The organism is Paenibacillus canaveralius (assembly GCF_047238265.1).
Lineage (GTDB): Bacteria > Bacillota > Bacilli > Paenibacillales > NBRC-103111 > Paenibacillus_F.
The window spans coordinates 5136372-5194042 of record NZ_JBDFMM010000001.1 but is presented as its reverse complement, the minus strand read 5'-3'; the positions used below and the strand labels follow the sequence as shown (position 1 = coordinate 5194042).

At 53.6% G+C, this 57671-nt stretch carries 54 protein-coding genes and 1 pseudogene (2 of these 55 cut by a window edge); 43 read left to right on the top strand and 12 right to left on the bottom strand.

The annotated features are described in order from the left end of the window. The 4 genes and pseudogenes from ABC395_RS23400 to thiC all read left to right on the top strand — a co-directional run. Positions 1 to 287, top strand: partial view of a thiazole synthase gene (locus ABC395_RS23400; RefSeq protein ID WP_413006217.1) — the end only. The gene continues 481 nt to the left of window position 1, outside the view; 287 of the gene's 768 nt are visible here — the last part of the coding sequence; its start codon lies off the left edge, out of view; the stop codon is at positions 285 to 287. A 177-nt stretch (positions 288 to 464) separates the two neighbouring features. Continuing rightward, entirely contained in the window at positions 465 to 1379 is a 915-nt protein-coding gene (thiD, locus tag ABC395_RS23395; protein WP_413006216.1) for a bifunctional hydroxymethylpyrimidine kinase/phosphomethylpyrimidine kinase, read from the top strand. Next, positions 1379 to 2059: a thiamine phosphate synthase gene (thiE, locus tag ABC395_RS23390; RefSeq protein WP_413006215.1), complete on the top strand. Its 681-nt coding sequence runs from the start codon at positions 1379 to 1381 to the stop codon at positions 2057 to 2059. Before thiD ends, thiE begins: the two co-directional genes overlap by 1 nt. Before the next feature lie 168 nt (positions 2060 to 2227). Further along, positions 2228 to 4004, top strand: a pseudogene (thiC, locus tag ABC395_RS23385) (phosphomethylpyrimidine synthase ThiC). Between the two features lie 234 nt (positions 4005 to 4238). Here thiC and ABC395_RS23380 read toward each other — a convergent pair. The 5 genes from ABC395_RS23380 to ABC395_RS23360 all read right to left on the bottom strand — a co-directional run bounded on the left by ABC395_RS23380 (position 4239) and on the right by ABC395_RS23360 (position 7158). Continuing rightward, entirely contained in the window at positions 4239 to 4544 is a 306-nt protein-coding gene (locus ABC395_RS23380; protein WP_413006214.1) for a hypothetical protein, read from the bottom strand. A 579-nt stretch (positions 4545 to 5123) separates the two neighbouring features. After that, positions 5124 to 5750, bottom strand: coding sequence for a spore coat protein (locus ABC395_RS23375; RefSeq protein WP_413006213.1), 627 nt, complete (start codon positions 5748 to 5750; stop codon positions 5124 to 5126). A 33-nt stretch (positions 5751 to 5783) separates the two neighbouring features. Beyond that, on the bottom strand, positions 5784 to 6008 hold the full coding sequence (locus ABC395_RS23370; protein ID WP_413006212.1) for a hypothetical protein: 225 nt from the start codon (positions 6006 to 6008) through the stop codon (positions 5784 to 5786). 155 nt (positions 6009 to 6163) lie between these two features. Then, positions 6164 to 6469, bottom strand: coding sequence for a hypothetical protein (locus ABC395_RS23365; RefSeq protein ID WP_413006794.1), 306 nt, complete (start codon positions 6467 to 6469; stop codon positions 6164 to 6166). Between the two features lie 62 nt (positions 6470 to 6531). Next, a complete protein-coding gene (locus ABC395_RS23360) occupies positions 6532 to 7158 on the bottom strand; it encodes a DUF2238 domain-containing protein (RefSeq protein ID WP_413006211.1) in 627 nt (208 codons plus the stop codon). Between the two features lie 151 nt (positions 7159 to 7309). Between ABC395_RS23360 and ABC395_RS23355 the strand changes: the two genes are divergently transcribed. The 3 genes from ABC395_RS23355 to ABC395_RS23345 all read left to right on the top strand — a co-directional run bounded on the left by ABC395_RS23355 (position 7310) and on the right by ABC395_RS23345 (position 10932). Beyond that, entirely contained in the window at positions 7310 to 8317 is a 1008-nt protein-coding gene (locus tag ABC395_RS23355; RefSeq protein WP_413006210.1) for a Gfo/Idh/MocA family protein, read from the top strand. A 282-nt stretch (positions 8318 to 8599) separates the two neighbouring features. Further along, a complete protein-coding gene (locus ABC395_RS23350; RefSeq protein WP_413006209.1) occupies positions 8600 to 9571 on the top strand; it encodes an MBL fold metallo-hydrolase in 972 nt (323 codons plus the stop codon). 101 nt (positions 9572 to 9672) lie between these two features. Continuing rightward, a complete protein-coding gene (locus tag ABC395_RS23345) occupies positions 9673 to 10932 on the top strand; it encodes a M48 family metallopeptidase (RefSeq protein ID WP_413006208.1) in 1260 nt (419 codons plus the stop codon). A 191-nt stretch (positions 10933 to 11123) separates the two neighbouring features. Here ABC395_RS23345 and ABC395_RS23340 read toward each other — a convergent pair whose 3' ends face one another. The 3 genes from ABC395_RS23340 to ABC395_RS23330 form a co-directional block, all read right to left on the bottom strand. Beyond that, a complete protein-coding gene (locus ABC395_RS23340; RefSeq protein ID WP_413006207.1) occupies positions 11124 to 12287 on the bottom strand; it encodes a conserved virulence factor C family protein in 1164 nt (387 codons plus the stop codon). Positions 12288 to 12647: 360 nt separating this feature from the next. Beyond that, a complete protein-coding gene (locus ABC395_RS23335; protein ID WP_413006206.1) occupies positions 12648 to 14543 on the bottom strand; it encodes a DEAD/DEAH box helicase in 1896 nt (631 codons plus the stop codon). Between the two features lie 172 nt (positions 14544 to 14715). Continuing rightward, positions 14716 to 15390 carry a hypothetical protein gene (locus ABC395_RS23330; RefSeq protein ID WP_413006205.1) on the bottom strand — a complete coding sequence of 225 codons (675 nt, stop codon included), beginning with the start codon at positions 15388 to 15390 and terminating at the stop codon, positions 14716 to 14718. Positions 15391 to 15687: 297 nt separating this feature from the next. Here ABC395_RS23330 and coxB point away from each other — a divergent pair, with 297 nt between their 5' ends. The 12 genes from coxB (at position 15688) to ABC395_RS23270 (ending at position 27425) form a co-directional block, all read left to right on the top strand. Next, positions 15688 to 16686: a cytochrome c oxidase subunit II gene (coxB, locus tag ABC395_RS23325; RefSeq protein ID WP_413006204.1), complete on the top strand. Its 999-nt coding sequence runs from the start codon at positions 15688 to 15690 to the stop codon at positions 16684 to 16686. Between the two features lie 95 nt (positions 16687 to 16781). After that, positions 16782 to 18605, top strand: coding sequence for a cytochrome c oxidase subunit I (gene ctaD, locus ABC395_RS23320; RefSeq protein WP_413006793.1), 1824 nt, complete (start codon positions 16782 to 16784; stop codon positions 18603 to 18605). Continuing rightward, a complete protein-coding gene (locus ABC395_RS23315; RefSeq protein WP_413006203.1) occupies positions 18602 to 19222 on the top strand; it encodes a cytochrome (ubi)quinol oxidase subunit III in 621 nt (206 codons plus the stop codon). The genes ctaD and ABC395_RS23315 overlap by 4 nt, the downstream gene beginning before the upstream one ends. 1 nt (position 19223) lies before the next feature. Beyond that, the gene (locus tag ABC395_RS23310; protein WP_009671683.1) at positions 19224 to 19535 is read left to right on the top strand and encodes a cytochrome C oxidase subunit IV family protein; all 312 of its coding nucleotides are present in this window, start codon (positions 19224 to 19226) and stop codon (positions 19533 to 19535) included. 101 nt (positions 19536 to 19636) lie between these two features. Further along, positions 19637 to 20464, top strand: a complete 828-nt coding sequence (locus ABC395_RS23305) for a cytochrome c oxidase assembly protein (protein ID WP_413006202.1) — start codon at positions 19637 to 19639, stop codon at positions 20462 to 20464. 54 nt (positions 20465 to 20518) lie between these two features. Beyond that, complete coding sequence (locus tag ABC395_RS23300) at positions 20519 to 20974, top strand: DUF420 domain-containing protein (RefSeq protein ID WP_413006201.1); 456 nt, start codon at positions 20519 to 20521, stop codon at positions 20972 to 20974. A 433-nt stretch (positions 20975 to 21407) separates the two neighbouring features. Beyond that, positions 21408 to 22145, top strand: coding sequence for a hypothetical protein (locus ABC395_RS23295; protein WP_413006200.1), 738 nt, complete (start codon positions 21408 to 21410; stop codon positions 22143 to 22145). Positions 22146 to 22196: 51 nt separating this feature from the next. After that, a complete protein-coding gene (locus ABC395_RS23290) occupies positions 22197 to 22742 on the top strand; it encodes a GntR family transcriptional regulator (protein WP_413006199.1) in 546 nt (181 codons plus the stop codon). After that, entirely contained in the window at positions 22735 to 23655 is a 921-nt protein-coding gene (locus tag ABC395_RS23285) for an ABC transporter ATP-binding protein (protein ID WP_413006198.1), read from the top strand. The genes ABC395_RS23290 and ABC395_RS23285 overlap by 8 nt, the downstream gene beginning before the upstream one ends. Before the next feature lie 67 nt (positions 23656 to 23722). Beyond that, positions 23723 to 24625: an ABC transporter ATP-binding protein gene (locus ABC395_RS23280; RefSeq protein WP_413006197.1), complete on the top strand. Its 903-nt coding sequence runs from the start codon at positions 23723 to 23725 to the stop codon at positions 24623 to 24625. Then, entirely contained in the window at positions 24618 to 25934 is a 1317-nt protein-coding gene (locus ABC395_RS23275; protein WP_413006196.1) for an ABC transporter permease, read from the top strand. Before ABC395_RS23280 ends, ABC395_RS23275 begins: the two co-directional genes overlap by 8 nt. Before the next feature lie 105 nt (positions 25935 to 26039). Next, positions 26040 to 27425, top strand: a complete 1386-nt coding sequence (locus ABC395_RS23270) for a TraB/GumN family protein (protein ID WP_413006195.1) — start codon at positions 26040 to 26042, stop codon at positions 27423 to 27425. Between the two features lie 350 nt (positions 27426 to 27775). On the opposite strand, the gene ABC395_RS23265 is transcribed toward ABC395_RS23270, so the two are convergent. The 3 genes from ABC395_RS23265 to ABC395_RS23255 all read right to left on the bottom strand — a co-directional run bounded on the left by ABC395_RS23265 (position 27776) and on the right by ABC395_RS23255 (position 31304). After that, complete coding sequence (locus tag ABC395_RS23265; RefSeq protein WP_413006194.1) at positions 27776 to 29065, bottom strand: GHKL domain-containing protein; 1290 nt, start codon at positions 29063 to 29065, stop codon at positions 27776 to 27778. Continuing rightward, positions 29052 to 29807: a LytR/AlgR family response regulator transcription factor gene (locus ABC395_RS23260; RefSeq protein ID WP_413006193.1), complete on the bottom strand. Its 756-nt coding sequence runs from the start codon at positions 29805 to 29807 to the stop codon at positions 29052 to 29054. Before ABC395_RS23260 ends, ABC395_RS23265 begins: the two co-directional genes overlap by 14 nt. A 540-nt stretch (positions 29808 to 30347) precedes the next feature. Continuing rightward, complete coding sequence (locus ABC395_RS23255) at positions 30348 to 31304, bottom strand: D-alanyl-D-alanine carboxypeptidase family protein (RefSeq protein WP_413006192.1); 957 nt, start codon at positions 31302 to 31304, stop codon at positions 30348 to 30350. Between the two features lie 251 nt (positions 31305 to 31555). Here ABC395_RS23255 and ABC395_RS23250 point away from each other — a divergent pair, with 251 nt between their 5' ends. The 9 genes from ABC395_RS23250 to ABC395_RS23210 all read left to right on the top strand — a co-directional run bounded on the left by ABC395_RS23250 (position 31556) and on the right by ABC395_RS23210 (position 44143). Beyond that, on the top strand, positions 31556 to 32251 hold the full coding sequence (locus ABC395_RS23250) for a response regulator transcription factor (RefSeq protein WP_413006191.1): 696 nt from the start codon (positions 31556 to 31558) through the stop codon (positions 32249 to 32251). After that, a complete protein-coding gene (locus ABC395_RS23245; protein WP_413006190.1) occupies positions 32244 to 33377 on the top strand; it encodes a sensor histidine kinase in 1134 nt (377 codons plus the stop codon). Before ABC395_RS23250 ends, ABC395_RS23245 begins: the two co-directional genes overlap by 8 nt. Before the next feature lie 148 nt (positions 33378 to 33525). Beyond that, on the top strand, positions 33526 to 34392 hold the full coding sequence (locus ABC395_RS23240) for a carbohydrate ABC transporter permease (RefSeq protein ID WP_413006189.1): 867 nt from the start codon (positions 33526 to 33528) through the stop codon (positions 34390 to 34392). A gap of 55 nt (positions 34393 to 34447) precedes the next feature. Beyond that, complete coding sequence (locus ABC395_RS23235) at positions 34448 to 35281, top strand: carbohydrate ABC transporter permease (protein ID WP_413006792.1); 834 nt, start codon at positions 34448 to 34450, stop codon at positions 35279 to 35281. A gap of 27 nt (positions 35282 to 35308) precedes the next feature. Continuing rightward, positions 35309 to 36475 carry an efflux RND transporter periplasmic adaptor subunit gene (locus ABC395_RS23230; RefSeq protein WP_413006188.1) on the top strand — a complete coding sequence of 389 codons (1167 nt, stop codon included), beginning with the start codon at positions 35309 to 35311 and terminating at the stop codon, positions 36473 to 36475. A gap of 60 nt (positions 36476 to 36535) precedes the next feature. Next, positions 36536 to 37888, top strand: a complete 1353-nt coding sequence (locus ABC395_RS23225) for an ABC transporter substrate-binding protein (RefSeq protein WP_413006187.1) — start codon at positions 36536 to 36538, stop codon at positions 37886 to 37888. A 45-nt stretch (positions 37889 to 37933) separates the two neighbouring features. Further along, the gene (locus ABC395_RS23220) at positions 37934 to 38596 is read left to right on the top strand and encodes a stalk domain-containing protein (protein ID WP_413006186.1); all 663 of its coding nucleotides are present in this window, start codon (positions 37934 to 37936) and stop codon (positions 38594 to 38596) included. A 50-nt stretch (positions 38597 to 38646) separates the two neighbouring features. After that, positions 38647 to 39840: a glycosyltransferase gene (locus tag ABC395_RS23215; protein ID WP_413006185.1), complete on the top strand. Its 1194-nt coding sequence runs from the start codon at positions 38647 to 38649 to the stop codon at positions 39838 to 39840. A gap of 244 nt (positions 39841 to 40084) precedes the next feature. Further along, the gene (locus ABC395_RS23210; RefSeq protein WP_413006184.1) at positions 40085 to 44143 is read left to right on the top strand and encodes an FIMAH domain-containing protein; all 4059 of its coding nucleotides are present in this window, start codon (positions 40085 to 40087) and stop codon (positions 44141 to 44143) included. A gap of 370 nt (positions 44144 to 44513) precedes the next feature. On the opposite strand, the gene ABC395_RS23205 is transcribed toward ABC395_RS23210, so the two are convergent. After that, on the bottom strand, positions 44514 to 45686 hold the full coding sequence (locus tag ABC395_RS23205) for an ROK family transcriptional regulator (RefSeq protein ID WP_413006183.1): 1173 nt from the start codon (positions 45684 to 45686) through the stop codon (positions 44514 to 44516). Positions 45687 to 46061: 375 nt separating this feature from the next. Between ABC395_RS23205 and ABC395_RS23200 the strand changes: the two genes are divergently transcribed. From ABC395_RS23200 to ABC395_RS23135, 15 genes are all read left to right on the top strand, one after another. Next, on the top strand, positions 46062 to 47504 hold the full coding sequence (locus tag ABC395_RS23200; protein ID WP_413006182.1) for a type 2 periplasmic-binding domain-containing protein: 1443 nt from the start codon (positions 46062 to 46064) through the stop codon (positions 47502 to 47504). 62 nt (positions 47505 to 47566) lie between these two features. Next, positions 47567 to 48514: a carbohydrate ABC transporter permease gene (locus ABC395_RS23195; protein WP_413006181.1), complete on the top strand. Its 948-nt coding sequence runs from the start codon at positions 47567 to 47569 to the stop codon at positions 48512 to 48514. A 30-nt stretch (positions 48515 to 48544) separates the two neighbouring features. Then, positions 48545 to 49381: a carbohydrate ABC transporter permease gene (locus ABC395_RS23190; protein ID WP_413006180.1), complete on the top strand. Its 837-nt coding sequence runs from the start codon at positions 48545 to 48547 to the stop codon at positions 49379 to 49381. Between the two features lie 120 nt (positions 49382 to 49501). Beyond that, on the top strand, positions 49502 to 50524 hold the full coding sequence (locus tag ABC395_RS23185; protein WP_413006179.1) for a Gfo/Idh/MocA family protein: 1023 nt from the start codon (positions 49502 to 49504) through the stop codon (positions 50522 to 50524). Continuing rightward, a complete protein-coding gene (locus ABC395_RS23180) occupies positions 50511 to 51524 on the top strand; it encodes a Gfo/Idh/MocA family protein (protein WP_413006178.1) in 1014 nt (337 codons plus the stop codon). The genes ABC395_RS23185 and ABC395_RS23180 overlap by 14 nt, the downstream gene beginning before the upstream one ends. Positions 51525 to 51537: 13 nt before the next feature. Continuing rightward, the gene (locus ABC395_RS23175) at positions 51538 to 52293 is read left to right on the top strand and encodes a Cof-type HAD-IIB family hydrolase (RefSeq protein WP_413006177.1); all 756 of its coding nucleotides are present in this window, start codon (positions 51538 to 51540) and stop codon (positions 52291 to 52293) included. Positions 52294 to 52550: 257 nt separating this feature from the next. Next, on the top strand, positions 52551 to 53000 hold the full coding sequence (locus tag ABC395_RS23170; protein ID WP_413006176.1) for a hypothetical protein: 450 nt from the start codon (positions 52551 to 52553) through the stop codon (positions 52998 to 53000). Positions 53001 to 53095: 95 nt separating this feature from the next. Then, positions 53096 to 53236, top strand: a complete 141-nt coding sequence (locus ABC395_RS27415) for a DUF7336 domain-containing protein (RefSeq protein ID WP_459564682.1) — start codon at positions 53096 to 53098, stop codon at positions 53234 to 53236. 96 nt (positions 53237 to 53332) lie between these two features. Continuing rightward, positions 53333 to 53830 carry a HEAT repeat domain-containing protein gene (locus tag ABC395_RS23165; protein ID WP_413006175.1) on the top strand — a complete coding sequence of 166 codons (498 nt, stop codon included), beginning with the start codon at positions 53333 to 53335 and terminating at the stop codon, positions 53828 to 53830. Between the two features lie 129 nt (positions 53831 to 53959). Next, positions 53960 to 54523, top strand: coding sequence for a hypothetical protein (locus ABC395_RS23160; RefSeq protein ID WP_413006174.1), 564 nt, complete (start codon positions 53960 to 53962; stop codon positions 54521 to 54523). A gap of 505 nt (positions 54524 to 55028) precedes the next feature. After that, complete coding sequence (locus ABC395_RS23155; RefSeq protein ID WP_413006173.1) at positions 55029 to 55802, top strand: hypothetical protein; 774 nt, start codon at positions 55029 to 55031, stop codon at positions 55800 to 55802. Between the two features lie 4 nt (positions 55803 to 55806). Next, entirely contained in the window at positions 55807 to 56172 is a 366-nt protein-coding gene (locus ABC395_RS23150; protein WP_413006172.1) for a GntR family transcriptional regulator, read from the top strand. A 27-nt stretch (positions 56173 to 56199) separates the two neighbouring features. Continuing rightward, positions 56200 to 56919, top strand: a complete 720-nt coding sequence (locus ABC395_RS23145; protein ID WP_413006171.1) for an ABC transporter ATP-binding protein — start codon at positions 56200 to 56202, stop codon at positions 56917 to 56919. A gap of 70 nt (positions 56920 to 56989) precedes the next feature. After that, a complete protein-coding gene (locus ABC395_RS23140; RefSeq protein ID WP_413006170.1) occupies positions 56990 to 57664 on the top strand; it encodes a GntR family transcriptional regulator in 675 nt (224 codons plus the stop codon). A gap of 6 nt (positions 57665 to 57670) precedes the next feature. Beyond that, position 57671: a 1-nt sliver of a DMT family transporter gene (locus ABC395_RS23135; protein ID WP_413006169.1), read on the top strand. It continues 977 nt past the right edge of the window; a 1-nt sliver of its 978-nt coding sequence is all that appears in the window; its start codon straddles the right edge of the window (only 1 of its three bases is visible, at position 57671); the stop codon falls past the right edge of the window.

Below are 57671 nucleotides of genomic sequence, written 5' to 3'. Positions count from 1 at the left end.
GGATCATCAACCCGCTGAATCTCGGCTTCATTATCGAGGAAGCGCGTGTACCCGTCATCGTGGACGCAGGCATCGGGGCTCCTTCGGACGCTGCGCTGGCCATGGAAATGGGAGCCGACGGAGTGCTGCTGAACACGGCGGTTTCCGGTGCGGAAGACCCTGTGCGGATGGCGTATGCCATGAAGCTGGCCTTGGAAGCGGGCAGAGCCGGATATGAAGCCGGACGCATCCCCCGCAAGCGTTATGCTTCTGCGAGCAGTCCTTTGGAGGGAGTCAGCGCAGGCTGACGGATTGGTGCGGGCGGGAGATTGGCATCAGACCAACCCTCACCGGAAAAAGTAATGGTCCCGGGAATTTCAAATCCTGCCGCGACTGTGTGGCTAACTGCAACTTTATAGTCGTGTAGACCTATGCGAAAAAAAGGAATTATGTCGGTAACTGAAAGTATTTGGAGGTGCAGTTCGATGAACATGTCCTTAGATAAAGAGGAGCGTCCGCCCGTACCTTCCCTTCAAGCTCCGCTCGTTCCTGCGGCAGCCACGATCGCCGGTTCCGACAGCGGGGGTGGAGCAGGCATACAGGCCGATCTGAAAACGTTCCAGGAGCTCGGCGTATTCGGAACAAGCGCTTTGACGGCCGTAACGGCACAAAACACGCGGGGTGTTCACGGTGTGCAGCCGATCGCCCCTTCCATGGTGACGGCTCAAATCGACGCGGTAGCCGGAGATATCGGGCCCGCCGCCTGGAAGACAGGCATGCTTTTCAGTGCGGAAATCATTGAAGCCGTAGCGGACCGCGCGTCTTTCTACAAATGGCCTCATCTGGTCGTGGACCCTGTCATGATCGCCAAAGGCGGAGCAAGCCTGCTGCAGGAGGATGCCGTGCAGGCGCTCAGGAGTCTGCTGCTGCCCTTGGCCCGGATCGTGACGCCGAATATCCCGGAGGCGGAAGCGCTGACGGGAATGCGGATCGCTGCGATAGCGGACCGCAAGGAAGCCGCCCGCCGAATTCATGCGTGGGGCGTAGATTACGTCGTGCTGAAAGGCGGCCACGGAGGAGACCGCGCCCAGTCGCTGGACCTGCTGTACGACGGCCGCGTTTTTACGGAATTTGCGGCGCCCTGGATAGAGACGCGGCATACACACGGCACCGGCTGCACATTCGCCGCGGCTTTGACGGCGGGGCTCGCCTCAGATCTTCCGGTGGATGAAGCGGTGCTTCTCGCCAAACGCTTTGTCCAGGCCGCTCTCGCGAACCCGCTGAACATAGGAGCCGGACACGGACCGACCAATCATTGGGGATACAACAGACCGGCACGGGCAGGCGGCATCTTTAAACCGGTACGGGCTGCGGCGGGTGAAAGCGAGGGGTGGCGTTGATGACCGAAAAAGCTGCCTATGAACGCTATACCGGCAATCTTAGGGAAGCGTTGAACGTTTACTTCGTGATGGGAAGCCCCAACTGCGGCGGCAGAGATCCCGCTGCCGTTTTGCGGGCGGCCCTAGAAGGCGGCGTCACGCTGTTCCAGTTCAGGGAGAAAGGCCCCGGCGCCCTGCAGGGCCAAGAACGGACGGAGCTCGGCAGGAAGCTCCTCGGCGTCTGCCGTCAGGCGGGAGTCCCGTTCATCGTGAACGACGACCTCCGCCTGGCGGAAGAGCTGGAGGCCGACGGAATACACGTCGGCCAGGAAGACCTGGCGCAGTCGGACCGGGCCGGACTGCGCCAACGATTCAAGGGGCGGATACTCGGCATATCCGCCCATGACCCCGCCGAGGCGCGGGAGGCGGTCCGCTGCGGCGCCGACTATATCGGCGCGGGCCCGATGTACGCCACGGCGACGAAGCCGGATGCCCGTGCCGTGCAGGGCCCGGGCATCATTTCCGACATGCGGGCGGGCGGCATTACGCTGCCGCTGGCGGGCATCGGCGGCATCACGCCGGAAGGCGCGGCCGCCGTGCTGGCGGCCGGAGCCGACGGCGTGGCCGTCATCTCGGCCATCGGCGGCGCCGACGATCCGCGCGAAGCGGCCCGGAGATTTTCCCGCTTGTTTACGGGATAAGCCGCCGTCCGCATTAGGCAATCAGGAGCCGCTTAACCGGGAACCGTGATTTTTTTAGCGAGATCCAAAACGCATTCATTCAGGTGTACCAAACAAACCGCCGTTGAAATCATAAATTCCTATAAAACTTGAAACAGAAGCCAATAAAGTTCGGGAGGGATTTTTAAAATGACCAAGAGTACAGAAATCCAGGAGCCAAACGTATCCGCTTTTCCGGGAAGCCGCAAAGTTTATGTAGAGGGCTCTCGTCCGGACGTGCGCGTAGCGATGAGGGAAATTAAATTGAGCCCGTCCTCGGGGCGTTTCGGAGAAGAAGAAAATGCCCCGGTCCGTGTTTATGACACGAGCGGTTTGTACACGGATACCGAAGAGGCGACCGATATCCGCAGGGGTTTGCCCGCGAACCGGTACGGCTGGATTGTGGAGCGCGGCGATGTCGAAGCTTACGAAGGCCGCACCGTAAAACCGGAGGACAACGGATTGCGCAGCGAGGAAGCGCTGGCCAATACGGAAGTGTTCCCGGGACTGGGCCGGAAACCCCTTCGCGCCAAGCCGGGGAGTAACGTAACCCAGATGCACTATGCGCGCAAAGGGATCGTTACGCCGGAAATGGAGTACATCGCCATCCGCGAGAATGTGGCGCCGGAATTTGTCCGGGATGAAGTGGCCCGGGGCCGTGCCGTTATTCCTTCGAATATTAACCACCCGGAAAGCGAACCGATGATCATCGGGCGCAATTTCCTGGTGAAGGTGAATGCGAACATCGGCAACTCGGCCGTAGCTTCTTCAATTGAGGAAGAGGTGGAAAAAATGACGTGGGCGACCCGCTGGGGAGCCGATACGGTCATGGACCTGTCCACGGGCAAAAACATCCACACGACCCGCGAATGGATCGTACGGAATTCACCGGTGCCGATCGGAACGGTGCCGATTTATCAGGCGCTGGAGAAAGTGGGAGGCAAGGCTGAGGAACTGACGTGGGAAATCTACCGCGACACGCTTATTGAACAGGCGGAACAAGGCGTTGATTACTTCACCATTCATGCGGGCGTGCTTCTCCGCTATATTCCTTTGACGGCCCAAAGAACGACGGGAATCGTCTCCCGCGGAGGCTCGATTATGGCTGCCTGGTGCCTGGCGCATCACAAGGAAAACTTCCTCTACACTCATTTCGAAGATATTTGTGAAATTATGAAAGCCTACGATATTTCGTTCTCGCTTGGAGACGGCCTGCGTCCCGGTTCGATTGCCGATGCGAACGACGAAGCGCAGTTCGCCGAACTGGATACGCTCGGAGAAGCTGACGCGGATTGCCTGGAAGCATGACGTCCAGGTCATTATCGAGGGCCCGGGTCACGTTCCGATGCATCTCATCAAAGAAAACGTAGACCGGCAGATGGAAGTTTGCCAAGAGGCGCCGTTCTACACCCTCGGTCCGCTGACAACGGATATCGCTCCGGGTTACGACCACATCACGTCCGCTATCGGTGCGGCGATGATCGGCTCGTTCGGCACGGCGATGCTCTGTTATGTAACGCCGAAGGAACACTTGGGCCTGCCGAATAAAAACGACGTGCGCGAAGGCGTAATCGCCTATAAAATCGCCGCGCATGCGGCCGACCTGGCCAAAGGCCATCCGGGAGCGCAGGACCGCGATAACGCCTTATCCAAAGCGCGGTTCGAATTCCGCTGGCGCGACCAGTTCAACCTTTCGCTTGATCCGGAACGGGCGATGGAGTACCACGACGAAACTCTCCCTGCGGAAGGGGCTAAAACCGCGCACTTTTGCTCCATGTGCGGCCCGAAATTCTGCTCGATGAGAATCACGCAGGACATTCGCGAATATGCCCGGGAGAACGGCCTCGGCGAACAGGAAGCGGCTGAAGCGGGGATGGCCGGCAAGGCTGCCGAATTCCGGCGCGAAGGCAGCGTAATTTACAAGTAAGCCGAGATTCGGTCGGGGCGTGAAAAGCCGGCGCGCATAAAAGCCGGCCCGACGGACCCGGCAAGCTTGTGGAGCGGTTTCAGCCGCAAAGCCAAAAAACGTATTCCTCCATTTGACGGAGGAATACGTTTTTTAGTTAGGAGCGGTCGAAATTCCGTGAGAGTGATCATCCCGCCTGAATCTTGGTAACCTGTCCAAGCGGAGGCAAGCGGATTAAACAGACTAAACCGAGCACTAGCCGTTCGGCTGCTTCTCTTCCGGAGCCTCCGCACCGGCGCGCAGTTGAACAGGCTGACGGCTGTGTATTCCGCCCGGCCGGACGCTTTCTTCTTCCGCAGTCTGCCATTCCTTGACGGAGGCGCTGTCCGGTCCGGGCTCCGCCATCCATTCATGATGGGCTTCGGCCGTCTGCTCTTCCTCTTCGTAATCAAACGAAGAAACACCGTATTGATCCCGGGCGCCTTGGATACTTTTTATGAAAACGGTTACAACTAAAAAGCCGAAAATGAGCAAAGTTAATGTTCCCCATAAGGCTGTCATTTTGAGCTGCCTCCTTGAACGTACGAATCGACTGCGGAATAAAACAGTCTTCCTATCTTATGTACGCGTAAGTTCCGAAGAAGTTTCTGCTCCGCACAGGAAAATAAATAGTTTTTTTGAGGGCTTAATTTCCTATGCTGTACAAAGAGGATAAAGAAACGAATTATTATTTTATATATAGGCTATAAATCTGTTATTTCGGTAGGAGATCGTGTTATTTCGTTATATATACGATAGATATTTTTTGCATACTCTCGAATTTCATTATCGAATAAATAGGAAATAATCACCTATATAAAAGAAGGATTGATTTTGCTGCAGCTTACCGGAAAATATTGGGAAATCCTGGGCTTTAACAGGCTGAAACGAACAAGCCTCCTCCCGTCGGGGAAGAGGCTTGTTCGTTTTGTTTTTCGAGCGTCATCAAGTCCGTATAGTCGCCATTCGTCTTTGAACTTGCTTGACTTGCGTGCAAATGTTGTTGGGGCCTGTTGGTTTTCTTGCGTTTTTTACTTCGTATTCCGTTCAGTGAGTGAGGAGCTAACCGCATTTTTTCGCTAAGCCCCGTCTTCCGTATTGTTAAATCGTGTAAAGCTGCTGTGCTTGTCCCGCCTGATTGTAGGGAGGCTGTATGTAAGAGTATCCTGGGTGCTGGCCGCCGGAAGACAGGTAAGGATTCACGCGCTGCTGGGTTTGTTGTCCCGATTGCTGGGAGTGCTGAATTTGTTTGTCGATATCTTGACGCAGAGCGGGAGAAGGAGTGGAATACATGTTGTTTTGTTTCATAAACGTGTACAGTTCCCCTTGCAGGAGGAGAGTATTCAAGGTCAAGTGGTTAAACAGCTGGCGAATCTCCGGACAGGTGGACTCCGTCGCGGCGGTAGCATATTCTCTGATCACGCGCTTATGGTCCGCAAGAATCGTGTAGAGGAGATCCTTATCGCTCAGGGGAGATCCGTTTTGAGGATTTTGCTGCTGGTTTTGTTGTTGCTGCAGCTGCTGTTGCAGTTGTTGTTGTTGCTGGTTTTGCAGTTGCTGTTGCGGTTGTGGTTGGTTTATTTGTTGCTGGAAAGCTTGCGCGTACGGATACGCAGACTGATCCTGCAGGAAAAGCTGCTCCAACTGCTGCTGACGCTGGTCATGCTTTTGCTGCTGCTGTTGCTGATAGGAAAGCTGCCGGTTTTGGTTGTTTGGATGCTGGGTCACAGGAAATCCCTCCTTTTGTCGGGTTTGAGTAAGTTATTGCAGCTGCTGCTGGATGGGAGCAAGCTGGGCATGCTGCTGGAGCGTAGACAAAATTTGAACATAATGCTGCTGGTGGCTCTGGATCAGATGCTCCGCGATCTGCCGGATAGCCGGGTTTTGGCTGTTGGCGATGGCGTTCGCCGCCTGTTTGATCAGCAAATCCTCATTGGTCATGGAATCGGCCAGATAGTTTAGTTCTTTGCCGGTTATCGGTTGCATGGAAATCCTCCTTTCCGTTCGTTAGTAATGTGCCCCGCTCTTATGGAATTATTCGGAAAAAATAATTTTTGGGAAATGTCAGATGGCCGGCCGGTTACGCGCAGCAAAAAGAACCCCGCTTCTTGGAAGGGGGCCTAGAGAAAGTATGGGAATGTTTACTTGCGGGGAAGGCGCTTGGCGATTTCCTCCGTCACCACAAAAGCAAGTTCTTCGTTGCCGAACATGGACAGTACGCCGAGCAGAGTGTCGTCGGTAATTTCTCCGGCTTCTTCCTTGGAAACCGTAAGTTCCAGCGCCTGTTGAAGCTCGGTGTTATTCCCCTGCTGGGGATAAGCCTGAGCGTACAGGGCCGCCGGGTCCAGGCCGTGATTAATACACCACTGGGCAAAAATCAGAATCATCATTCGCTCGTCCCGCTGGTAGTTCTCGATGATGCGTTTTTCCATTTCATGCTGATTCATGTTCATAAGGTAGTGCCTGCTCCCTTCGATCGTGTGAATTCGTATTCATTTCATACGTGAAATTAAAAGCTGCCGGGAAGTCTCATCGCCCGGTTGTGAAGTTTGCCGAGAAGCAGCAGAGAGAGGACGGCGCCGATCAGAGCGCACAACATGTCCCACTGGGTGTCCCACACATCGCCTTGGGTGCCGAGGAAAGATTCCGCCGCCGTTCCGGTCAGCTTGGCAACGGTGAATTCCAGAAGCTCGTAGAAAGCGCTGAACCCGAGGCAGACGCTGAGCGTAAGAAACGTAAGCCAGCCTCCGGGCGGGACGGGTACTTTGCGGATCAGAATTTCGCGTGTGAGGATAGCGGGTACGAAGCCCTGCATAAAATGACCGAGCCGGTCGTAGTAATTCCGCTCCAGATCGAAGGTATCCCGAAGCCAGTTGAAGAGGGGAACCTCCGCATACGTGTAGTGCCCGCCTACAAACAGGATCATGACATGCGCCCAGACCAGCGTGTATGTGAGAAGAGTAAGCGGAGTCCGCCGGTAAATACCGATTAAGACCGCTATCAGAATGAGCCCGGGCGTCACTTCCAGCATCCAGGTGAAATAATCGTGAGGCCGTATGCCTGACCAGACGAAGACGGCCGCCAGGCTGCCCAGAAGAGCGGAATAGCTCCGGACGGGAACACGGGAAGATTTCATGGGGCGGAAGAACCTCCTGTGAATTTATTGTGCGTACTGCCTGCGTTTCATCCGGTTTTGCGCCTGATTCACGCGCATCCTCTATCCGGAACCGGAGCGGTAAGCTATACTGGCTCTATCGTACCATGAAAGCGGGAAAGGGAGGTAGACCATGTCAACTTTGAACCGAAAAATACGGTGGGGCATTCTTGGATGTGCTTCCATTGCTCTAAGGGCAATCGTGCCTGCCATCCAGGCGTCGGCTACAGGAGAGTTGGCCGCTATTGCCAGCCGTGACGGATCCAAAGCCCGGGAAACGGCCCGGCTTCACGGAATTCCGGCCGCCTACGGAAGCTATGAGGCGCTGCTCGCCGATCCGACCCTGGATGCGGTGTATATTCCGCTTCCGAATCATCTGCACTGCGAATGGACGATCAAAGCCGCAAGAGCGGGGAAGCACGTGCTCTGTGAAAAGCCGCTCGCCCTTACAGCCGCCCAGGCACAGGAAATGGTCGCAGCTTGCGGGGAAGCGGGCGTACTGCTCGCCGAAGCGTTTATGTACCGGCATCATCCCCGGTACGACCGTATGCGCGAGATTCTCGCGGCCGGAGAGCTGGGCGTCATACGCGCGATGCGCGCCTCCTTCACGTTCGATAACTCCGCGGATACGGAAAATGTCCGCTGCCGCAAAGAATGGGGCGGCGGTTCGCTGTACGATATCGGCTGCTATACGCTTAGTGCGGCACGCTATCTGCTTGGCGGAGAACCGGAAGCCGTTACCGCACACGCTTTCTTCTCGCCCGGACACGGCGGCGTGGACATGATGGCATCGGGGCTTGCGGAGTTTCCGGACGGCGTCGCTCTGACGTTCGACTGCGGCATGTGGTCGGCCCCCCGCAATACGATCGAAATTGTCGGCACGGCGGGAATGATCGAAGTGCCGAGTGCTTTCGTCGCACCGGAAGGGAGCGGCGCGGATTTTGCGGTCACGGTAAACGGCGTCCGCCGGGTGGAGACCGCACCTTCCGTGAACCAGTACGTCCTGCAGATCGACGACTTCGGACGGGCTGCTTCGGGCCGGGAGACCTACCGTTTTCCGGCCGGTGACGCCGTTAAAGGAATGAAGGTCCTGGAAGCCTGCCTTCTTTCCGCGGAAACCCGGGCCAGAATAAACATCTAACTAGCAAAAAAAGGATGGCGCCCGGGAACGTTTTGTACTATGATGATACTACCAGGGACTTGGAGACTAGTCGGCTAGTCTTACATCCCGAAAACCAAGCCAGGCGCCTTTCTTGATTGCGGCGCACAGTGGAGCGAAGAAGTCACATGGGGTCTGTGACCGCGTCACTGCTATGAGCTTGGTTTTTTTGCGTTTTTTGCACTCGGCCGCGGCGGTTCGTACAATAGATACAAAGGGACAACGAGCGGCCGCAAGTCCGGCTGGGAAAATGGAGGAGCATGAATGAGCAGGAAAAGATATACGAATATGGACCCCGCGGCGGGTCTAAGCACCTTCTCGGATCTCCGCAAATGGCGTAAGGAAAGAAGCGGCAAAGTGAAGGATCTTTCCTTCGTGGTAAAAACAAGTCCGGATAAAGATCCCGGCTATCTGAAAGCTAACCGGAGCGAGACGACGATTACGTGGATCGGCCACTCTACCTTTCTGCTTCAGAAGAACGGCGTGAATCTGGTCACGGATCCGGTATGGGCGGGCCGTATGGGGTTCGACAAGCGGTTGGCCGAACCGGGACTCGCTCTGGCCGAACTGCCTCCGGTAGATGTAGCCCTGCTCTCACACGGGCACTACGATCACTTGCATATCGGTTCCCTGCGTGCTCTTCCCGGAAACCCCAAGTTGCTGGTCCCGGAAGGGCTGGGGCGGACGCTTCGGCGCAAGGGATTCGGCGATATCCAGGAGCTTTCCTGGTGGGAAAGCCATGAATTCGGCGGGCTGCGGCTTCATTTCGTGCCCGCGCAGCACTGGACCCGCCGTTCGCTGACGGATACGAACACTTCCCATTGGGGAGGCTGGATCGTAGAGGATGCCGGCAAACCGGGGGCGGACCCGGACAGCCTTTACTTTGCGGGCGACAGCGGGTATTTTCAAGGCTTCCGGATGATCGGGGAACGATTCCGCATCGGTCACGCCTTGATGCCTATAGGGGCATACGAGCCCGAGTGGTTTATGTCCACTCAGCACGTTTCGCCGGAAGAAGCCGTGCAGGCTTTCCTGGACACGCAGGCGGATATTTTCGTGCCGATGCATTACGGGGCGTTCCGTCTGGCCGACGATACGCCGCGTGAAGCGCTGGACAGACTGCGGCTGGATTGGGAACGGCGGGAGCTTGATCCCCGGCGTCTACAGGTGCTGCTGCACGGACAAACACTAAAGACCGGTTTAAGCGGCGAAGGAAACAAATTTTCCGCCGAATAAGGACAAACCCGTCTTTTTCCCCTTCCCGACGGAATATACATCATGAGGGACCTGCATGTACGATGCGGTCCGGACGAATACCGAGGAAGCGGGGGAGGAAGATGAGGAACTGGAAGGTCATGCTGATCCTCGGTTTTGCCGTTTACGCGGCTGCGGTAGGATTCTATTTCGGAAGAGGAGACATCTACAGTCTGTCTCCCGGTTCGGCGGGGAGCAGCATCGATCCGCACACGTTCATGAGTGAAGGTGCGATCGACCGGGCGGAGTCGCTGTCGCGCATCCGCTCGATTATGTACTTTTTACAGACTCCGCTGCAGCTTGTTCTGCTGATTCTGCTTGTGGGCACGGCTGTCCGGTTCAGGGACAGGGTTGAAGGCTGGACCCGCCGCCATCTGCTGCGGACAGGCTTGTTTGTTTTTCTGTTTCTGTTTGTCGTGTATGTCCTTATGCTGCCGTTCGACTACTTTATGCTTAGTGTGGAGAGGCATTACGGAGTTTCCAATGTCGGCTTGGATACCTGGCTGGTTGACCATGCGAAGAATCTGGGGATCGAATGGCTGACCACGACGTTTGTTCTCCTGCTTGTCCTTGCGTTGATGAAACGAAGTCCCCGGAAATGGTGGCTGTGGCTGTGGACTTTTTCCGTGCCGCTGATGCTGTTTGTCCAGTTTATCCAGCCGGTGATTGTCGAACCCCTCTACAATGAATTTACGCCTCTGCGGGCAGGGGAGCTCAAAAAAGAGCTGCTGCATCTGGCTTCGCAGGCCGGAATCGCGGCGGACGACATATACGAGGTCAACATGTCCGAAAGAACGAATCAGCTTAACGCCTACGTGTCGGGAATAGGGTCCAATGCGAGAGTCGTTCTGTGGGATACGCTTCTGCAAAAAATGGACACCCGCGAAATTTTGGTCGTCATGGCGCACGAGATGGGACATTATGCGGAGCGTCATGTTTTCTGGGGGAGCGGCTGGGGGCTTGTCGTGAGCTTCGGTCTTCTCTGGGGAGGAAGCCGGATTTACGAGATTACGGTGCGTAATTGGGGCAGAGCCAGAGGGCTTCGCGGTCCCCGGGATATGGCGGGACTCCCCTTGCTGTTGGCTATTGTCTCCCTGCTGACGCTTGCGGTGGCTCCGGTTAACAATGCCGTTTCAAGGCTGATGGAAGTTCGGGCGGATTCGTACGCGATGAAAGTGACCGGCGACGGTGAGGCGGGAGTGAGTGCTTTTCAAAAGCTCGCCGCGGCGAATTTGAGCCCGGTCACACAGCCGGCGGCGATACAGTGGTTTCTCGGTTCTCATCCGACGATAGAGAAAAGGATCCGGTATTTCGGCGAGTTTGCTCCGCAAAAAGCCCGGTAAACTAAAAAGCGTGCCGTTTTCCGATTTGCAACCAGGTTGCGAATCGCGGAAAAGGCACGCTTTTTTATAGAAATGAGCGGCAGGATCTGCGCTCAAGCAGGGCTGTCTGCACTTATCCGCACCGCTTGAAACTTCCGGTGTGCGGTGCTTGGCCTCAGATCAAGGTGGTCAACCGGGAATTAAGGATCGCTTCAGTTCTGCTGAGGCGCGTCGTTTCCCTGCCGGCTCCGTGTCATTTGCTGCCAGACCGAGCCTTCCGCCGCATGGCCGCCTTCGATACGGGCGATCGCCATCTGGACCTGCATGCTGATCTCGAATTCGGGGTCGTCCGCCGCTTCGCGCAAAGCCTGGAGACAGGTATCGTCACCGACCTCGTACAGAAAACGGGCGGCACGCCAGCGGACCAGCTTGTTGGGATCTTTCAACGCTTTGGACATGGCCGGAACGGCTGCCGGATCGCCGAGATCGGACAACGTGTCTCCCGCGGTGCGGCGGACGGCCGGGGTGCGGTCTTCCAGAGCCTGGAACAGATAAGGAAGCACTTCCGGCTCCTTGATATCGCCGAGATAAACCGTCGCAAGCCTGCGGACGGACGTTTTCTCGTCGCCGAGCGCCTTGGCGAGCAGAGGCAGCGTTTGAGGCGTGGCTTTGACGCTCTGCAAAGCGGCATACCGTTTTTTCCAATCGGGATCGTCCAGAAGAACGCGAATTTCCTCTTCGGTCAGCTCGGCCGGGCGCTGGGCTTCCGCATAGTCCGCCTCGGACAGGCCCTGAGCGGCCTGTTCCGTAAGCAGGCTCAGCCTTGTATCGTCGTAAGACGCGTCGATTTCCTGCACAACCTCGTTCAGTACGTCCTGAAGCTCACCGTACCGGACGTCGAGCTCTTGCAGCTTCCGCTCCTTGAGCAGGTGAGGGGAGCTCTCGGTCGCTTTCATCGCAGCTTGTGTAAAACGGTCCGGAAGAGCCGCCCGCGCCTCTTCGCCGCCCGCGTTTACCCGGATTTGCATGGGAATGCCGCGGAAAGTCTGGAGCAGCACCTTAACCTCTCCGAAACCGGACCCCGCTTCATCTTCACCCGGAAGAGAAGCCTGAGAGCCGCCGCTGCCCAGCAGTTCCCGGGCCTGTGTCAAAATCTGCTTCCAATCTCCTTTGGGGGAGCGGTCCAGCGCGATAAAATCGGCCACCTGAAATACGCTTGTCACTCCGGGGATATCCAGGAGCTGTTGAATATAACCGGGCGCGTTGTCGCGCTGTTTCCGGGTAAAAGTCAGGCTGCGGCCCTTAGGCAGCGCCTTATCTAAGTTAAGCTTCATGGTATTGGGACTAGGGGTTGGTTCAATCGATACTAGATTCACTGGATACACCCTCCTTTGTTCCTCTTTATGATACCACATTTTTGTTAAAAGACCTTTCGGGCAGTCCTCTGTGAGGAAAGTCACTGCGCGAAGCTTGGAATTACCTATAATTAACTAAAATGGAAACGTTTAATTCTCGTTTTGATGAGTTTCTTCTATATAATAAGCGGCTTATGATCTCCGATCCAACCAGGTAAAAAAAGAAAACCGGAACAAAGAGTTCCGGTTCATTGTAAAACATGCCCGCACAGCTTCTTTCCGCAAGGCGGAAGGACGGCGTGAAGCGAAATTTAAAAGGTGGTTAGCCGGCAGTTAACCAACCGCTGAAAAGAAGCGGCCGGCTAAACGCGCGTCGGCTGACTATCTGCCGCGCTTGGACCCGCCGCGCGGATTCGATCCGCCGCTTCGCTGCCCGCCTCCGCGCGGGCCTGTTCCGCGGCCTGGGCCGCCGCTGCGCGTTCCGCGTCCGGCGCCTCCGCCGCTTCGCGAGCCGCCGAAATCGCCGCGCCCGGAACCGCCTCCGCGTCCTCCGCGGGAATCGGCGCCACCGCGTCCGCGGCTGCTGCGGGCTTGCGCCTCTTCACGCTGCTTGGCGCTTACGCCCCAGCCGGCTTCGCCGAACGGGCCCGCAGCGCCGTCACGGTCGCGTGTGCCGCGTCCGCCGTCGCGCGCGCTCTCGCCGCGCGGTCCGCGCCCGGCACTGGCGCCGCGTGCGCCGAAGTCTTCGCGGCCCGAGCCGCCACGCGGTCCGGCAAAGCCGCCGCGCTCCGCGCCACCGCGTCCGCGGGCGTCCGAGCCGCCGCGTGCACCGCGGTCCGCGCCCTCGCGGCGATCCGCGCTATTGCCGCGGAAGCCGCTGTCGCTGCGCGTGCCGCTGCGTCCGCCGCCGAAGCCGCCTCCGCGCGGTCCGCCCGCGTCGCGCGAATCCGCACGGCCGCGGCTCCGGCCGCCCGTACCGCCGCGCGGTGCGTCGGCACGGTGCTCCCAGCGGCCTTCGGAGCGTCCCGCTCCGTCGCCGCCGCGGGAACGCCCGCCGCCTTTGCCCGCGGGCTTGGCTCTGCCGTCGCCGCTCCGCTCGCCGCGGGGGCTGCGTCCGCCGCGCTCGCGGCGCTCGTCGGTCTCCTCGCCGCGTTCACGGCGCGGCGCGGCCTGCTGCCGGAGCTGCTGGCGGATGCCCTGCTCGATCTGGTCGACATAGACCTGATCGCGGGGGCTGGCGAACGTGACGGCGACACCGGTCTGGCCCGCCCGTCCCGTCCGGCCGATGCGGTGGATGTAGCTTTGCGCGTCGTGCGGGATGTCATAGTTGAAGACGTGTGTTACGCCTTCCACATCGATCCCGCGAGCAGCCACATCCGTGGCGACCAGCAGTTGGATGCTGGCGTCGCGGAACCGCTTCATGACCTGCTCGCGCTTGGCTTGCGACAGGTCGCCGTGAAGCTCGTCCGACTTGTAGCCGCGTTCCTGCAGGTCGGCGTTCAAAGAAGCCGCCCTCCGCTTCGTGCGGCAGAAAATCATCGCGAGATAAGGCTTATCCGTGTCGATCGCTCTGCACAAGGCGTCGAGCTTGCCGCGATCCGATACACGAACCACGGACTGGTCGATCTCGGTAAGTGTGACCTGCTTCGCTTTTACGCGGATTTCCTCGGGATTGACCATATAACGCTTGGCCAGGTTCCGGATCGGGTCCGGCATCGTCGCGGAGAAGAGCATCGTCTGCCGTCTTTGAGGAGTCTGGGCAATGATCTCTTCGACCTCATTCAAGAATCCCATATGAAGCATTTGATCCGCTTCGTCGAGGACCAGCATGGAAATCTTGTAAAGAGCGACGGATCCTCTGCGCAGGTGATCGAGCAGGCGTCCCGGAGTGGCGACGATCAGATGGACACCGCCCGTGGAGGAAAGCTTGCGGAGCTGTTTCTCCACATCCTGTCCGCCGTATGCGGCCAGTACGTTAATGCCGAGGGCGGGTGCCAGCTTGGCGGCCTCCGCCGCAATCTGTATGGCAAGCTCCCGTGTAGGGGTAAGAATAAGCCCCTGCACTTCGGCGCGTGTAGGATTAGTCCGCTCCAGCATAGGGAGCAGGAAGGCGAGTGTCTTGCCGGTTCCGGTCTGTGCCTGGGCAATCACATCGCCGCCGCGGAAAACGACGGGCAGCGCCTGCTGCTGGATGGGAGTCGGCTCGGATACTCCGTTTCGAGCCAGCAGTTTAGCCAGCTCCGGACGAACGCCGAGGTCTATAAATGGAAAAGACATATTGGTGTAAGCTCCTTCGAATGTAGGGATGCTTCCCATTCTACCCTAACGGCCGCACGATGGAAAGCTATGGCTTGGTTTCCTCTGTCTACTTATTTAATAAGAAGAAGGTTTCCGCATGACTTTCTTCCTATAAAATGGTGAATTTCCTGACATGAATCTCCTTTTCAGGTTACGGCTGCGGTTTTGTCCCGAATATCCGTGTTACTCCCTGATTGAACTCGTTCACAAAAGGTTTGAGCGAAGCTCCCGACAGGGCATCCAGTTTATAGTGGTTAAGCTGGTTGATGAATTCGCGGTTAGCGGAGATATACACATCATGTACGGTCGGATCGAGCTGTCTGATTTTAAGGGCGATCTCCTGCTTGAAGTTGTGGGATAAATTTTTGTGATCCTGGACCGTCACGTACCCGAGAAAATCAGAGGCGAGTTCGTTCGTGTACAGGTTCTCGTAATAGGGCTGGGGCAGCTCGTTTTTCTTGTCCAGAGGTCCGTGCGTTTTGGTTTCCTTGCGGCCCGACTTCGTTCCGGAAGCGGAGTTGTCTACCATGACGGCAGCGTAAGCATTACGGTCTGTTCTCATGACGATGGCGCCCATTACCCCGTGCATCGCCGCGATTTGCGTGGATAACTCATGATCGTAAGCGAAGAAAGTGTTGTTGTGGGAAACGGGGCCGACCTGCTGCTGGGTCTGGTAAGCCCGGCTCTGGCCCTCTTCCTGAATCCGCTGCTTGGGATGCCCGTAACTGGTTTCCTTCGGATACGTATTATAGCATCCCGATACAGTTACAATAATGAAGCCGGCCGCTGAAAGGACCGGGATGAAACGGCGCATGATCTTTTTCATGATTGCTCCTCCTTATTGAAGACTGACATAATTTTAGGATGAGGCCGGGAGGGGTGAATTATACGGGACACAATGATGCATCCTAATGCTAAAAACCGAGCAGGAAGGAAATCAATGCAAGACAAATCAACAAAAAAATCGCAAAATGTAACAGCTTTTAGAACAATTTGTGAACTTTCCAAGAAGAATTGACAAAAAAGTTTTACCTAATTATAGTTAATTAAGTGATAAGGTTGATTGACATAGGCCTGTCGTTCGTGGTAAAAATATTGGTTTACAAAGTGGGGTTGATAAGCAATGAGTCGATGGAAAAAGAATTGGCGTCTAGTCCCCCTATTTGCGGTGATGACGTTCCTCCTTGCGGGTTGTGGTGACCCGACGCTTTCCGCTTTGCGACCTAGAGGGCCGGTGGCATCAGAACAGCTGTTTCTGATGAAGATCTCGATCGCCATCATGCTTCTGGTTGTAGTAGTGGTATTTGCATTGTATTTGTTCGTAATCATCCGTTTCCGTAAACGGAAGGGACAAGAAGGCATTCCGAAGCAAGTGGAAGGTAACCACGTGCTGGAGATTGTCTGGACGGTTATTCCGATTCTGCTGCTTATCGTGCTGGCCGTACCGACGGTTTACTATACGTTCAAGCACACTACGAATTATGTGCAGGATAAGGATGCTATCCATGTTAAAGTAACCGCTCACCAATTCTGGTGGCAGTTCGAGTATCCAGAGCTCGGCATTTCGACCGCTCAGGATCTTGTAATCCCGACAGGAAAGAACATCGCGCTTGAGCTTACTTCCGCGGATGTGACTCACTCCTTCTGGGTTCCGTCTCTCGGCGGCAAGATGGATACGAACACCAACATGACGAATGTGTACTATCTGAAAGCTGACGAAGTCGATGTCTTCAAAGGGAAATGTGCGGAGCTTTGCGGCGCGTCCCACTCCTTGATGGACTTTAAAGTGAAATCGCTCGCACAAGGTGATTTTGACGCTTGGGTGACGAATATGCAAACTCCTGCCGCTGTTCCTGCAGATGCGAAGCAAGGCGAAGAGCTGTTCAAACAGAAATGCCTGCAGTGCCATGCGATCGATCCGAAAGGACTCGGTTTCGGTCCTAACCTGAACGGTTATGCGGACCGTGAAATGCTCGCGGGTGTTCTGGAACACAACGACGAGAATTTGAAGAAATGGATCCAAGATCCGCAAGCCGAGAAGCCGGGAACTTTAATGCCTAAAGTACCGCTCGAGGATAATCAGGTTAACGAGCTTGTTAAATATCTGAACAGCTTGAAGTAAGACTTCTCAGGAAAAAGGAGGTTAATACGTTGGCACAAGCACACGCCCACGCGAATGCGCACGCACACCATCAAGTAAAGCGTTACACCGGCTTGATGGATTGGCTGACCACCGTGGATCATAAGAAGATCGGTATTTTGTACTACATGGCCGGCGGACTGTTCTTCCTGATCGGCGGACTGGAAGCCATTCTCATCCGGATTCAGCTCATGAATCCAGATTTGAAAATTTTTATCGGTGATACGTTCAACCAGCTGACAACCATGCACGGTACGACGATGATCTTCTTCGCGGCCATGCCTATGATTTTCGGATTTATGAACGCGATAATCCCCTTGCAGATAGGGGCCCGGGACGTTGCGTTCCCGTTTCTGAACTCCCTTGGATTCTGGCTTTTCTTATTCGGGGGAATCCTTCTGAACCTGTCCTGGTTCCTGGGTGGCGGAGCGAATGCCGGTTGGACGGCATACACTCCACTATCAACCATAGTAGATAGTACGCAGGCCGTGACGATTGGTGGCAACATGACCGGGGTCGATTTCTATGTGCTCGGTTTGCAGATTGCCGGTCTTGGAACCCTCCTCGGGGGGATTAACTTCCTCGTAACGATTATCAACATGCGTGCACCCGGCATGACTTACATGCGTATGCCGATGTTTACCTGGGCGTCGTTCATCACGTCCGCACTGATCTTGTTCGCTTTCCCTGCGATTACCGTAGGTTTGGTTGAACTGATGTTTGACCGTATTTTCGACGGAGCTTTCTTTGATCCGGCCCGCGGCGGCAGCACCGTCCTGTGGGAGCATCTCTTCTGGATCTTCGGGCACCCCGAAGTTTACATTCTGATTCTTCCTGCGTTCGGTATCATTTCCGAGATCGTAAGTACCTTCTCCAGCAAGCGCCTTTTCGGTTACAGCTCGATGGTATTCGCTACGGCTCTGATCGGTTTCCTGGGCTTCATGGTTTGGGTTCACCATATGTTTACCGTAGGTTTGGGGCCTGTCGCCAACTCGATTTTCTCCATCGCCACGATGGCGATCGCCGTTCCGACAGGGATCAAAATTTTCAACTGGCTGTTCACCCTTTGGGGCGGACAAATCCGTTTTACGACGTCCAGCCTTTTCGCAACGGCTTTCATTCCGACGTTCGTAATGGGCGGGGTAACCGGGGTTATGCTTTCCGTACCGGCTGCCGACTTCCAGTATCATGACACTTACTTCGTTGTCGCTCACTTCCACTACGTTATCGTCGGTGGTCTGATTCTTGGTCTGTTTGCCGGTTCTTACTACTGGTGGCCAAAAATGTTCGGCCGCGTGCTGAACGAAACTTTGGGTAAAATACATTTCTGGACCTTCTTTATCGGGTTCCACCTGACATTCTTCCCGCAGCATTTCCTCGGTCTGATGGGTATGCCTCGCCGCGTATTCACTTACGATCCGGGCCTTACTGCCGGTAACCTTGTCAGTACCGTCGGCGCATTCCTGATGGGTATCGGTACGCTCGTGTTCATCATCAACATGATCGCGACGAACAGAAAACCTCAAGATGCTCCGAACGACCCGTGGGACGGCCGTACGCTGGAGTGGACGATTCCTTCTCCGGCACCGGAATACAACTTTAAACAAACTCCGCTTGTTCGCGGTCTTGATGCTTTGTGGAAAGAAAAAATGGCTGGCAACAAAGAGATGACTCCGGCTGAACCGGTTGGTTCGATTCATATGCCTTCGCCGTCGATCCTGCCGCTGTTCATGGCTCTCGGGCTGTTCATCTCCGCATTCGGCTTCATGTACCACATCTATGCGATCTGTATCGCGGGCATCGGCATTACGCTCGTTTGCATGCTGCTTCGTTCCGTCTTTGACGACCACGGTTGGCATATCGAACCGGAGGAGCTTAACGACAAGGGGGTTAAACGATGAGCGCGCATACGAACGACGCGGGTACGCTGCCGCTGGAGCCCGAGAAGGCAACGCTGGAAGGCAAGAATAAAGTTCTTGGCTTCTGGCTCTTCCTCGGCGGCGAGATGGTTTTGTTTGGTACGCTGTTTGCCACCTACATCGCACTCCGGAACCAGATTCCGGACGGTCCGACTCCGATGGAGCTGTTCAAGCTTTCTACGGTTGCCTGGGCCACGTTCATTCTGTTGACATCCAGCTTGACGAGTGTATTCGCCATCATGGCGATGCACAAAAACAACGTAAAAGGTTTGCTGCTATGGTTAACCATTACGGTATTGCTCGGTCTTGGCTTCCTGGGGCTTGAGGTGTATGAGTTCTACGAATATGTACATGAAGGACACGGGTTTACGACCAGTGCGTTCTCAACCTCCTTCTATACGCTCGTAGGCTTCCACGGCGGCCACGTTGCTTTCGGGGTTCTGTGGATCGCTCTTCTGATCATCCAGGGAACACGCAAAGGTCTTACGGTCGTTACCGCACCGAAGTTCTATGTCGCCAGCTTGTACTGGCACTTTATCGACGTAGTTTGGGTATTTATCTTTACGGTCGTTTATCTGATGGGGAAGGTAGGTCCTTAAGATGAGCACAAACGAAACAACTTCACCAAGTAAACGTTACAAGAAGGAAAGCCCGGCTAACCATTACTTTTCGTATATTGCTTCGATTCTCCTGACCATGATTGCTTTCGCGCTTGTCATGTACGGCGGATTGGATAAGTCTTTCCTGTATGCATTCCTTATTTTCATGGCGCTGATCCAAATTGCCCTTCAACTGGCTTATTGGATGCACATGAAGGAAAAAGGCCATTTGTTCCCGATCGTGGGAATCATCTTTGGAGGCATAGTCGCCTTAACGGCCGTAGCCGCTGGGGTTTACTGGACCTGGTGGTAAGATAAAAAGAAGAAGAGCGGCTTCGTTGGCTATTGTTGCAACAAGCCGCTCCTTTTTTTCATCCGGGCAAGAAAATATAAGCTAAAGGAGCTGACACAGCAATGGGTTTTTTCGAGTTGTGGAACCCTGTTGTTCTGCTGTTCGTTGTCGTTGTCGGTCTCGTCTATCGCAGTTTGACTTCTCCTTCCAAGGCTGCCGCTGCGGGAGAAGAACCTGTAAGCTCGAAAGTCAAGCTTTCCTTCTACACAGGTATTGCCTTGTTCTATATCGGCCAGGGAAGCCCCATTAACTATCTGGGTCATCACTATCTGTTCAGCGTTCATATGCTGCAGCAGTCTCTCCTGTATCTGATCATGCCGATTTTTATCTTGAACGGGCTGCCTGCGTGGTTGATTCGTCCTCTTTTCAAAGGGGCCGTTATGAAACGCCTGCTGCGTTTTTTCACCCATCCGCTAATTTCGGTTCTTGCGTTTAACCTGCTTTTCTCGGTTTACCATTTGCCGCTGGTTATGGATACCTTGATGGAAAACGAATGGATGCTGCTCGGATATCACGGGGTCCTGTTATTTACGGCTTTCGCCATGTGGTTCCCGGTCTTCCCTCCGCTGCCGGAGCACGAAAAGATGTCCAGTCTGATGAAATTGGCTTATATTGCGGTAAACGGCATTTTGCTTACCCCGGCCTGCGCGCTCATTATTTTCGCCAGCGAGCCGATCTATGCGATGTATGCGAATGCGGTGGTACCGTTCAACGCCCTGCCTTTGCTTGACGATCAGCAGCTCGGCGGAGTTTTGATGAAAGTTATTCAAGAAATTGTTTACGGTTCTGCCCTTGCTATGATTTTCTTCAAGTGGTATCGTACGGAGAGAGCGCAAGAGGAGGAATTGTCCGACGACCCGCAGGATAACAGCGGTCTGACGACGGCTTAAGCATTCGGCCACTGATTCTGCGTCTCAATATAGGGAATGGATGGGATTTAAATCATGCATGTACTGCCGACGATCAGCACGATGTTCATCGTGATCAGCGCCATCTTCGTCGCTTTCGGTTGGTATCAGATTCGTAAGGGCAACCGGGAGACTCATACGAAATTGATGATTGCGGGGGCAATCTCTGCGCTGATCTTTTTCACCATTTATATGTCACGTACCATCTTCCAGGGCAATACTTCATTTGATGGGCCGGAGAGTCTTAAGCTTGCGTACCATATCTTTTTGTTTTTCCACATTACGCTTGCTACGGTGGGAGCCGTATTCGGTATCGTCACCCTGATTCTGGCTTACAAAAAGAACTGGATACGCCACCGGAAGATAGGGCCTATTACGGCAACCATCTGGTTGTTCGTGGCACCAACGGGCGTAGTCGTTTATATTCTGTTGTACATTCTGTTTCCTGGCGGGGAGACGAAACCTCTTATCGATGCGATTTTCGGTTTGTAGAGGTACTACCGCATTACACACTGCCGTGCAGATGAGCAGTCTTTTGTTTTCTAACGAAAACAGGGGGCTGTTTTTTTGTTGTGTGGCAAAAAGAAGGAGAAAGAGGAAAGTGACCAAGAGAGAGCGAGCAGGAAGAAGCAAGCTGGGGGTACAAAGGGGACTATAGGGTAAGGAACGCAGCGGCCAAGAGACTGGGCAATCGAAGTGAGTAATAACAGTGAGTAACAAAAGTAGGCAATGAAGTAAGCAATAAAAGTAAGCAATAAAAAGTGAATCGCAGAAGCTAGCGGGAGTAAATAAATATCGGCTGGGAATAGGGTTGAAGAAAAAAGTGGAAAAAGGGGTTGCGCGGGTGTGTGCTTACTGTTAATATAAATATACACAGTAATCACAGCAAGCACAGTGAGTACAGTAAACACAGTGAGGTGTTCGCATGAGCGTGTGGAAAAACGTATGGTGGCTGGCCAAGCAAGATCTTAAAATGGTTCGCTATGGATATATCTGGAGCCTGCTTTATTATTTGAATGCCATGTTTGTTCTGTTTGTTTTTATGAAGCCCGAAGTTGCGATGGAGGGCGGGGTGGAGGGTTTTTTGACGGTGGTGTTCAATTTGTTTGTACTCTCCGTCATTCAGGTGGTCGGTTACCCGATCGATTCACGAAATATGAATTATTGGAAAAACGATACCTACACGAAGCGAATCCTCCAACTGAAAATGTTGCCGGTAAGAAACAGGGAAATCGTGTTAAGCCGGTTTCTAGTCTATATGCTGTTCTCCAGTTTTTTTATTCTGCTTCTGCATGTGGGAATTCGCGTGATGATGTCCTTGCAATGGATTGAAGCGGTAGGATGGGGGACATGGCTGGGCATGATTTTCTTCTGGTGGGGAACGGTTCTGGCCGTGGGCTCGGTTTACCTGTACGGAGAAATGTCAATGCGTGGAAAAGCCTTCTTTCGTTTCAGCCTGCTCCTACTCTTGGCCGCGCTGATTCTCTCCATTCTGCTCTGGTGGGCCGGCAATTACATGGTGTGGCTCCTTGTGATAAGCAGTATTGAACAATACGGAGCGATTGTGCCGGCCTGTTCGGTTGTAATCGGTGCGACTGCGTTGGGCTTCTCGTGGAAGATCCTCGATAGAAGGTTCGGGCACCGGGATCTGTTTGCATCATGAGTGACATACCTTGTGCAAGGAATGACGAAAGCTTGAAAGCAGGTGATGCAGTTGCATATTCCGATCCAAATTTCACCAGATAACCCGGAACCGTTATATCATCAGATTCAAGTTCAGCTCAAGGAACTGATTCTCAGCGGGCATTTGCCCGAAGGTACACTGCTGCCTTCAATCCGCGAGTTTGCGAAAGATTTGTCATGCAGCGTCATTACGATCCGGCGTGTGTACCAGGACTTGGAGAACGAAGGGATTCTGAGGACCCGTCAGGGAACCGGAACTTTTGTCGCCAAGGTGGGCACAGTGACCCGAGAGCAATACCGGAAGGAAGCGGTGGTGGAAGCGATGAAAGATGCTCTGCGAAGCGGACTGCGCGTCGGCTGTACCATTGAGGAACTCAAACAATTGTTCGAAGAAGCACTGCTGGAACTTACGAATGAAGGGCAAGGAATGCCGGGGATTCAACAGCCGGGTCCGGGTCACGCAGGCACGAATAATTCCGGCGGAGACAATCAGGAAAACAAAGGAATGAGCGCGGAAATCTTTGGTTCGGCCATACCTGACGCAGAACCGGAAAAAGGGGGAAGCCGAAATGGATAGAGAGACTGCGCTGCACGGAGACTGTGCCATCCGGCTATCCGGGGTGGAAAAGATACTGGGCGATATGCGCCTCGGGCCGATTGACCTGGAGGTAGAAACCGGATCGGTGGTGGCTCTGGTCGGTCAAAACGGTTCCGGTAAAAGTACGATTTTCCGCATGCTCATGAATTTGACCAAGGTAGAGAACGGCAGAGTGGAGCTGCTCGGATGTCCCTACAGGGACGACGATGCCGAAACCGGCATCAAGCGAAGAATCGGTTACGTGCCGGAAGAATCGGATTGGTCGGAGCTCGGCTGCACGACGATCGGAGAGCTTCATGATTTCGTCAGCCGGTGGTATCCGACGTGGAACGAAACGCTCTACCGCAGCCTGATGGAAGAGTTCGAGCTGAACGGCAAACTGAAGCTGAAGACGCTGTCCAAGGGAATGAAGCGGAAGCTGAGCTACATCATGGCTGCCGCTTACGAGCCCGAGCTGCTGCTGCTGGACGAAGCGACGTCCGGTCTGGACCCTTTCGCCACCAAACGGATGATGGAGCATCTCGTAAAATTTATGGACCGGGAAGGCCGGAGCATTTTCTTCTCTACCCATGTGATGGAGGAGATCCGGCGGCTTGCGGACTACATCGTGTATATCAACCGGGGCCGTCTTATCGGTGTGTATGAGAAGGATCAGCTGCTGGATGACTGGAAGCGCATATGGGTCCGCGAAATGCCGCAGCCGGCTTCAGGTCCTCTGCCCGGTGTAGTGTCCATAGGCACGGGTGAGCACGGAGGGCTGATCCCGATCATATCCCGGTCCTCCAGTACGACGGGAAGTCTGCGCTGGCCTCGCAGGGGAATGCACCGGTGCGGACGACCGCGATGGAGCTTGAAGATATTTTGGAGCTGCTGGCTCAGGAGCAGATGGTGAAAAAGGCGGAAAACTAAGAGAGACAGAGAAAATTCAACCATTCGATATAGAGAAGGGAGCAATCAACATGTTGCCGCTGGAACTGGAACACGTGACGAAACAATATGGAGAAAAAACGGCCGTAAACGGAATTTCCCTGCAGGTGAAGCCGGGTGAAATTTACGGTTTGCTCGGAGGAAACGGCGCGGGAAAAACGACGACGATGCGTATGTCGCTCGGGCTCATTTATCCCGACGGGGGAACCATCCGCTGGAACGGCAAGGGATACGGTGACGAGCTGCGCAGATTGATGGGGTATCTGCCCGAGGAGCGGGGGCTTTACCCGAAGTACAAAGTATCGGAGCAGCTTATTTACCTGGCGGAACTTCGGGGCATTAAGCGGAAGCAGGCGGACCGGACGCTGAAGGAGTGGCTGGCCAAATTCGACGTGCCCGAGTACTACGATAAGCGGGTAGAGGAGCTGTCCAAAGGAAACCAGCAGAAAATCCAGTTTATCGCGTCCGTCCTGCATGATCCTTCGATCATTATCATGGATGAAACGTTCAGCGGTCTGGACCCGGTTAACGTCGAGCTACTGAAAGGAACGGTCAAAGAGCTCCGGGATAACGGGAAAGCGATTTTGTTCTCCAGCCACCGGATGGATCATGTCGAGGAGCTTTGCGAAAATATTTGCATCCTGCATAAATCGAACACGGTGCTGCAGGGCAACCTGCGCGAGATCAAGCAGTCGTTCCCGAAAGAACGTGTTCTTCTGGAAACGAAGGATGCGGTCACGGGATTGGAGTCGATCGAAGGAGTCGCTTCCGTGGAAAAGCATCTGAACGGCTACGAGATCCGTATCCGGGAAGCCGGGGCCGCACAGCGCATCTTGGCACACGCCGCCGCAGCGACGGATATTTACCGCTATCAGCTCATGGAGCCGACACTGAACGAAATCTTTATCGCAAAGGTGGGATCGTCTCATGAATAGCATGATGACCGTAATCCGGTTTACTTTACTGAACCGGTTAAAAACGAAATCGTTCAAAATCACGACACTGATTTTTGTGCTGCTCATCTCGGCCGTCGTGAATCTTCCGGCAATCATTCAGCAATTTTCCAGCGAAGATGGCAAGGACGCCGTTAAAATCGGGGTTATGGCTAACGGCACGGATATTCAGCAGAAGCTGACGGAGTATTTCGCCGCTGACAAGACAGGCACCAGAACTGTCGAGGTGGTGGCGCTGGAAAGCAAGGGCAGTGCGGACGCGGATGCCGCGCTGATCCGGGAGAAGCTCAAAAACGAAGAAGTCAAAGGTGTATTGACCGCTAAACCGGCAGGCGCGGGGGAATTTCCGCAGCTTCTCTATCAAACGGGAGCAAGCGGATTCTCGATGAATCCGGGCACCGATGAGACGGCCGGCCTCCTGAAAACGGCTCTCCAGACGATCAAGACGAACAGCGCGATTGCTCAAGCAGGCATAGAGCCAGCCGTGCTGGCGAAGATCCAGGAGCCCGTCAATCTGACGACGGAAACGGTAGCTTTGAAGGAGGCGGAAACACCCGCCAAGTCCAAGGAAGAGCTGGGAATCGCTTTTATCCTGGTCTATGCGCTGCTGTTCCTGCTTTACATGAGCGTGATCGGCTATGGAAGCATGGTTTCTACGGAAATCACCGCTGAAAAAAGCTCGCGCGTGATGGAGATTCTGATCTCCAGCGGTTCGCCGCTTAAGCAAATGTTCGGTAAAATCATCGGCATCTGTCTGATGGGATTGGTGCAAAACGTGCTGTTCGGCGTCGTGGTCGCCATTAACCTGATGCTTCCGTGGAACGGGGCGGCCCTGAAGTCCATGGATCTGGATTTATCCCTGATTCCTTATGATCTGCTCGGATACTTCCTGCTGTTCTATCTGGGCGGATTCTTCATCTACGCGACTATTTTCGCGGCGATCGGTTCGCTGGTCAGCCGGAGCGAGGAAGTCCAGCAGGCCGTAATGCCGGTCACATTGCTCATCATTATCGCGTTTATGACGGCTATGTTCGGGCTGCAAAATCCCGAGGCTCCTTTCGTCATCGCGATGTCGTATGTGCCGTTTTTCTCGCCGCTCATTATGTTCCTGCGTATCGGTCTAGGAAGCCCGGCTTGGTGGGAAATCGTGATCTCGATCGCGATTATGCTCGGTTCGATTTTCGTGCTGGGCTGGCTGTCCGCGAAAATTTACCGCACCGGCGTGCTGATGTACGGCAAGCGCCCTTCCTGGAAGGAACTGCGGAAAGCGATGAAAGCTTTTCAGGCGTAAGACGCATTTGCACAACTTGCCGTCGAAGTAGTTAGCTGCGGTAGTAACGGGTTAACACCCGATTTAAACTATTTTTCTCATCTAAGTCTAGGAGGCACAAGGAACATGAAAGTCAATCTATGGAGCAACAAATGGAGCCGCAAGATGGCGGCGGGTGTATTAGGAGTTACGATGCTGCTGGGGGGAACCAATCTGACCGTAAGGGCAGAGCAGCCTGCCGCCCCGGCCCCGTCGATCAGCACGTGGTCCCTCTCTACTCTTAACGAGGGAGAGAAATACGGGATTTATCCGATGGGCTGGTATTACGACGGTAAATTTCAACAAGCGATTGACGAGACAAAATTCAAATCGCTAATGAAAAGCACGGCGGCCAAGCTGGATGGGCTCGGTTTTAGTAAAAAAGACATGCCTCTTCCGGCATGGGAAAATAAAGTGATCACGAGAGACACGGTTATCCGCGCGATGTACGGGCTGCTGGCCCGTTATGAGCTGCCGTCCGCTTTCGGGATCGGGTCTTCTTCTCCGATCGAGTATCTTCAGCAGAAGGGCATCGTACAGGGTTCAAACGAAGGATTGGAGCTCGATCAGCCTTGTACGGCCGAACAAGCCGCCGTGCTCGCCTCGAGATTAGTGGAATTCAGCTACGATACGGCCGGGCAGGGAGCGAAGGGCGTATTCTGGAAGGTGAAGCATAACAACAATACCCTGTACCTGCTTGGATCGGTCCACCTGGGAATCCCCGAGATGTATCCGCTCCAGAAAAACATAAAGGAAGCATTCGAAGCTTCGGATGATCTGTGGGTGGAAGCCGATACGTTATCCGGCGATATGAGCTACTTCACTAGTTTGATGACGTATGACGACGGCACGAAGATCCAGGATCATGTGTCGAAGGAAACGTATGAGAAATTGCAAAAAGTACTTAAGAAAATGGAGCTTCCGGAGCAGGCGCTCGACGCATACAAGCCCTTTGCCGTCTCCAGCAACTTATCGATGCTTTCTTTGTTCGAGAATCCCGATCAAATTGCCCCGGCATCGGCAGCCGGAATTGATCACTATTTTCTCACTAAAGCGCTGTTGACGGGTAAACCGGTCCATGAGCTGGAAGGAATCAAACTGCAAGCGGATGTGTTCAACTCCTTGACTCCCGAAGCCCAGGAGAAAGATCTGAACAGCCTGCTGGATCAGCTTCTTGCGGACGGAGGCAAGGAAGGGGCCGCCTCCTTCAAACAGCTTCAACTGGATTGGAGCAAGGGCGATGCGAAAGGCGTTGCGGACGGACTTGTCCGGGGCGGCTTGATGGAAGGCGAGCTGAACAAGAAGCTAATCGGCGAGCGCGACAAAAACATGGCCAAGAAGATCGCGGATCTTCTGGAGCAAGACGGGGAAAGAACTTCTTTCGTAGTCGTCGGCTCCGCGCATTATGTAGTGAAGGACATGGTCATCGACCAGTTGAAAGCGAAAGGTTATGACGTACAGCCGGTGAAATAAGCGGAACTCATAACCGTAAAACGACATGAGTATAGGCATGGCAGCAGGCTTTTTTTAAATAGCAAAGGGATGAATTTCATTCATGGCTTGCTGACGGGGATCGGATTGTTCTAACGGCTTCCGGCTTGTATAAGTTCGGAGTCGGAAGGTCGTAATCTGCCTTCCTATAAAAAGAAACAAAGAAACCGGGCGGCAACTGCTGTCCGGTTTTTTCGCTATGTTCATTTTAGTTGCTTTTCAAACGTAACCATGCGGATTTGGCCCAATCCCGGAAAGTTCAGATAAGCGTCAAGCTTTAAATAGGGTTTTCCGTTCTTGATGTGCAGATTTACCGTTTTTCTGCGGAACCGTCAAGGATTGTTCGTTAAAAAGGGCAGCAGCACCATATTATTAAACTGTTTATGTTTCGTTTCAATGGTCATATGACCGCCGTATTTATCGCAGATTCTCGCGATATTGGTCAGGCCGATCCCGTGAAATTCGGGATTCGGTTTTTGACTGCGCAAAGGGACGGATTCACTCTCCATATGATTCAAGATATGAATGAGAAGGGCGGACTCGGTCGTATGTATCTTGATCAGGATGTACCTGTCTTCCGCGACCTTTAACTGTTTGGAAGCTTCAATCGCGTTATCCAGCATATTCCCCATCACCACACATAAATCATAACGGTCAACGGGGATTTTATGTGCACGCAGGTTAAGTCTGGTATCGATTCGGATTCCGTTGGCCTGCCCGATATCGAGCGTATTGGTGACAAGGGCATCTATAACGAGGTTTCCCGTGTTCACCCGCTGATAAGCTCCTTCGACTTTGTTCAGAGTCGTTTTAATATGTTCCAACGCCGCCCCCAGTTCATTGCGCTTGATGCATTCTTCGATATACAAAAACTGCTGATTCGTATCGTGAATGATTCTTTTGATAGACTTAAAGCTGTGGACGACTTTCTCGTAGTTCGCATCCTGATAGTCCATTTGCTGCTGGAGCTGAGCGTTTTCATGCATAAATTTAAAATTGTCCGTAATTGTATCGAAAATATAGACAATCATGACGTTTAAGAAAAGAAAGCCGATGGCGGAAAGAAAAGAATAGAAACTTTTAAACGTTAAAATATTCAGGTGATACAAGCTTACGACGGGAATAACCAAAATCAGGGCATAGTAGCGGTAGGGCAGAGAGAAGCTTCTGCGTTTGGCCACGAGCCGTATGATCAGAATGACGGCAAACATAATCATGCAGCTCAGAAAAATAAGTTTGGTGTAGGAAATAGGATCAAATTGTTTGATGAAGTCCATATTTTCAAAATCAATCGAATCCAGCGTGTAGAGTATATAGATGGAGATCGAACTGGCGAGAGACATCAATACGGCATAAAGCAGTGAAAAAATGAGTTTAATTTTAAATTCTACCTGATAAGAATGCGCAATAGTAAAAATGACAAGCAAGGATATGATGGAAGATAGAATAGGCGAAAAGGAAGTAAAGATTAAGGTGTAGTCGAGCAGCCCGAAGATAAGAAAGTAAATAAAACGGTTGCTTTTTCTCGTCGATTTATCGAAAACCGAGTTGAAGAAAAAATTGATTTGAACGGCCATCACTACCACAATGCATAGAATGACAGGCAAATTATTTTGTATCATAGGCATCGACCTTCATAATCATAAATTTGGTATATACATCTTTAACCTCTTTAATTTTAGAACGGCCTATGGGTAATTCCGACCCGTTGGACATCAGCACAACTCCGGCAGCAAATTTTCTCACATGATGCAGGTTAATGATAATGGACCGGTGGATTTGCAGAAATTTGTGGTCTTTTAAGGCCAGGGCGTAATCCGAAATGATTCCCTTGCTTTCATACGTTTGATTCACGGTCGTAAAATGAAGCTTGCTTTTGATGGTCAAGCTTTTGGCGGCTTCAATACTGATGAGGTCATCGTATTTGATAACGACTTCTTCGTAAGCACATTTGATGATCATAAACTTTTTATCAAGTGCCTGAAAGTATTGGCACAGCTTGATGATTTTCTCCTCCAGGACAGAGGGGGCGACGGGCTTTATCAAGTACTGGAAGGTGATAACGTCAAAACTCTCCACCATATACTCGGGGTAGCTTGTCAGAAAAATAATTTGTTCGTCGAGGCGGTTCATCCCTCTTATTTTTGCAGCGGTTTGAATCCCGTTCATCCCGCCCATTTCAACATCCAAGATTAAAATATGAAACGGTGTTTCCCCGCGCTCATAATAGGATATCAGTTCTTCTCCCGAACCGAACAAACTCATTTCAAATTCTATATTGGTCTTAACCGATAAAGTGATCAGAATGTTTTTAGCATGGTCCCGCTGTTCTTCCACATCGTCGCAAATCGCCACTCTATACATAAGAGACACCCCTCAGATTCGATTCTATTAGTTAGAACCCCATCTAAGCATGATATATTTTTTTGGCTTTGCATAGGTAATTTTCGGATGAAATGCACTTTTGAATCCCTCAAATCACTATACGGGCCTGCGGAAAGAATAAAGCCGGAACCGAATTCGTCACCTGGTAAGCGGAAAGCCTTCTCGGAGCAAACGAAATTGGCTCCCGAAACGGCTTGAAATGTTAATTATAATGTTAGCTTCTTCATATCTATTCTTAATATTTAAGTTACAAATCGTTAAGATGAGGAAGCTAACATGAAGGAAACGGAGAAAATGCAGCTTCACGGAGCCTTCTATGCGAATGTGGCTTGGGCCAAGGCAGTGAAAGCATCCGGCTGCGGGAGAATTTATACGACAGACGAGCCGGCAAAATCGCCGCCGTTTCCATCGGGTATGCGGACGGTATGCCGGCGGCTTGTGAAGAACGGCGGAGCGGTTCTCCTGAGAGGGCGGCAGCCGCCGGATCGTTTACTGCGAGGTACAGGCAGCCAAACGATCCTATTCGTTCGCCGCATACGCGAGCAGGGAACGGGTATCCGTATAGACGCCGCCCGAACTCGAATGAAGCACGACGCCGATCACCTTCTTTCCGTTCAGGACGGCCGAGGATACGAGACAATAGCCGGCCTCGTCGGTAAAGCCGGTCTTCACCCCGTTCACCCCCTCGATATAAAATTCGCTTTCTGCTTGAAGGAGCTGATTGCGGTTCACGTAAGTCCGGGAACCGGACGATACGGTGACGGCCTGTTTAGGCTCACTGACGATAGAGCTGAACGTTTTGTTTTTCATCGCTTCGCGGCCCAATAGAGCCATATCGCCCGCAGTCGTGTAATGATCGGGATCGTGCAGTCCGTGCGGATTTGTAAAATGGCTCTTTTTGGCGCCGAGCTTGGAGGCCTTCGCATTCATCAGCCCGGCAAAATAATCGATGCTCTGCTGAGCGGAGAGCTTCCGGCCCTTGTCCTTCTCCGCAATATAACGGGCGACCGTTCTGGCGGCGTCATTGCCCGAGGGCAGCATCATGGCAACGATCAGGTCCCTGAGCGTAAGGCTCTGGCCTTCCTGCAATCCCGCCGTGCTTTCTCCCTTTGTCTTCAAGCGGACTTCGTCACCGACCGTAATCCGGTCCTGCAAGCCGCCTTTTTCAAGCGCAACCAGCGCCGTTACGATTTTGGTCGTGCTTGCCGGATAGAGGCGGAGGTCTTTATTTTTCTTGAACAAAAAAGTTCCGGTTTCGGCATCCATCAGGACGGCGGCTTCCCCCTCTATCGATTCATTAAAAGGCTGCCCCTTATCCGCTTTGCCGGAAGCCGGCTGTAGTGCAGCGGGTTCGGATGCAGCCGAATCGGGTACGGGCAAAGCCTCGCCGTGCCGTGTAAGAGTCAGGGTGTTCCAGGCTATAAGCAGTACAACTGCGGCGGTAATTCCACCCAGTAGAATCGTTTTCAAATTCATAAATGATGTTTCTCCTCTCCATTGTCGCGAGGCTTCAGCTGTCTCCAGTATGGGGCCTAAATTTTAATTTCTCCCTAAGAAAAACTTTCAAAATAGTTACAATTCTCTATGCGAACTCCGTTGGGCCTTATAACCTTCTAGGCTTACTGGAAAAAAATGAAGTATGATTGTGAGGCGGGACTGCTTATGTAAGTCCGGATGGAACCGATTTGCCGCTTATAAAACGTTGAATGGATACGGGAGTGGATCGCATGAAACGCATTACGATACTGATAGCCGACGATGAAGTAGAAATTGCGGATTTAATAGACATGCATCTGAGAAAAGAAGGATATGACTGCCTCAAAGTACATAACGGACAGGACGCCCTGCAAGCCGTTCAGACCCATTCGGTAGATTTGGCGATTCTGGACATCATGATGCCGAAAATGGACGGGTATGAAGTGACTCACCAAATCCGGGAGAAACACAATATGCCGATCCTTTTTTTGAGCGCCAAAACGACGGATCTCGATAAAATTTCGGGTCTCGTAAGAGGCGCGGACGATTATATCACGAAACCGTTTAACCCGATGGAGTTGGTTGCCCGCGTGAATGCCCATCTGCGCCGGTTTCTGCAGCTGAATCAGGCGGCTGCCGCCGACAAGCCGATCTTGGAGACGGGCGGCTTGGTTATTTACCCGGAGCAGCGTACCGTCAGCTTGTACGGAAATCTGATCGAATTGACCCCGAAAGAATTCGATATTCTGTATCTTTTGGCAAAACATCCGAAGAAGGTGTTCAGCGTGGAAAATATTTTCCAGCAGGTATGGGGAGGCGCGTACTACGAAGGCGGGAATACGGTCATGGTCCATATCCGTACTCTCCGCAAAAAACTCGGGGAAGATGTAAACAAGAACAAACTGATCAAAACAATCTGGGGAGTAGGGTACACGTTCAATGCCTAATATGCTGCGGAGTTTCCGGACCAAAATGATACTGCTGCTCGGCGTAAGCATGCTTCTGGCCGGCCTTATTACTTATCTGATCTATAAAGCTCTTCAAATGTATTATCGTACCCAAGTCAAGTTTGAAGACCCGCTCGCGTATTTCCGTCTGTTTCTGCACAAGATCGGAGATATCAACTTTTTTCTGCTGTTTTTTATCCCGATGGCGATCTTGTTTTTCTTCTTTTTTACGCGGTCGTATGCGGTCTATTTCCGGGAAATATCGGACGGTATCCACCGGCTTGCCGGCGGCGACTTCAACAGCCGGGTTCATGTGGATTCCAACGATGAATTCGGAGACATCGCCAAGGACATTAACCTTGCAAGCGAGAAGCTGCAGGAAGCCGTGAACCGGGGAGATTTTGCGGAAAGCAGCAAAGATCAGCTGGTGCTCAATCTGGCGCACGATTTGCGTACGCCGCTTACTTCCGTGCTGGGCTATCTGGATTTTATACTGCGGGACAAGGAGCTGTCTCCCGAGCAGGTCAGGCATTTTACCCAGATCGCGTTCACCAAGTCGCAGAGACTGGAGAAGCTCGTGGACGAACTGTTTGAAATTACCCGGATGAATTACGGCATGCTCAAGGTCGAGAGAAAACGAATCGATCTCGGCGAGCTGCTTATCCAGCTTAACGAGGAATTATACCCGATGTTCGAGAAAAATCAGCTCACGCTGAGAATAAATGCGAATCAGCCCCTTCATATATGGGGGGACGGGGAGCTGCTTGCGCGCGTGTTCGAAAACCTTCTGACGAACGCGATCCGTTACGGCGGCGACGGCCGGTATGTCGACGTTATCGCGGCGTCCGCAGGAGAAGAGGCGGTTGTACAAGTTATCAATTACGGGGACAGTATTCCACCGGAGGAACTGCCGCGTATTTTCGATATGTTTTATACGGCGGATGAGGCCCGCAGCCACCGGACGGGAAGCACCGGACTCGGCCTGTTCATCACGAAGAATATTGTGGAGCGTCATAACGGCACGGTAACGGTGCAGAGCAATCCCGTCCGGACGCTGTTCGAGGTGCGGCTGCCGAGAAATGAATCGGAACACGAAGCCGTAGCCTCCCCCCAGCAAACGATTTAAGAAAAATTTTAATTTTACCCTACTTGTTCTTTAAAGTTTTTTTCCTATTCTGGAACTGGCGGTGAGAGTCTCCGCTTGTCCGAAAACGAGGAAAGGACCGGTCCAAGTATGAAACCACGACAGTTCGTGTACCCGATTGAAGCCGCGGATGTTTAGACATGCCCGCTCGGATAAGGCGGCCGTTCTGATGTTTCTGGCGCCGAGCGCGCTGGGATTTATGATCTTCTATCTCATCCCGTTTGCCATGGGCGTGTATGATTCATTCGTGGAAAGTACAGCCGACCGCAGGTTCGTCGGTTTCGAGCATTACCGCGGGCTTCTGGCGAGCGAATCGTTCCGCAAGGCGGCCCGGAATACCGCTTCCTTTACGCTGGTCAGTGTCCCGCTGATGATTCTTCTGTCGCTAAGCCTGGCGATACTGCTTAATCAGAACCTGTATATCCGGAAATGGCTTCGGACCGCGTTCGTGCTGCCGCTTGTCGTTCCCGCGGCTTCGGTCATTCTCGTATGGCAGATTCTGCTGGACTGGAACGGATCGGTTAACGTCTGGCTGGGCCATTTCCACTGGGCGCGTGTGGATTGGATGAAGACGGATGCCGCCCAAGGCGTCGTGATCGCCGTCTATCTGTGGAAGAATATCGGGTATAACATTATTTTGTTCCTGGCGGGGCTTCAGCAAATCCCCCATGACTATTACGAAACGGCCAGGATCGAAGGGGCGGGCCCGTTTCGCCAATTCCGCAGTATTACGCTGGTCTATTTAACCTCGACGCTGTTTTTCGTCACGATCATGTCCGTCATCCATTCATTCAAGGTGTTCCGCGAAACGTACCTGATAGCGGGGGATTATCCGCAAGACAGCATCTATATGCTGCAGCACTATATGAACAACATGTTCATGTCCTTGGATGTTCCCAAGCTGACGGCAGCGGCCACACTGATGACGGGCTGTATTTTGCTTCTGGTTTTAGTCCTTTTTGCACTGGAACGCCGTTTCCGGAGTTTTCTTGAATAGCGGGGGAAGACGATTGCAACTGTTGGAGCTGTTGAAAAAAGGGACGATAACGGTCATGCTGGCGGTTATCGCAGGAATTCTCTTGATACCTATTGTGATAACTTTCACAAACTCTCTTATGACCGAGCGGGAAATCGGAATGAATTACGGGCTCATCGGCCAGATGACCGAAGCGGGTTCGGGAACGGATGCCTTCGTTAATCTGAAGCTGCTGCCCGATCTGGTCACGCTGGAACAGTACGGCGAAGTGCTCATTCATAGTCCGAGATTTATGAGGATGTTCTGGAACTCGGTTTTTCTGGTGGTTCCCATCATCGCCGGGCAGACGGCCGTAGCCGCACTGGCTGCGTACGCGTTCTCCAAACTGCGTTTTCGCGGCCGGGAGCCCCTGTTTCTCGTTTATGTCCTGACGATGCTCATGCCGTTTCAGGTGACGCTCGTGCCCAATTACATCATGGCGGATAAACTGGGGCTGCTCCACAGTCCCGGAGCCATCATTCTGCCCGGAATTTTTGCCGCTTTCGGCGTCTTCATGCTCCGGCAGTACATGCTGCACATCCCGTACGCTTATATTGAAGCGGCCAAGATAGACGGAGCCGGGCATTGGCGGATTTTCTCCACGATTATTATTCCGATGGTTAAACCGGGGATATCCGCTTTAGTGGTGCTGCTGTTCGTCGACTACTGGAACATGGTGGAGCAGCCGCTTATTTTTCTGGACGATCCGTTGGAGCAGCCGCTCTCCGTTTACTTATCCAGGGTGAATCAAGGGGAGAGAGGGATCGCTTTCGCCGCATCCATGCTTTATATGACACCGATGGTGCTGCTGTTTCTGTATGCGGAAACGAATTTTATCGAAGGCATTCAATTGTCCGGCATCAAAGGGTAGCTTCTGCAAGGGGAGGAAAGCTCGGGAATGGAGCAGGAAGCGATTAAAGATCTTAAGCGCAAAAGAAATATCCGGATCATTGCCGGTCTGTTTATCGGGGGACTGATCCTGTTCACCTTATTCGGTAATACGCTGCAGGCGCTGACTTTACCCAAAGTGAGAACGGAAAGCGCGATCTACGGAAGCCTTATACATACGCTCGAAGGAACCGGGGTTCTGCGTCCGCTTGCGGAGGAGAAGCTGGGAAGTCCTGCGGACTGGAAGGTCAAAGCGGTTCTCGTTAAAGAAGGAGACCGTGTGACAAAAGGACAGAAGCTGGTCGTCTACGACAGCAAGTCCGCCGAGCGGGAGCTGCTGGATGAAACCGCGCAGCTGGAGAAGCTGAAGATCGAGCTGCAAAACACGCAGGACCAGTTCATTGAGGCGTCCAAGGAGGGCGACGAAATGAAGGTCCGGAGCGTCAGCCGGGAGCTGGAGACGCGCAAGCTCGATATCCGCGTGCAGGAGCGCAAAATCCAAGATCTGCGGGAAAAACTGGCAGACCGGAAGGATCTGGCCGCTCCGTTCGAGGGCGTGATCACGAAAGTGAACGCCAGGGCCGGTGCTATGACGGCGGGAGAGCCCGAAATCGTGATCACGGACAGCGCCAAGGGATACCGGCTCGAATTCGCCGCCGATGCCGCACTGCTGACCAGCCTCGGTATTACGGCCGGGACGAAGCTGGAGGTAGGGCTCGGCACGCCGGATCAGCAGCCCCGGCTTATCGAGGGCACCGTTGAAGAGGCGGGGGATGCGGAACCGCTGACAACGGCGGCGAGCCCTCCCGGCGGGGAGGCGGAGGAGAGCGGGGTCCTCACGGTGACGCGGAAAACGCTGCGCGTTAAAGTGGAGGACCCGGAGCTGAAAGGCGGCGAGCGCGCCTTCGTCAAGCTCACGAAGCGTTCCGTGCAGCAGGGATTTAAGGTTTCAACCGACGCGGTCCATCAGGAGCGCGACGGCAAGTTCATTTATAAGATCGAAGAGCAGAAGGGCGCGCTGGGCAACATTTTCGTAGTCCGGAGAGTCCCGGTCCGTTTCAGCGAAGCCAACGGTTCGGAGACCGTGATTCAAACCGACAGCCTGAATGAAAAAGATCTCATTATTCTCAAAAGCAGCGAGCCCTTGCAGGATAACAACCGGGTTCGCCTGCAATAGCAAGGAATCGCTGCGAAGGCGATAACGAAGGAACATAATCGATAGAGGAGAGGATTACGAATGATGAAAAAACCTGTGTGGGTCGTGTTCATTTGTGCGGCGCTTGCAACCAGCGCTTGCGGAGCCGGGGGAAGCGGGGAGGCCGGCGGGACTTCGGCTAAAGAAAAGCCGAAAAGCAAAGACGGGAAAACCATCGTGACCCTGTCCTTAAAAAGTTCCGATCCGTTCTTCCAGACGGTCGAGAAGAAGTTCGAGGAGAAATACCCGGACATCGATTTGCAGATTCAATCCTATAAGCAGGCGAGCGAAAAATGGGGAGCCGGGGATTTTGAGAAATACGTGAAGACGACGAACACGGCTTTACTGTCGGGCAAGGGGGCGGATATTATCGAATTAAGCGATCTGCCCGTCGATAAATATGTGCACGGCAAACTTGTCGCCAATCTGAACGAGATGTTCGACCAGGACAAAACGTTGAAGAAGGAAGAATTAAACCTGAACATTTTAAGCGGGATGAAGAAAAAGGACGGCGGGTTATATACGCTCCCCGCCTCGTTCTACTTGAGAACCTACATAGGAGACGGCGATTCGATCAAGAAGGCGAATGTCCAGATCGACGATGCCAAGTGGACGTGGAACCAGTTTGAAGAAACGGCCAAAAAAGTGAGGGAGAAAGACGGGGGAGGCGGCAAAGCGAAGCGGCCCGTTTTTACGGAAGACCCGGGAGTAATCCTGCAGGAGATCATCATGGACCGTTACGGGGAGCTTGTCGATCCGGCGACGATGAAAGCGAAGTTCGATTCGCCCGCTTTCACGGATCTGCTGAAATCCATTAAGAACATGTACGACGAGAAAATAATGAAAAGTGAAACTGCCGAAGGAGAAACCGCCCTGTTTTATTCGGCCGCTTTTCTCACGCCTCAGGATATGGTCGTAAATCCGCACGAGTCTTACTCCAATCCGAAGCTGCTCCAGAAGCCGCATGCCGAGGGCACGAAGGGGGGAATCCGGATCATTCCGGTTCACGAGTTTGCGGTACAGGCCAAATCCTCCGTCAAGGCGGAAGCGTGGACGTTCCTTTCTTTCCTTTACTCTAAAGACGTGCAGTCCCTGCAGGATTTGAAAGGATTTTCCCTGCTTAAAGAAGTGAACGACAAAAAGCTGGATGAGATCCAAAAGCAGGTAAGGGCCGGAACATTTAAGCTCCCGACTGGAAAAACGGCGAAGATATCCGACGATCAGTTTAATCATTATAAACAATTGATTCGGAAAGCCGAAAGCTTCTCCGCTTTTGATATGAAAGTGCTGTCCATTATCAACGAGGAAACACCGGCCTATTTCAGCGGGCAGAAGCCGGCGGAAGAAGTGGCCAAACTGATTCAGAACAGAGCGACAACCTATTTAAACGAGTGACAAGAAGGGATCGTCTTTAAATCCGATAAAGAAAGGCCGGTCTTTTTGAAAAAAATTATCGCAGCGGCAGCGCTCGGTTTATTGGCTTTAATGAGCCTATTGGCTTACGCGTTAAGCTTCAGCCTGGATTTTCTCAGCTCCCAGAAATTCATTGTCAACGGAAAGCAGACGGAATTCTCGGTCATTGACTATAACGGACACGTGTACGTTCCCCTGCGCTTTGTAGCCGAAAATATGGTTTCCGACGTGGGATATAACGCGATTACGGGAATAACCAGTATCGACCAGCACAGTGTAAGGTTCGACGATGTCGTGGCCGCTCCCAAGCCCGAGGTCGTCTATGAGAGAAGACTCCGGAACGAGTCCGTATGGATGCAGGACATTCCCCTGCTGCAGGGGAATTCGTGCTGGGCAGGCTGTATCCAGGATCCCCAATCCGACCTCACCATGCTTGAGCAGGCGGAATATCCTGCAGTCGACGTCAAATCCGGCGCTTACATCGGAATTCGTTATCCGAAAGGGATAGAGCCGAACCGGATGGAATGCTCCTTGATCACAAAAGCGGGCGGGAAGGAAAAATATACGGTCATAAATATGGATCAAGGGAGAATCCGTCTGCCGGGAGAGCCCGGAGTCTATTCCATTTTGCTGCGTTCCTACTGGGACCAAGGCGAGACGAGTTATTTGTTCGCCGTAAAAATAAATTAGGGGCATCTCCCGGCGGCTCGGAAAGTTTGGCACGAATCATAGGTGAACGTATGAAAATCACTTTGTTAGCTTATGGTAATCCGGAAGCGGTGAAGCCTCTTGCCGCACTCGCTTCCGCGCTTAAATCCGGCGGGTACGAAGCGGAGGTGGCGGTGCCTGCCGGTTCGGACCTTTATCCGGCCTATTCCGGCACAGGCCGCGCCTGGATGCATCAGCGCGTCTGGAGATATACCGGGACGGGACAGGGCGGATCGGAGGGAGAAACTGCCGGCGGAGGAAACGGAAGTTTACGGGAAGTCTGCGCGGAATCGGATCTGATTATTTCCGACCTGCGCATGCTTGATCACGCCTTGGCCGTTTCGGATGAGCTTAACAGCAAACTTATGGCGGCGGCCCTGACTCCTCCTTGCCCCGTGTCCCGCAGTGCCGCTTTCGTATCGGGAGTTCTTCGGAAGCTTCCCTTCTTCAATGGGGCGGCGGGCCGGCGGGAACCGGGATATGCATGGCCGCTAACGGGCGAAGCGGCCCCTAACAAGGCGGTTCCCCGGGATATTCTTGTCCTGCACGCATACAGCGCATGTTTCTTGGAGAGACACGGCGAATCGGGAGGGCTGGGCGGACAGATCGTAACGGGGGAGTGGAGAAATGCGGCGGGCACGGGCGGCTCCGACTATTCAAGCAAATCCCTTGAGGATACGGGACAATGGCTGGATGAGGGAGAGGCTCCTCTTTATTTCGGGTTTAGCGGGCTGCCCTTGCAGACACAGGCGCATTGTATCCACACCGCTTTGGAGGCCTCAAACGAGCTTTCCTGCAGAGCCGTCATTGAGGCCGACTGGCAGGCACTGGGCGGGCTCCGGCATGAGCTGCCCGTAAATACGCTGCCCGTGGAGATGGCGGACTGTGACCGGCTTTTTTCCCGCTGCCGGAGCGTCATGCACCGGGGATCGTCCGCCGCCGCTCACGCAAGCTTGAGAGCGGGGATTCCCGCTCTCGTTTGTCCGGCTGCCGAGGAAGAGCACGTGTGGGGAAGGCTGACTGCCGCAGCGGGAGCGGGAAGCTGCCTGCCCCTGAACAAGGTAACCCGGAAGAGACTGACGCAAGCGTTAAGGGCCCTTGAAGATAAACGAGTGAGAAACAAGACGGCCGAGCTCGGCGCAAGCGTGAGGGGAGAGAACGGCATAGAGACGGCCATCCCGTTTATCGACCGCTGCCTAAGCTGGACGCAGTACCGGAAATTTTAGAGATCCGCGAAAATTCCGGCGTTTCGGAAGCGGAGCCGTCAAGAACAGAAGAATTCATGGGAGCGTAGTGATCCTGTGAATTCTTTTTTTATTTTACAAAAAGTTAATAGAGGAATACTCCGGAAGATAGCGAATAGAGTAAGTGAAATTAATAAATCCAATAGATATATAAATTAAAAGTGGAGAAGAAGCGTGTAACTGTGGTTGTATTCTGCCAGTAGAAAAAAAGGAGATGAGTTGAAAAGTGAACAAGAAACTGTTTACCAGCTGCTTCACCTGTTTCATGGCCATCCAGTTAGCGGCGGGATCATCGCTTGCCTTCGTCCGGCCCGCGGCCGCGGAAGAACCGGGAACGCCAGCCGCTGTTTCATCTGCCGCGCCCCGAATGCTGATTACGGAAATTGTGCCCGATTCGGGAGGGGACACGGAGGGGGGAGAAGATCCGTACGAGTACGTGGAAGTTTACAACAACAGCGATCAGCCGGTTGATTTCAAAGATTATTCGATTCTGTACCGGTATCCGGGCGAACCGGGAAAAGATTTGTTCTGGCGCCCTTACACGGATGGGCAGATTGTGATTCCGCCGGGGAAAGCGATGGTATTCTGGGCCGTCACACCCGCCGGGCAAACAAAAACCGTAGCCGATTTCAACGCGCACTTCAAGACCTCCCTCACGGAAAACAAAGACATCGTCCGCATTCCCGGCGGACTGAACAATTTGCGGGAAAGAACGATCGTCGTCGCGACCAACACGGGCCGGGACATCGTGCGGGCCAGCTATAACCAGGGCATCCTGGAAACCGCGGCGGATATGAGTATCGAGTACGGCACGCCCGATGCGGGCAGCCTGGATATGAAGAAGCTTAGCGTGCTTCAGACGAAAGCGACCCCGGGCACGTTCGATCCCGCCCATGTTCCCGCGGAGCCTGTCCGCATCGCTGCCGATTCCGCCGCACCGACCGTAAGGGATGTCACCGACACGTCCGGAATGGATCTTGTAAGTCCTATTGAGCTGACCGCCGAAGCGGAAGACGACCGGCTGCTGGCATCCGTCAATCTGTATTACAAGTCCAACAAGACCGCGGATTATAAAAAGGTCGCGATTCCCCCGGGAAAGGACGGCAAGTTCCGCTATTCCGTTGAAATGATGGAATGGTTCGGCAGTCCGTCTCTGCAGTATTATTTCGAGGCATCCGACACCTTCAACACGACGGCTGCCGCGCCCCGGACCCTCAGCCTTGCGGGGAGCGAGAAAAGTCCGGCGCTGAATGTGCGCGACGGGGAGACGCTGTCGGGAAGCCGCGTCTTGATCGGCTCTTCGGCCGCGGGGACCGGTCCGATGACGCTGACCGTCGACGGCCAAGCGGTTGCGCCGACGGCCAAGGCGCTGGAGAAAACCGCCTATTTCGTCTTCGAGGCGGACGATATCGACAAAGGGCAGAACGTCGTGACGATGGGGGCGGATACGCTTCATCTCATTCCGTTCGGGACACAGGATTACAAAACGATGGTCGTGCCCGTCCGTCCCGAGCTTTTCAAATACGGGCAGGCCAACCCGATCGCCATCCGCGCCGGTTCCGTCAACCGCCCTTATTACGAGGACAAGCCCGAAACGGGGCTGGACGATTTTAATATCCGCAACGTCCGGCTCGTTCTAGCCGACGGCACGGTTGTGAAAGACCCGAAATACGCCAATCCGGCTACCATCTTGGATATGGGGGACAACGGGCGCTTCCTGCCGGTCGTCACGTTTAATTTCGCGATTCCGGAGTCTTATTGGAAAGGGCTTTCTTACCGCTGGGACACGACAGCTTCGGCTGACGGCGCCCACAAGGTGGAAGTGAAGCTTCCGGACGGAAGCAAAGCTTCGGCCGATGTGACGGTGGATAACCAGGGGCCTGTCCTTACAACGAACATAGAGGAGGGCAAATCCTATAAAGGACCGTTCGACATCCGGGCAAGCGCCTCCGACGCGGCTTCCGGTGTGAAGTCTTTTGAAGTCAAGCTGGACGGCATGCCTATCCAGGTGCCGTACGCCGCTTCATCGGCTTTGCTGCCGCCGGGCGGGCATACGCTTCTTCTCAAGGCGGCCGACGCGGGCGGCAAGACGACGGAGAAGACCGTCAAGTTCACGACGCCCGAGGAGCTGCCGCATAAGCCGGTCCTCTTGTCTCCGGCGGAGGGGACGCAGGATGCGGACGGGAACGTTTCGCTCGAAGTATCCGTCTCCGACCCGGCAGGCGATCCGCTGAACGTGAAGTTCTTTAAAGGAAAGCGGATCACGGCGGGCGACCCGGGGATGACGGCCTATTCGCATGCTGCGGACATAGAGCCTCCGGCAGCGTTATCATTGCCGGGAGAGACGCCGTTCTCCCCGGAGGACATGGCTTCGGCGGGAACATCCGACGACCGCTACGTGACGACTGACTCCGACAGCCAGTTCCCTTACCAGCGGTTCGAGGTGGAGGTCGGCGGGGAAACGGGTGCCGGCGATCGGATCGAGCTGAACTGGGAAGGCCACAGCCTGAAAGGGCGGAAGGTCAGCCTTTACGCGTGGAACTACGGGACGCAGAAGTGGGATTCCCTTGCTTCGATGGTGGCCCCGTCCGAGGAAGATTTTACGCTTTCCGCGGCGGCAGACGCTTCTTCTTATGTGCGCAGCGGTAAAGTACAGGCGATGGTTCAGGATGAAATTCCACGCCGGGACCAGTATGATTTTACATTCGTGTCCATGCCGGATACGCAAATTTATGCGGAAATTTTACCCCAGTATTTCGAATCCCAGGTGAATTTTATCCGCGGGGCCAAAGATGACATGAATATCAAATACGTGATGCAGGTAGGAGATATCGTCAATTCCGCCGGAATTAAAGGGCAGTGGGAGCGGGTGGACAAGTTCATGAACGTGCTGGACGAAGCGGAAATCCCTTACGGGGTGGCAGCGGGCAACCATGACGTGTTTGACGGAGGGGCCAATTCGGAGCCGGATTACTCGGAATTCTCGAAATACTTCGGGGAAAGCCGGTTTAAGGACAAGCCTTATTACGGAGGTTCTTATAAAGACAACCGGGGCCATTACGATCTCATCTCGGCTGAAGGCAACGACTTTATTTTCGTCTATATGGGCTGGGATATGAGCGACGAGGATTACGCCTGGATGAACGGCGTGCTCAAGGAACATTCGGACCGTAAAGCGATCATCGTGGTGCACGAATATTTGCAGAACAACGGAAACCGCTCGGCGGCCGGTAACCGGATTTACGAGAACGTGGTCGTACCGAATCCGAATGTGAAAATGGTGATGAGCGGGCATTTTACCGGCAGCGCCCTGCGGACCGACCAGCTTGACGACGATAAGGACGGTACGCCGGACCGCAAAGTGTATCAGATACTCAACGACTATCAGGGCATTCCGAACGGAGGCGACGGATACCTCAAGCTGCTGCATTTCGATACAAGCACCGATACCGTCTATGTGAACACATACTCTCCTTATCTGGACGATTATAATTATTACGACCCGGCCAAGGATGAATTCAAGCTGTCGATGGATCTGAAACCGATGAAAAAGCGGGTGGCCACGGATAAGCTCGAAGTCAATGTATATTCGGATGAACTTATCGGAGAGGCCAAAGCCGCCAGCGGTTCGACGGCAAAAACCGTCTGGGGTCCTCTGAGCGGGAATACGGTCTACCAGTGGTATGCGGCCGCGGAGGATGCCTTCGGAGGCCGGACCTATTCGGATATCGGCACCTTTCGTACCCGGCTTGCCCTGTCCGCTCCCCAGGAAGTGAAGGCTTCCGGCGTGACGGCCGATTCCGCGCGGATCTCTTGGAATCCGGTAGCGGTGCCCGGCGGTTCCTCGTCCGTCACTTACGAAGTATACGGACCGCAGGGCTTGGCGGCGACCGTGACCGGCTCCGTATACGCATTTACCGGCCTTGAGCCGGATACGTCGTATACGTTCACCGTCCGGGCCGTGCACGAGTCGGGAGCCGTCTCGGACATGAGCCTGCCGGTCACGTTCACGACAAACATGGACCTGCCCGCTCTGGGAGCCGGCTTGCAGCGGTTTGCCGCGGCCGGTCAGGTCACTTCGCCTTTGACGAACCAGCTCGACAATGCGCTGAGGCAGGCGGCCGGTCATTTGCAGAGAGGGCAGAGCAGCCAGGCAGCGAAGAAAATAGAAGGCTTTGTGAAGCATCTTGATAACAAAGCGCATGAGGGTGCGGCCGCTCCGGAAGCACGGCAGTGGCTGCTTCTGAAAGCGCAGGCGCTTCTGCGTGTCTGGGCAGCGAAATAAATGCGGCTGACCACTGTCTTTGGCGCCAAGCCCCGCGCACGGGAAGCCTCACGCGGTGCGGAAGCGGCCGTCCAGGCGGCGGACAAGGGGTCGCCGGCATTAACCGCGCGGATTGCCTGACCGTCCAGCCAGCGCAGGCCGGTTAACCGCGCGAATTGCGGGAGTGTCCAGCCAGCGTAGGCCGGTTAACCGCGCGGATTGCGGGACCGTCCAGCCAGCGTAGGCCGGTTAACCGTGCGAATTGACCGGACCGTCCAGCCAGCGTGGATTGCGGGGCCGTACAGCCAGTGCGGGCCGGTCAGCTCCGCGGCCCGACACAAAAAAAGCCCCCGGAAGCGAGTTTTACACACGCTTCCGGGGGCTTTCCGTTTTATAAAGACAAGCTGTCCAAAGGGATCTTGAACAGGTTCTGGAGGACGCGCTCGATGGCTAGAACGGTATCGGCCTCGGTCGTCCGGAGATGGACGAATTCCAGGTTCCGGCACGTCTGCGGCACGTTGGCGAGAACACGGTCCTTCAGCTCATCCAGGAAGAAATCGCCGAATACCGCCAGCATCGTGCCCGTCAGCGCGATATGATCCGGGTTGAGCATCGTAACGATGTTGGACAGGGCCGAAACGATGGCCGTCTTGACCGCTTCGCGCAGCTCCACGGCTTGAGGCTCTTCCGCGAGTAGAGCGCCGCGGAACTGATCGACGGTTAAGCCGAGCGTCCTCTTAAGGCCGTGGGCGGAAGCCAGCGTAGTCAGGCAGCCTTTGCCGCCGCAGTAACATTCGTGGAGGTGCGGCGGCAGGAACGCTTTGTAGTGGCCGAGCTCGCCCGCTACGGAGCCGGAGCCCGTGACGAGCGTCTTGTCCACGAAAATGGCACCCCCGATGCCCCTGCCGAGCTTGAGCGTGACATTGTTCCGGGAGGAGACGAGGCGGCCGCTTATATTCTCGTTCAGCGCGAGAAGATTGGTGTCGTTCTCCAGGTAAACGGGCAGCCCGTATTCTTCTTCCAGTATCCGGCCCAGAGGAATCCGCTTCCAGCCCATGCCGGGGGAGCGGAGAAGGATGCCCTCGCTGGAGTCGACCAGCCCGTGCACGCTGAAGGAGATGCCCTTGATACCGTCCGGTTCGGGGATCTCCTTGATGAGGGCGCCGATCACCCCGCGGATCACCCGCAGCATATCCTCCTCCGTCTCGTACGAGTCCGCGCGCATTTCCGCTTCCGCCAGGCGCTCTTTGCGCAGGTTGTAAGCCGCTCCTCTGGCGTAAGTGCCGGACAGCTCGATGCCGATGGCGGAGAAACGGGAGCCGTTCAGAAGGAGCGGGACGCGTTTGCGGCCGCTGCCGCTTTCGAGCGACTGGGGTTCCCCTTCCAGGATAACTTCGTCTTCCAGCAGGCGGTTTACGATGTTCGTCACTGTCTGCTGGCTCAATCCCGTCTTCTGGGCAAGTTCCACGCGGGAGATCGGGGAATCGGAATAAATAAGATGCAGCACCTTCTGCTGGTTAATGGATTTAAGCAGGGTATGGCTTGCATGCTTGGAAGTGGACATAGAATAACCTCTTTCTTAAAACGAAGACGAAATGGATGTTATCCATTAGTTTACCATCCCCGGATAGGCGAGGGAAGGAAAGCTGGAAGAACATTGAAGATTCACCATTTTCGCCAGTTTATAGGGAATAGGGACGAATCGTTTTACAAATCTTTAAAAGAAAAACCGTGTTTTTTCTAAATATTTGTATTGAATCCTCCGGAAAAACAAGGTACGATATTAATTAATAAAATTGATTTATTTATTATTATACCACAGGATGCGTATATCGGAAAACAATTTGCCGATCACTGCCTCCGAATAATTTCCGGTTTTCCCGATCGGATCCAAACCATTTTAGCAAACATGAAAGGGGTTTCAAAAATGAGACCAAACATGAAAAGGCTTACATCTTTAGGCTTGGCGGTGGCACTGTCGGGTTCGCTGCTTGCGGGCTGTGCGGGCGGCTCCGATCCGAAAAAAGCGGGAGGGCAGGCGAGTCCCCAATCATCGGGAGAGGTGTACGATAACGGGCTCCCTAAAAATGAGAAAGTGACGCTTAAAGTGGGCTTTTTTATGGGAGGCTACGGACGGGAATGGTTTGATTACGCCGTGAAGTCCTTCAAGGAGAAGTACCCGAACGTATCCTTCGATGTCACCGCATCGGCAGACATGAAGAATATGATCCAGACGAAGGTTTCGGCCAATAACGACGCCGATATGTTTGATATTTTCAACACCACGCCTCCCGCCGGAGCGCAGGGAATCGTGTCTCTCGCCGAAGCCGGAAAGCTGGAACCCTGGGATGAACTCTTCGACAAGAAGCTGCCGGACGCGCCGGACAAAACCGTCAAGGAGCTCATTCTGCCGGGCATGTACGAGTCGTTCACGCGGGTGAACGGGAAAGTATACGAGTTTGCGTCTTCGAGTTCTTTCGGCGGGCTGTTTTACAACAAAACGTTATTCGAGAAAAACGGCTGGAACCAGAATCCGAAAACATGGGCGGAGTTTACCAAGCTTCTGGCCGACATCAAGGCGGCGGGAATCGCTCCGATAACGTTCCCGGGCGTTCACCCGAACTATTACGACTGGGCCTTCGGACCGGCGAAAATGTTTGAACTGGCCGATATGAAAGGCGGCGCGGACAAATTTATCGAGAACTACAAAACATACACAGGCCCCCAATACTTGAGTGAAGAGAGTATCGAGCATTGGAACCGGCTTTATGAGCTCGGCAAGCAGGGCTATTTCCCGGAAGGGCTTCCGGCGCTTACGCATACCCAATCCCAAATGCAGGTCATTCAAGGACAGGCCGCGATGGTGTCGACCGGCAGCCACGTGGAGAACGAGATGAAGAAAACGACTCCGGCCGATTTCAAATGGGGCTACATGGCCGTGCCGTTCCGTGACAAAGCGGATCAGAAGCTCTGGGTACGGAGCGGAATCACCAACTTCCTCTATCTGTGGAGCGGCAAGCCCGATCTGAACAAGAAATGGTCCAAGGAATTTGCCCTCTGGCTGCTTACGCTGGAAAATCAGCAGTTTGCGGCGGAGAAATCCGGCGCCCTGCCGATGCGCAAAGACTTGACGGACGATTCGTCGAAAGTGCTCAAGCTTTCAAGCTCGGCGCAGGCGATTCTGAACTATATCAAGGAAAACGACGCGCGTGCCTATAAAGCGCACAGAACGGTCAGCATTTCGGACCCGAACCTCGCCAAAGCGGTCAAGATCGTCGAAGAAGCCACCGTCAAAATCGTGCTCGGCAAGCAGGATCCGAAGCCGATCCTGGAGGAAGCGGAAGCTTTGCTTCAGAAAGCGGTCGCCGCACAGAAGAAATAAAAACCAACAAGCGGGGAGGAAACCCTCTTCGCTTTCATTTTCCTGAAAGGAGCTGACTTCCCTTGTCGGACCCAATAGCCGTGAAAGCGCCGCGAAGCTTTATCAGCCGGATAGGGCTGGATAAAGCGAAAACGCAGAAATGGATTTTTCTGATCCTTGCCATCGTGCCCCCGTTTGGAGGTTATCTGCTTTTTACGTTGTTCCCCAACGTTCTGTCCGTCTATTATGCACTGCTGGACTGGGACGGGCTGAAAAAACCGGAGTTTGTCGGCCTGAAAAATTTCGTGACGGCCCTCCAGGATGAATACGTCTGGCGGGCGCTGCGCCACAACGTGATTTTTATGCTGACCGTGCCCGCTCTTGTCATCCTGATTTCCCTGGTCCTTGCCTATCTGGTTACCTACAAGACTTACAGGGAAAACAAACTGCTGAAAATTTTATTTTTCTTTCCGAACGTCTTGTCCATTGTGGTCGTCGCTCTGCTGTGGGCGTTCATTTACGACGGAACGTACGGCCTTCTGAACGGCGCACTGGGGCTGCTCGGGATCGACTTGAAAAATTTCTATTGGCTGGGCAGCGAAAATACGGCCTTGTGGGCCCTGATCCCTCCGTGGGTCTGGGGCGGCGTCGGCCTCTACGTCATTATTTTCGTCAATGCGATGACCGCGATTCCGAAGTCTTTGTACGAGTCGGCTATTCTCGAAGGCGCCGGTCACATGACCCGCCTGTTTAAAATTACGCTGCCGCTCATTATGCCGGTGGTCCGGGTTAGCGTGCTTTTCCTGGTCGTCAGTACGCTGAAGACGTTCGAGCTTATTCTTATTATGACTAACGGGGGCCCTTCCGGATCGACGGATGTAATCGGCCTGTATATGTTCAACCTCGCTTTCGGCAAGGAGTATATCAACTACGGATACGCCTCGTCGGTAGGCATGATTCTCTTTGTGATCCTGGTGACGGCGAAGCTGCTGATGGACAAATTTTTGCCGAACCGGGGCGTCGAATACTAGTCATTACCTACGGACAGGGAGCGGATTGCAGTGAAAGAAAAACGGACGTTTATGGATGTGGTTTGGCGTCTCTGCTTGTACGCCTGGGCGCTGACGATTATTTTCCCGCTGTGCTGGGTGTTCTACGAATCGCTTAAGAGCAATCCCGAATTTTTTCAAGATATCTGGAGTTTACCGTCCAAGCTGGAATGGTCGAATTACAAAACGGCCTGGACGGAATACGGCTTCGGCAAGTCTTTGCTGAATACGCTCTATTATGTCGGCGGAAGCCTGGTAGTCAGCCTTATTTTTACGACGCTTAACGCGTACGCTCTGACCCGGCTGGAATTTAAGGGCCGCCAGGTGATCTGGGGGCTGATCATGCTGTCTTTGTTCCTGCCCGGCATCAACGCGCTCGTACCACAGTATGTCATTATGCGGGAGCTGCACCTGACCAACAGTTTGACGGGGCTTATCCTGTTATCCGCTCTTGGGGAGAGCGTCTTCTATCTGATGCTGCTGGGCGGATTTATGAAATCGCTGCCCAAAGATCTGGAAGAAAGCGCGAATATGGACGGCGCTTCGATTTTTCAGGTGTTCCTGCGCATTATTGTGCCGCTGTCCACGCCGGGGATCGTGACGGTCGCGATCTTCAAGTTTCTCGGGTATTACAACAACTTTATGGGGCCGTTCATTTACTTGAGCGATCCGGAAAAATATACGATCGCCGTACAAATGTACCAGGCGAACAAGATGATGGAATACACGGCCGACTGGGTAACCCTCTTCGCCGGGGTGACGATCGCGATGGTGCCTTCCGTGATTGTGTTCATTCTCTTCCAGAGACTGATTATGCAAGGAGCTACGCTCGGGGCGGTCAAAGGATAGCTCCGCGGCTGAAGACGGGGCTTGCCGAGTGAACAGATAGCGATATTGAAAGTACGTTTACGTGCGGAGTTCATGGAAACAGAGTGACCCGGCGCGCGTGGAATTGGGGGGGAGTGTCAGGTGAAAGTTGCTGTAATAGGCTGCGGGACAATGGGGCGTACTCATGCGGCCGAGTGGAAAAGAATGCCCGGTATCCGGCTGGCCGGCGTGTGCGACGCGCAGGAAGGGGCGGCGCGCAAATTGGCCGGCAGTCTGGAGACGGAAGCTTACGAAGATTTCGACCGGATGATCGGGGAGGCGGATCCGGATATCGTGGATATCTGCCTGCCTACCCATCTGCATAAAGAGTTTATTTTCAAAGCGGCCCGTTCCGGCAAGCATGTGATCTGCGAGAAGCCGATCGCCTTGTCGGCGGACGAGGCGGAGGAAGCGGCCTCCGAATGCAGGAAGCAGGGTGTCCGCCTGTTTATCGGCCACGTCGTCCGTTTCTTCCCGAGCTATGCCGATATCCGGTGCAAGGCCGCCGAAGGGACGATCGGCACTCCGGCGGTTCTGCACGCGAAGCGCATGGGGGCGAATCCGGGCTTGGCAAAGCCCTGGTACGCGGACAACGGCAGAAGCGGAGGCGTCATCCTTGATTTGATGATCCACGATATCGACTTCGCGCAGAGCCTTTTCGGCCGTGCCGTATCGGTGTATGCGATGAACCGGATAGAGGGGACTACCGACTACGCGCTGGCGACGCTGCGCTTCGGCGGCGGAGAGATCGCCCACCTCGAAGCGTATTGGGGCTTCCCCGGTCCGTTCACGACGGGCGTGGAGTTGGCGGGAACGGCCGGTGTGCTCCGCTTCAACAGCGAGGATGCCGCCTCGCTCCGCATATTTAAGGCGAAGGAAGCGGCGGCCGGGTCAGGGACGGCGGCTGTTCCGGTACCGAAAAGCCCGTCGACGTACAATCCGTACTACCTGGAGCTGGCGCATTTCGCGGATTGTATACGGACCGGACGGGAGCCTGAGGTGACCGCCGAAGACGCATGCAGCGCCCTGCGGACCAGCCTGGCCGTGATCGAATCCGCACGCACGGGGCGGCCGGTCAAGCTGCAGGATGCACGGAAGGGGGAGAATCGGCATGTCTACCGTTAACATCGGAATGATCAGCTTTGCGCATGGGCATGCGGCGGGGATTTACCGCCTGCTCCAAAATATGCCGGGCGTACAAGTGACGGCCATAGCGGACGAGAACGAAGCGAGGGTCCGGGACTACCTGGACGAAGTCCCCGCTATTCGCTATTACGCCGACTACCGGGAGCTGCTGGAGGAAGACTGCGATGCCGTGGTCATCTGCTCGGAGAACATCCGGCATGCGGAGATGACCGTTGCGGCCGCCCGGGCGGGAAAGCACGTGCTTTGCGAGAAGCCGCTGGGCCTGAATGCGGACGAAATGGAGCGGATGATTCAAGCCTGCGAGGACAGCGGCGTCCGCTTGATGACGGCCTACCCGTGCCGGTTTCTTCCTGCGGTCATTCAGGCCAAAACGGCGCTGGAGCGCGGGGAAATCGGCGAGATCGTGGCCGTCAAAGGAACCAACCGCGGCACGATGCCGGGCGGCTGGTTCGTCGACCCGTCGCTCTCCGGCGGCGGAGCGCTGCTGGACCACTCCGTCCATGTGCTGGATCTTCTGCACTGGATGCTGGGCAGCCGCGTGACGGAGGTTTATGCGGAAACGGCTACGCTGTTTCACGATATCCCCGTGGAGGACACGGGCTTCCTGCACGTGAAATTCGAAAGCGGCGCCTTCGCGTCGATCGACACGAGTTGGTCCCGTACCCGTTCGTTCCCTTACTGGGGAGACGTCACGCTGGAAATCGTCGGGACCGGAGGCATGCTCTCCGTCGACGCTTTCGGCCAGAAGAACGAAGTGTACAGCGACGAGGCGGACAAAGCCCGGTGGAGCTACTGGGGCGAGAACATGAACCGTTCCATGGTCGAAGCTTTTATCCGTTCCGTCCGGGAGGGCAAAGAAATGCCGGTTACCGGCAGGGACGGTCTCCGTTCCGCCGCCGTAGCCGCAGCGGCTTACGAATCCGTCCGCCGGGGCGGGCCGGTCGCATTAAACGAACACGGCAAATATTCCGTGGAATAGGGGGGCTTGCCACATGTCGGCATACAAACTGGTCGCGCTCGACCTGGACGGCACCACGCTGACCGATGACAAGCGCATATCCGAGATGAACCGGACATGGATCCGGCAGGCGACGGAGGCGGGCGTCACCGTTATTTTCTCGACGGGACGGGGCATCCAGACCGCCAAGTCGTATTGGGACGACCTCCGGCTGGATGTGCCCATGGTGCTGCTTAACGGGGCCGAGATCTGGAAAGGTCCGGGCCGGTTGTGGGAGCGCCACTATTTGTCCCGGCAGCAAATCCGCGAGCTGCATAAGCTGGCGGCCGGGGCGGATGCCTGGTACTGGGGCTACAGCGTGGAGAGCTTGACGAACCGGGAAGAGTGGATGGAGGAAATGTTCGACCGGGACTGGATGAAATTCGGGATGGGCCATCACAACCTAGGGGTCATTGCGGATCTACGCGAAGAGGTGAGGCAGATGGGCATGCTTGAAGTGACCCGTTCTGCCGATACGAACATGGAAATCTCCGCCCTCGGAGTGACGAAAGAATCCGGCGTACGTAAAGTATGCGGGCTGCTCGGGATCGGCATGCACGAGGTTATGGCCATCGGCGATCATCATAACGACCGGAAGCTCATCCAGGCCGCCGGCCTGGGCATCGCGATGGGCAACGCCGACGCGGAGCTGAAAGAAGCCGCGGATACCGTCACCGGCACGAACGGCGAGGATGGGGTGGCGCAGGCTATTCGGCGGTATATTTTCGGGCTGGATGGGGCGGCGGATTGATTTTGGGAGTGAAGCTGGTTATCCGGACGGGTAACCGGCTTTTTGTTTTGGTGAAGGGGCGCCTGCAAATCCTCAAAAAGCGGGGACTAGCCCGGAGTTTGGGGGCAGGATTAGGTGGCAGGCTTCTAGAAGGAGTAAGAGATAGAGTATTTGGCGTGTATGTGCGGCTTTCATGATAAAGATGGTGAAAGAAGCTGGAACGAATGGGCAGTAAATCAATGGGGATCCTTTATTTGCCCTAGTCGCAGGAGATGAACATGTTGAGTCCAATACTTGTTGGCGACGAGTCTACACTCGAGAAAAGCCGGTACGGCTCTATTACGGGTGAAATTTACTTTCAATTTGAAAATTTTTATTTTCCCGAACACGGGTGGAACGATTTTATCGTAGTTATTTTATGCTGGTGGAACAAATCGGTAGGGACGCTCGAAGTGTCATCCGTCGGCACGACAGTAGAATTTCTTTTTATGGACGGTCCTTTTTATGTCCGTGGTGTAAAATCAGGCGACAAAAAAGTCACCTTAAATTTCCTTCGAAGAAAAATAGAGGGCTTTGAAATACTAGCTTCGAAGGAGATTGAGATTGATAGGTTGAAAACAGCCATTGGTAAGGTTTCCAGAAAAGTTGTTAGAGAACTGCATAAGAAAAATTGGTCTACTAATGATACGGAACAGTTAGAAAGCCTGGTAAGAAAGAAAAGTCAGTAGGATGGAAAATGGAGTCATCGAATACGCGGGGATCGACGGAATAAGCTGGGAGAATCCCGAAAAGTAGAGGAGAATAACCGTGAAAACAGTTTTTTTTGCTGCAGCACAGTTATGAAGTAAACGAAATTGAATATACCAAAGTAATTGGAATCTATTCTACAAGAGATAAAGCGCAAAAAGTAATACATATAAAGAATTGCCTGGTTTTAAGGAATACCCCGAAGATTTTTATATAGATGAATATCATGTGGATAAAAATGAGTGGGAAGAAGGATTTTTGGGTTCTGCTGAACTTGAAGGTTGGTAAGCTAATAGAAAAGGAGATATAGTGAGTGGAACTAATTCAGTCCTTACAAGAAGAACTCTGTAAAAATAACATAAACGAGGCGGATTTGATTGTAGAAAAAATAGGTGAGCTCAAGCTGCTTGAAGCCGTTCCCGCATTAATAACCATCTTACTGGAAACCGACAGTAATCAGTTAAGAAACACGATTGCAATGGCGCTATCGGATATAGGATGTGAGGATGCCGTTGCTCCTTTAGTCAGTTTACTTAGTAGTCCCAAAACGATAAATTCCAGAGGAACTTTGCTATATGCTTTAGAAAGCTTTGATTGCTCCCGACACGGAGAGTTATTCACGGAATTATGGATCAAAGGAAACTACGAGGTCAAGATGCAAACAAATTCCCTTCTAAAAATAAATGTTCAACATATGTCGGAAGAAATGAAACGCACTTGCCGAAATAAATTACAGGCAAGTTTTGAACAATCGAGCGCAGACCACGAGAAATTGCAAGAAGTGCTTAAGATTTTTAATGCCAATCAATAATGGAAAAGGGCTGTCTATCTTATCTTTAGGACAGACTCCGTAATCTTTTTATGCTAAGGAAAATATCCGTCTTGTAATTGAAGGACTCTCCATATAATGAGTAATATTTCAAGAAATTGAGGTGCCTTTTTGGAAGCCGTAGAATATGCTTCTATTAATGAAATCGAAAAAGTAATTAGCACTTTTGGACGATTGGATGTTGAAAATCATGATAATCCTCGCGAATTAGTTGTTGGGATTCTGGATAAATATAACCGCGCTTTAAATGAAGAAGAGGCACAAAGGCTGCTTAGTTATGAAGGACATAATATCAAATACGAAAAGAATTTTGTTGAATTTGTATTTAATTGCATTAGAAAGTACCCGGATTTTTATATTTTTACTGGAAAATTTAAGAGTATTAATCATAGGGAATTAACGAAAAAGTTTGATACAGAAGAGGTCAATTTGGTATTAAATCTGAAAAAGAGTATCGTAGAAGATTCCTTAATAAAAGTTAGAGACATTTCTATCATAAAATTGATACTAAGCTTATCAACTAGAGAGGTTTGTTTTTCGAATTTCTTTTTTGGAAGTTTTGTGGTTATCGGAAATTTTGATTTGAGTTTCCCTGTCTATTGCAGTAACAAAGAAACATTCAATGATTGTACAAAGATGGCAAGTGAAAATGGTTTGTTTATAAGGACAACTTGAGTAAAGGCGTCCTTTTGATACAAGACGTATATGATTTACGCGATTAAAATTCATACCTGGCGAAAAGCCAGCCCTACAAGCAGCCCGTTGCAGCTGCTTTTTTATTTCTTTTCACGCCGAAAACGGGCTGCCAGAACGATATCCACAGCAAAAAAAAAACGGCCGCCGCCAAACTGGCGGCCGGATGATAAAAGAAAGGTCCGTGCCGTGTGCACCAGGCGGAAAAGAAAGCGAACAAAAGTGAAGAAACGGTTGCGCTCAGTAGTTTTCTTTTCACAAGTTTCATCAGTCGGAGTGTCATTTCCGGCTAGTCTCCTTTCTGCTCAAGAGGTCCATTCCCTACGGTATATCGTAGCGGATGGGATTTCCGGGTGTAAGTTCTAACTTTTATAGGCTCCCAATCAAGAAGCCGGCAAAGAAAAAATACGGGTTGACACTCCTTTTGTACCAGTGTACTATTTAATTAATACAGTAACACAAAGAACCGACCGAGGAGGAATACACTTTGAACGCATGGTGGAATTTATTCAAGAAAGAAATCGGCTTACGGACAGCCGTGACCGGCTCCCAAAAAACCTGGGCAGCCTTTTCCGTCGGTATGATCGCTTTGATGACGTTTATGGCTTACCGCTACCAGTCGGGGATTGTCACCCCCTTGTGGCTGGGCATCATTTATCTGCATGTTTTTCTTCCGTCCGTTTATCTGCTGATCAGTTTCGGTAAAGAACGGGAGCGGGCACCGCTCTGGTTCCAGCTGCCGCAGCCGGGCTGGAAGCTGATCGGGGCCAAATATGCGGCCGCGCTGACGGAGATGATCGGCGGTCTGCTCGTCTCGATTACGATGTTCCTGTGGATGTACAAGGTGGAGAAAACGACATTGATCGAACGTGCGGGGGAGGATCCGTTTTATTTAGCGGGACACGTCAATTATTTCACGGGTCTCCTTCACGGCTCGGGGGTTAAAGAGGCTCTTATCTTTTTCTTTATGGCATTTTACATCGCAGCCATGGCGGTTCTGGTGTACTTCACGGCTTTGGCACTAAGCAACCGCGTCGGCCGGCTGCGGTGGATGGCGGCGATTATTCTGATCGGGGCGGTCATGCTCGTGGAATATACGTTTGAAATGAGCCCGGTGTACCAATTCTTGTTCAAGTGGGGCTACGCCTTTGATTTGGACGGCGACCCGTTTTACTCGGGAGAAATGATTTGGTCGCTGGCAACTCTGGCTGTCGTTGTGTATATACCGGCCTGGCTTTTGGATCGCAAAGTGGAGGTGTAAGTTCATGCCTGAACAGTTTTCGGGCTCGCAGCCGATATACCTGCAGCTGGTTCAGCGGGTATGCCGGCAAATCATCCGCAAGGAATTTCCGCCGGGAGGCAAGCTGCCCTCGGTCCGGGAACTTGCCGTACAGTTCGGGGTTAATCCCAATACGGTCCAGAGAGTGAATATGGAGCTGGAGCGTATGGGCATAGTCGAAAGCCGGAGGGGACAGGGGATGTTTGTTACGGAAGACGAGCCGTTGTTAACGCGGCTCCGGGATGAGCTGAAAGAAGGAGAATTAAAAAGATTCGCGGAGGAAATGCATGATTTGGGCTATTCCAACGAGCAGATTATAGAGAATGTACAGAAATTTCTCAAACTGAATTAAGGGTCTTTCAGAGGAGAGGAAATGAAAATGGCAGAAACCGGGTACGGTACGGAACCTATCGTCGCGTTCGATGGGGTAAGCAAGAGTTTTATCGGCAAAAAAGTGCTGAAAGACGTCACTTTCCGCATACCGAAGGGACAGATAATCGGCATCATCGGCACGAACGGAAGCGGAAAATCAACCGTTTTGAAGCTGATGGCAGGTCTGCTGCAGCCTTCCAAAGGAAGGGTGGAGCTTGAAGGACAGCGGGTATCGCGGATCAGTTCGCGGCGGATCGCGTTCCTGCCGGAGCAGGACGTGTTCTACCCGGCTCATACCGTGGAGCGTACGCTGCGTTTTTACACCGCGATGTACCGGGATTTTGACATTGCGAAGGCATTGGAGCTGGCCGGCGTTTTCGGGCTGGATTTGAAGACAAAGGTCGGCCGGTTGTCGAAAGGCAACCGCGCGCGTCTGAAAATCGTGCTCGTGCTCGCCAGACAGGTTCCCCTGATCGTGATGGACGAACCACTGTCCGGCCTGGACCCGCTGGTGCGGGAATCGATCATCCGGACCGTGATTTCTTTCGTGGACATGGAAGAACAGACGCTTGTCCTGTCCACTCACGAAGTCGACGAGATTGAGCCTTTGCTGGACCGCGTTATTCTGATCCGGGACGGCGAGGTCGCCGGGGACGAATCGGTTGAACAAATTCAAAGCGAATACGGGATCGGACTTGTGAACTGGATGAGGCAGGTGGGCGGATAACGCCCGCCTGCTTTTTCTGTGCCCGGAAAAGAGGTTGACAAACTCATCTATAAACCAATATATTGGTTTTATGAAAACGAAACCAACTATACAACGAATTAAACGCCAATCGTTCCGCGACGAGATTTACGAGGCGCTGCGGCAGGCGATCGTTTCGCTGGAGCTGGAGCCGGGCGCCAAGCTCAGCGACCAGGAGCTGGCCGAGCAGTTCGGCGTAAGCCGCACGCCTGTCCGGGAGGCGCTCAAGCGCCTGGAAGACGAGGGGCTTGTCGAAGCGGTTCCGGGCTCCGCGACACGCGTCACGCCGCTGAAGCCCGAGGAAGGCAGGCACGCCTTCACCGTAGTGGCGGCGCTCCACGCCTTGGCCGCCCGTCTGGCCGTGCCCTGTCTGGGCCCCGAAGACTACGAAGCGCTGGAACAGTCCAACCGGGCGCTGGAGGAGGCTCTCGGCCGGAACGACGTTGCGGCGGCCATCGAGGCGGACGGCGCTTTCCACGCCGTATTTCTGCGGGCGGCAGGCAACCCGGAAATTATGGCCGCGCTGAAAGGCATCTTGCCTAAAGTGCAGCGGCTGGAAATTTCCCGGTTCGCTTCCGTTCACGGGCTTCAATCCGTCGAGCAGCACCGCGAAATTGCCGAAACCTGCCGGAAGGGCGATGCGGCGGCCGTCTCCCGTCTGGTCGAAGAGAACTGGCTCACCTTGGGGGAGCGGCTGACCGGGAGCAATCAAGCAGAGAAAGGCTGAACATCCA

Bases quoted from the DNA above. Each gene is read 5' to 3' on its own strand.
- thiD (WP_413006216.1), top strand. From the start codon at position 465: ATGAACATGTCCTTAGATAAAGAGGAGCGTCCGCCCGTACCTTCCCTT.
- thiE (WP_413006215.1), top strand. From the start codon at position 1,379: ATGACCGAAAAAGCTGCCTATGAACGCTATACCGGCAATCTTAGGGAA.
- ABC395_RS23380 (WP_413006214.1), bottom strand. From the start codon at position 4,544: ATGACAGCCTTATGGGGAACATTAACTTTGCTCATTTTCGGCTTTTTA.
- ABC395_RS23370 (WP_413006212.1), bottom strand. From the start codon at position 6,008: ATGCAACCGATAACCGGCAAAGAACTAAACTATCTGGCCGATTCCATG.
- ABC395_RS23365 (WP_413006794.1), bottom strand. From the start codon at position 6,469: ATGAATCAGCATGAAATGGAAAAACGCATCATCGAGAACTACCAGCGG.
- ABC395_RS23360 (WP_413006211.1), bottom strand. From the start codon at position 7,158: ATGAAATCTTCCCGTGTTCCCGTCCGGAGCTATTCCGCTCTTCTGGGC.
- ABC395_RS23355 (WP_413006210.1), top strand. From the start codon at position 7,310: ATGTCAACTTTGAACCGAAAAATACGGTGGGGCATTCTTGGATGTGCT.
- ABC395_RS23350 (WP_413006209.1), top strand. From the start codon at position 8,600: ATGAGCAGGAAAAGATATACGAATATGGACCCCGCGGCGGGTCTAAGC.
- ABC395_RS23345 (WP_413006208.1), top strand. From the start codon at position 9,673: ATGAGGAACTGGAAGGTCATGCTGATCCTCGGTTTTGCCGTTTACGCG.
- ABC395_RS23335 (WP_413006206.1), bottom strand. From the start codon at position 14,543: ATGTCTTTTCCATTTATAGACCTCGGCGTTCGTCCGGAGCTGGCTAAA.
- ABC395_RS23330 (WP_413006205.1), bottom strand. From the start codon at position 15,390: ATGAAAAAGATCATGCGCCGTTTCATCCCGGTCCTTTCAGCGGCCGGC.
- coxB (WP_413006204.1), top strand. From the start codon at position 15,688: ATGAGTCGATGGAAAAAGAATTGGCGTCTAGTCCCCCTATTTGCGGTG.
- ctaD (WP_413006793.1), top strand. From the start codon at position 16,782: ATGGATTGGCTGACCACCGTGGATCATAAGAAGATCGGTATTTTGTAC.
- ABC395_RS23315 (WP_413006203.1), top strand. From the start codon at position 18,602: ATGAGCGCGCATACGAACGACGCGGGTACGCTGCCGCTGGAGCCCGAG.
- ABC395_RS23310 (WP_009671683.1), top strand. From the start codon at position 19,224: ATGAGCACAAACGAAACAACTTCACCAAGTAAACGTTACAAGAAGGAA.
- ABC395_RS23305 (WP_413006202.1), top strand. From the start codon at position 19,637: ATGGGTTTTTTCGAGTTGTGGAACCCTGTTGTTCTGCTGTTCGTTGTC.
- ABC395_RS23300 (WP_413006201.1), top strand. From the start codon at position 20,519: ATGCATGTACTGCCGACGATCAGCACGATGTTCATCGTGATCAGCGCC.
- ABC395_RS23295 (WP_413006200.1), top strand. From the start codon at position 21,408: ATGAGCGTGTGGAAAAACGTATGGTGGCTGGCCAAGCAAGATCTTAAA.
- ABC395_RS23285 (WP_413006198.1), top strand. From the start codon at position 22,735: ATGGATAGAGAGACTGCGCTGCACGGAGACTGTGCCATCCGGCTATCC.
- ABC395_RS23280 (WP_413006197.1), top strand. From the start codon at position 23,723: ATGTTGCCGCTGGAACTGGAACACGTGACGAAACAATATGGAGAAAAA.
- ABC395_RS23275 (WP_413006196.1), top strand. From the start codon at position 24,618: ATGAATAGCATGATGACCGTAATCCGGTTTACTTTACTGAACCGGTTA.
- ABC395_RS23270 (WP_413006195.1), top strand. From the start codon at position 26,040: ATGAAAGTCAATCTATGGAGCAACAAATGGAGCCGCAAGATGGCGGCG.
- ABC395_RS23265 (WP_413006194.1), bottom strand. From the start codon at position 29,065: ATGATACAAAATAATTTGCCTGTCATTCTATGCATTGTGGTAGTGATG.
- ABC395_RS23260 (WP_413006193.1), bottom strand. From the start codon at position 29,807: ATGTATAGAGTGGCGATTTGCGACGATGTGGAAGAACAGCGGGACCAT.
- ABC395_RS23255 (WP_413006192.1), bottom strand. From the start codon at position 31,304: ATGAATTTGAAAACGATTCTACTGGGTGGAATTACCGCCGCAGTTGTA.
- ABC395_RS23250 (WP_413006191.1), top strand. From the start codon at position 31,556: ATGAAACGCATTACGATACTGATAGCCGACGATGAAGTAGAAATTGCG.
- ABC395_RS23245 (WP_413006190.1), top strand. From the start codon at position 32,244: ATGCCTAATATGCTGCGGAGTTTCCGGACCAAAATGATACTGCTGCTC.
- ABC395_RS23240 (WP_413006189.1), top strand. From the start codon at position 33,526: ATGTTTAGACATGCCCGCTCGGATAAGGCGGCCGTTCTGATGTTTCTG.
- ABC395_RS23235 (WP_413006792.1), top strand. From the start codon at position 34,448: ATGCTGGCGGTTATCGCAGGAATTCTCTTGATACCTATTGTGATAACT.
- ABC395_RS23230 (WP_413006188.1), top strand. From the start codon at position 35,309: ATGGAGCAGGAAGCGATTAAAGATCTTAAGCGCAAAAGAAATATCCGG.
- ABC395_RS23225 (WP_413006187.1), top strand. From the start codon at position 36,536: ATGATGAAAAAACCTGTGTGGGTCGTGTTCATTTGTGCGGCGCTTGCA.
- ABC395_RS23215 (WP_413006185.1), top strand. From the start codon at position 38,647: ATGAAAATCACTTTGTTAGCTTATGGTAATCCGGAAGCGGTGAAGCCT.
- ABC395_RS23205 (WP_413006183.1), bottom strand. From the start codon at position 45,686: ATGTCCACTTCCAAGCATGCAAGCCATACCCTGCTTAAATCCATTAAC.
- ABC395_RS23200 (WP_413006182.1), top strand. From the start codon at position 46,062: ATGAAAAGGCTTACATCTTTAGGCTTGGCGGTGGCACTGTCGGGTTCG.
- ABC395_RS23180 (WP_413006178.1), top strand. From the start codon at position 50,511: ATGTCTACCGTTAACATCGGAATGATCAGCTTTGCGCATGGGCATGCG.
- ABC395_RS23175 (WP_413006177.1), top strand. From the start codon at position 51,538: ATGTCGGCATACAAACTGGTCGCGCTCGACCTGGACGGCACCACGCTG.
- ABC395_RS23170 (WP_413006176.1), top strand. From the start codon at position 52,551: ATGTTGAGTCCAATACTTGTTGGCGACGAGTCTACACTCGAGAAAAGC.
- ABC395_RS23150 (WP_413006172.1), top strand. From the start codon at position 55,807: ATGCCTGAACAGTTTTCGGGCTCGCAGCCGATATACCTGCAGCTGGTT.
- ABC395_RS23145 (WP_413006171.1), top strand. From the start codon at position 56,200: ATGGCAGAAACCGGGTACGGTACGGAACCTATCGTCGCGTTCGATGGG.
- ABC395_RS23140 (WP_413006170.1), top strand. From the start codon at position 56,990: ATGAAAACGAAACCAACTATACAACGAATTAAACGCCAATCGTTCCGC.